Source organism: Bacillus cereus group sp. TH152-1LC, assembly GCF_027710505.1.
Taxonomy (GTDB): Bacteria; Bacillota; Bacilli; order Bacillales; family Bacillaceae_G; genus Bacillus_A; species Bacillus_A mobilis.
The window spans coordinates 747,867-805,537 of sequence record NZ_JAQFNK010000001.1; the positions used below are offsets into that span (position 1 = coordinate 747,867).

Here is a 57,671-nt window from a genome sequence, read left to right on the forward strand (position 1 = left end):
GGTGTCTTTTTCTTTAAATTTAATCAAATTGAAGAATTTTTTTAGTAAAATAATTGTGTTACTTACAATCAATGAATCTAAGTTATAGGAATTTGTACATAAAAAAGCAATAAAACAAAAAAAGAGTAGGGAGTTTTTAATTGTGAAACATCTTTTGAATCCAACAATCCGTTCGATAGAAATATCCGGAATTAGAAAAATAGCAGATAAAATTAAAAGTTATCAGGATGTCGTGTCTCTTACCATAGGTGAACCAGATTTTAAAACACCAAAATTCATTAAAGATGCAGGGAAGGCTGCACTGGATATGAATTATACATTCTATGCACCGACAGCTGGTTTATTAGAAACAAGAAAAGCTGCTGCTGAATTTATGATTCGGAATTATAACTTGCAATATAACCCGAATACAGAAATTGTCATTACAAATGGTTCAACTGAAGGGATTTTTATGGCTTTAAAAACAATGTTGGTTGAAGGAGACGAAGTATTGATTCCTACGCCAGCTTATCCAGGTTATGAACCGGTAATCGATATGTGTGGCGGCAAATTAGTTCCAATTGATACAACAAAAAGTGATTTCAAATTAACAAAAGAACAATTGGAAAAACATATCACAGATAAAACAAAAGTATTGATACTAACATATCCGTCTAATCCAACAGGGGCAATCCTTACTAAGGATGAATTAAAAGAACTAGTAGAGGTTCTAGAGGAGAAAGAGATTTTTGTGATTTCTGATGAACTGTATAGTGAATTAACTTTCGGTGAAGAACATGCGTCTATTGCACAATTTGACTCCATGAAAGATAAAGTGGTAGTAATTAATGGCGTATCGAAGTCACATGCTATGACGGGATGGCGTATTGGGTTTATATTTGGTCCGGAATATATTACAACGGAAATGTTAAAAGCACATCAATATTTAAATACGGGTATTAATACGATGGCACAGGCTGCGGTACGTGATGCATTAAGACATGGTAATGAAGAAGTGTTAAAAATGAAGAGAGAATATCAACAGAGAAGAGATGTACTTTGTTCAGGACTTCAAACATTAGGATTTGAAATTATAAAGCCTGAAGGTACATTCTATGCATTTCCTAGTGTAGCACCATTCGGTATGAATGCCTTTGAATTTAGTGAACAACTATTAGAAAAAGCGCGAGTAGGGGTTCTTCCAAGTGACGTTTTCACGTATGGTGGAAACCAGCATTTAAGAATTTCATTTGCAAATAGTTTGGAAAATATAGAAGAAGCATTGAATAGAATGGAAAGCTTTATAAAATTAATAAAGTAACCAATTGAAAAATGTAAAAGTGAATGAAAAATTTCTTATAAGGAAATAATATAAATACATCAAAGAAGTTTCATCATGACTATCCAAGGATTTAACTGTGGCTGCTCACAAATATAAACATTTGTGAGCAGCTCTATTTATGTAAAAAAGATGCTGAATAAACAGCATCTACATGTATTTAATATGTTCTGATTGGTAATATTAGTTGAAGATAATTTTCATCTACGTTATCCAATAAAACAACTGGTTTCATAGGTCCATTAAGTTGTAAAGAAACAATGTCACCTTTGAAATTTTTGAAAGCCTCTTTTAAATACTTTCCATTAAATGAAATATTCAATTCATCTCCTTCAAATGATTGAATTTCAATTTCTTCAGTTACTTTCCCAATTCCAATCTGATTAGAATCAATAACTAAAGAAGAAGAGGAAATCGTTAATTTAACAATTGTTTTTCCAGCATCATCTAACACAGTTGCTCTTTCAATCGCTTGATTAAATTGCGTTTTATCGATTTGCAATGTCGTATTGTTAAGTGTAGGTATTAGTTGTGATACATTAGGGAATTTACCTTCTATAAGTCTAGAATAAATCAAAACTTTTTCTGTTTTAAATAAGATTTGATTATCATTGATATGGATTTCAACTTCTTTATCTCCAGTATCCATTACCTTTAAAAATTCTTTCATCGTTTTTTTAGGTATAACGATATTAAAAGGTAATACTGGTTTTGAAAAAGATGAATCTTTTCTAGCGAAACGATAGCTATCGGTTGCTTGAATCAGTAGTTTATTAGATTCTAAAACCATATTGATACCAGATAAAATTGGTCGCGCAGAGTTATCACTTGCTGCAAATAAAGTTTGATTGAAGATGCTGCTTAATTCAGCCTCTTTAAAGACTAGTGGTTCCACATCTTCTTTAAATTGGTTTCGTGGATACTCTTCAGCGTTAATTCCATTTAAAGTGAATCGTGACTTTTTCGATTTGATAGAAACGATATTGTTATCAGCAACCTCAATTGTTGTTTTTTCTCCAGGTAATTTTTTTACAATGTCATTAAATAATGATGGTAATAGAATAGAACCTGGTCGCTTGATTTCTACAACCTCTGTTTCTTCAATCATTCTTGGAACAAAGGAAGTCATAGTGATATCTCCATCACTACCTGTGATTTCTAATCCTTCGTCGTTACAAGTTAATTTAAATGTTTTCAAAATTGGCATACTTGCGTTGTTTGAGACGATATTTCTTACGAATAATCCCTTTAATAATTCCTTTGTTTCTACAGTAAATTTCATTTTTAAAATCTCCTTTTATGTATGTTTTTTAACATAGTACATGAGTTTATGAATATTTGTTAAAGAATATCCGACTTTTTTTATGAATTTGCATCGTTTTATATGGTGAAAATTTTAACTATTAAAACAATTGCTGGTATTTTAAAAAAATGTATGGAAAGCGCATTCTTAAATAAAATTCATGTATAATACATTTTGTATCTTATAGGGGACCAACAAGATAAATAGACAACAAAGGGAGATATACAAATATGTCTTTATTCGGAAGAAAAAAAGAAATGTCAGTATTTCAGGATTTAGAAAGTGTGCAGGTGGACTTTCGATTGCCAGCAGAACTACATACTCAAGTTGATATGATAGGATTAACTGAAAATGATGTAAAAAGATTGTATTGTTTAAAACCAATTATCGAATCTAATGTAGAAAGCTTGGTAAGTGACTTTTACGATACAATTACGAAAGAAGAATCACTAACAGAAATTATAAATAAACATAGCAACGTAGAGAAGCTTGGGAAAACATTGTATAACCACATTGTTAAAATTTTTTCAGGGGAAGTAAATTCAGAATATGTAGCACAACGAAAACAAATTGCTCATGTTCATGTGCGAATTGGATTGGGTACGAAATGGTATGTAAATGCGTTTCAACAATTGATGAATTCTATTATCAAATTGTTTTACAAGGAAATTCAGAACAGAGAAGAATTGTATGCAGCAATTGATTCTTTACAAAAAATCTTTAGTTTAGAACAACAATTAGTGCTAGATTCTTATGAGAGAAGAGAAGAAGAAAATCGTGAAGAAAAAGAGAAAGAAAAAGAGAAAATTCGTCAACAGATGAAAGAAACAGCTCATGAATTATCTGCTATTGCTGAAGAAACAAGTGAATCTCTGGTAGGATTGGTTTCTCAATTTGCGAACATCCAAACACTAACAGATGACGGACATCAGGCTATTATGAGAGTTGAATCTTTATCTGAAGATGGAAAAGTTAGAATGGGACAAGAGAAAGAATCCGTTGAAAAGACAAAGAAACAAATTGCATCTCTACAGATTGAAATCAATGAAATGTATACATTAAGTCAAAAGATATCCAAGGTAGTAGAAGCTGTATCCTCTGTTGCTAGCGAAATTAACTTATTGGCATTAAATGCTTCCATTGAGTCTGCTCATGCGGGGGAGCATGGAAAAGGATTTGCAGTTGTAGCACATAAAATCCGAAATCTATCTGATTTAACAAAAGAGTCAGCAGAAGATATTGCTGAGTTAGTAAAAGGAATTTCGAGCCAGGTTCAGGATGTAAGACAATCTGTAATCGCATTTAATCAAGATATTGTTAAAAATCAAGAAGTAACGGAAGAAACAATTGAATTTTTAAATCAAATTATAGATGCAGTAAAACAATCAAAGGAAAAAACTGAAGTGGTCTTTGAAGAGATAAAGAAAAGTGATGTTGTTCTGAATCAAATTAATGAGGCTACATCAGAAATTACAAATACTGCTGAAATGTTAAGATAAAAGAAATTGTGGAAAAGGGTAGTTTGGTATTAAGTAATAAACTTTATACCAAATTACTCTTTTGCTTTAGTGAAGATATTTTCACTGAAGTTGATAAAAAGCATCCTAAACTAAGAGTAGGATGCTTATTTGTGTTGATTTTTTATTTTTGTACTGCAACAGAATATACAAACTGTTGTAAATCCGCGCTTTCTTCGGTATCTGAAACAAATAATTCAAAATCATCTTCATTATCATGTGTATAAAAATCATTTACGATAGAGAATTTTCGTTTTAATGCGAAGAAATAAGTCTTTTGTTGTGTATTGAATTGATGCACTACTAACCTATTTTTATTACTCATATTAATAGAATCTATGATTGGGTCTGCATTTCCTGAATGAATTTCATTTAATATGATTCCCATCTCAGATTCAACAAATTCCCAATCTGTTATCTCTTGAAGTGAATTAAATAGATGTTCTATTTTCTTCATTCTCTTTTTGTAAGCTTCAACAGTTGTTGCTGTTTGATACTTGTTGGGTTCTTTTACAGATAAACCTAAAAGAGAAAAAACTTCTTTGAAATTAGACATTGGATTTGTGATAAGGTTTAAAAGTTTAGATTCATCCTTGATATTTACAAAGTAATTATGCAATTCTTTGCTTTTTGAAGGAAGAGTTACTTTTTCAGTTTCATTCTCATTCTCTGTATCATTTAATTTAGTTAACTCTAATGTATCAAAATCCGAATCGTTAACAAATGCCATTGTTATTTGTTTTCCTGCGTAATTTACAGGAATGGATTCGTAAAACAGCTTAAAGAATTCACTATCATAAGCTTTTAATAAAGGTTCTACTGTTATTAATTGACTAAGTTCCCCTTTAACTTCCATAAATTGTTCTACTTTTCCTTGAAGTGTATTTGAAGATAACATATAAAATACTTCTTGATTTGTTTTCTTTTTAATAATCTCAGTTAGATATGGATTATTAGATTTTACAGTGAATTTTTTCTTGAAATATTCCACTAGGTTCTCATCAAAATACTCATTGGTGCTGATGAAAATCATGCCGTCCAATTTTTTCACTTGGATATACTCAAACCAAAACGTTTTCATTAAATCAAAAAATTCTTCGAAATGTTTTTGTCCTTTGTAATATTCCTTTGATTTTTCATACATTTCATCTTTTTTAATTTTTTCCGTGTATTCAAATGTAATCACTGCGTGATTTTCAAAGGTTTCTTCCAATTTTGAACTAAAAGTAGGTGTACCATAATCATTCGTCTTATAAGAAACTGATTTAGGTCCTATTTTCACTTCATGTTCTGTATAAACCGAGTTTTTATTTAACTTATTTACAATTACCTCAAATTTTTTTAAATAGCTTTCCTTTAGTTCTTTGTAAGTTTTAAACATAAAACTTCCTCCTGAATGTTTTTTCAAAATTTTAACATACTTTTAAATAAGTTGTATGAAATTGTCGAGGAATATTAGTGAAACTATGTTTTGGAATTGGTTATTTTTTATTTACATAGTTTCATATATTTGTTAAGGTTAATCCATGTTGGATAAAAAAACCTTTGGAGGGAAATTATGAAGAAATCATTGTTAGCTATTTCTGTGTTTTTACTGAGTATTATGCTAGTGGCTTGTGGCGGGACAGACAAAGAGTTAATCGGAAAATGGGAAGACAATCTAGCAGGAGTATCTACTTATGATTTCAAAAAAGATGGAACAGTTTCTGCTGAAGTGATTAATGACAAGATAGAAGGGAAATATACAGCAGACGGAAAAGTGATAACGATTAAAATAGGTGAAAAAGAAATTGAACTTCCATATTCCATCAAAGGGGACAAATTAACTGTAACCAGCAACGGAACAGATATCGAATTTGGAAGAGTCAAATAGAATCAACAAAAACTTCTTTCTTCTTATATTTATATGAAGAAAAGAAGTTTTTTTATATTTTCATAATTTATCTTCAGAAAGGGATTATTATTTTTTGTTACAAATAAATTGGCACCTAGTTATAATACATCATAATAAAAGGAGTGTTTGAAATGAAAAATATCGGGATTCTTGGTGTTGGGAAACACGTTCCTTCAAATATAGTAACAAACTTAGATTTAGAAAAAATAGTTGATACATCGGATGAATGGATTCTCACTCGTACTGGAATTGCAGAAAGACGAATTGCACCAGAAGAAGTAAACACTTCAGATATGGCTTACCTTGCAGCGTTAGAAGCTATGGAAAAAGCAAATGTATCACCTGAAGAAATTGGACTAATTATAGTTGCAACGGCTACACCAGATTATCCGTTTCCATCTGTAGCAACAATGGTTCAAAATAGAATAGGAGCTTGTAATGCTGCTGCATTTGATATAAGTGCTGCTTGTACAGGGTTTATTTACGCTATGTCCACAGCAGAACAGTTTTTGAAAGCAGGAACTTATAAATATGCTTTAATTATTGGAGCAGAAAAGTTATCTAAAATCATAGATTGGGAAGACCGAAATACCTGTGTATTATTCGGTGATGGAGCCGGTGCTGTAGTGTTAGGCGAAACCGAACCCGGAAAAGGAATTTTATCTTTTGATTTAGGTGCAGATGGCTCAGGTGGTAAACATCTATATTCTAATTCTAAAATTGTAATGAACGGAAGAGAAGTATTCAAATTTGCAGTAAGGCAAATGGGAGAAACAGCAATTAAATCCATTGAAAAAGCAGGATTGACTAAAGAGGACGTAGATTTCTTGGTACCACACCAAGCAAATATAAGAATTATCGAATCTGCTAGAGAAAGATTAGATTTGCCGAAGGAAAAAGTTTCTATTACTATAAATAAATATGGAAACACATCTTCAGCATCTATTCCAATTTCTCTATACGATGAATTGGAGAATAAAAGGATTAAGAAAGATGATGTTATTGTTCTTGTCGGATTTGGTGGTGGCTTAACATGGGGAGCTATTACTTTACGATGGAATTACTAATATAGAGAGGGCGAAAAACATGAAGAGAAGAGTTGTTATTACGGGAATGGGTTGTGTGACTCCGTTAGGTAATGATGTCGAAACGACATGGAATAACGTTGCAAATGGAATTTCTGGAATAGGAGAATTAACAAAAAGAGATTCAGAGAAATTCCCTGTGAAAGTAGCAGCAGAAGTAAAAGATTTTGATATGACTCCATATGTTGAAGCGAAAGAAGCGCGTAAAATGGATTTATTCACGCAATATGCGGTAGCTTCTTCTATGATGGCTTTAAAAGATGCAGAATTCAAAATAACTGAAGAAAATGCAACAAAAATAGGTGTTTGGATTGGCTCTGGTATTGGTGGAATGGATACATATGAAAAGCAATTTCGAACATTTGAAGAAAAGGGTTATAGAAGAGTGAGCCCATTCTTTATTCCTATGATGATTCCAGATATGGCATCTGGTCAAGTTTCTATTTTAACAGGAGCAAAAGGCATTAATTCATGTACTGTTACAGCATGTGCATCAGGAGCAAATGCAATTGGAGATGCATTTAAGGTAATCCAGCGCGGAGATGCAGAGGCTATGATTACAGGTGGTGCTGAGGCTCCTATAACAGATATGTCAATCGCAGGATTTTGTTCTGCTAAAGCATTATCACTGAATCCTAATCCTCAAACAGCAAGCCGACCTTTTGATAAAAATAGAGATGGTTTTGTTATGGGAGAAGGAGCAGGTATTCTGATTCTTGAAGAATTAGAACATGCTTTATCTAGAGGAGCAAAGATTTACGGTGAAATCGTAGGATATGGCGCAACAGGCGATGCATACCATATTACAAGTCCATCTCCAGGAGGAGAAGGTGGTTCTAGAGCCATGTTGCAAGCAATGCAAGATGCTGGTATCGAACCAACAGACATTGATTATATTAATGCACATGGAACGAGCACAGCTTTGAATGATAGATTTGAAACACAAGCTATTAAAACAACATTCGGTCAACATGCTTATGAACTGCATGTCAGCTCTACAAAATCAATGACAGGACATTTATTAGGAGCAGCAGGGGCGATAGAAGCTATCTTCAGTATCAAAGCTATACAAGATGGAATTATCCCACCTACTATGAACTATGAAACTCCAGATGAAGATTGCGATTTAAATTATGTACCAAATAAATCTATTCATAAAGAATTACAGTATGTTTTAAGTAATTCTCTTGGATTTGGTGGTCATAATGCTACGTTAATATTTAAAAAATACGAATAAGACAATGGAAAAGCAGAGAGTATTCTCTGCTTTTCTGTATTATGACAGAAAAATTATCAAGAACAGAAAATAAAGGATTTAGATAATTATTTTGAAATTAATTAGCATCGAAGGGAAGTGTCCAAATGAAATATAAAATTGTGTTTTTGGATATTGATGGAACTATTCTATCTCATAACCATACAATTCCAGAATCAACTAAAAAAGCAGTTAAAGAATTAAAAGAAAAAGGTATAGAAGTCGTAATTGCTACTGGTAGAAGTAGTTTTGAAACAAAACATATTGCAGATGAACTAGGAATCACTTCCACCATTACATTTAACGGCTCTTATGTGAATTATAACGGAGAAGAAGTTTATAAACAAAACCTATCAGAAGAAATAGTTTCTGAATTCATTCAATTAGCGAATAAAAAGGGGGATGCTGTTTCTTGTAGTGGACTAGAAACAAAATATTACACGAAAAAAAGTCATCCAGTGGTACAAGAAGCAATAGATACATTTGAGTTCAAGGGAACCATTTTAGCAGATAATCTAGAACAATTAGATGGAGTATTTCAAATGAATCTATATTGCAATACAAAAGATGAATTAAATAGTTATCATGATACTATTTCTGGATTGAGGTTAGCACCTTGGAATACAACTTTAAATTGTGCAGATGTATTATCAAGTGAAACTTCTAAAGCAGAAGGAATCAAAACGTTATTAAGCTATTTAAATATCAGTAAGGAAGAAGCTGTGGCATTTGGAGATGGTCTGAACGATATAGAAATGTTATCATTTGTAGGCGCTGGCGTGGCAATGGGGAATTCTCATCCAAAACTATTTGCACATGCAAAATTCAAAACAACATCCGTTGATAAAGATGGAATTTATTGTGGTTTAAAAGGCTTAGGCATTTTATAAAAAACTAAAACAATGTAAGCGCTAGCGGGTATCTAGCGTTTTTTTTATTTTTTCAAAGCCTATTTTCTAATTATAAGTATTGGTATAATACATATAAGAAAGGGGATTTTTCATATGAAATTCAATTATCCTAATGGGAAAAAATTCGTTGGAAATTCAAAAAAAGAAACAACGAATGCTAATCCTGAAAAGAAAGTACAAAAAATCCAAAAAAATAATAAGATAACGACACACAGCAATAGGGGACAATCTTTTGAAGATGATATTAATCAAACCAATCAATATTATTTAGAAAGAGGTTTAGCAGTTATACATAAAAAACCAACGCCTATCCAGATTGTAAAGGTTGACTACCCCAAAAGAAGTGCAGCGACTATAAGAGAAGCCTATTTTAAAACACCATCCACTACAGATTATAATGGTTTATATAAAGGTAGATACATAGACTTTGAAGCAAAAGAAACAAATAGCAAGACTTCTTTTCCGTTAAGTAATATCCATGAACATCAGATTCTCCATTTAAAAAGCGTAAAAGAACATGGTGGAATTGGATTTTTTATTATTAAATTTTCAGAAACAAATGAAGTCTATGTTTTAGAAAGCGAGTATGTATTTTCTTTTTGGGATAAAAAAGAAACAGAACGAAAATCCATTCCTAAACAATTCATCGAGGAACATGGTATTTCCGTGTTAATCGGATGGCATCCTAGACTATCTTACTTAGAAGCTATTGATAAATTGATAGATAAATTATCATCGTAATACGTGTTATTTCATGTGACTAAGAATGCATAAAAATATAATATGACAAAAACTGCTTTTTAAAAAAGGGATAATGAAAAATAGAAGTAATTATATATACGTAACCTAAGAGAGACCGGACCCAATAGCGGAGGTACTAGAAGTAATGTAATAGGTTAACATTCTCAAAGGCAGCGGATGATATCTGTTGCCTTTTTCTATTTTCAAATATATGAACACAAAAAGGAGCGTTTATTGTGATTATTTACGTATTAGTGGAACAGGATTATGAAGGAAGTCATATATTTCTTGTTCATCCAGATAAGGAAATGATTATGAGACAATTTTACTCAGAGCGCCAGGTTCAGGTTTGGAAAGATGGAGAGGTACTAAGAGTGATAGAAAGTAAGGATAGATATAACCAGGAATTATGGTTGGAATAAAATATAACTATGGGTAAATCGAGAATTTTCACCTTAATGTGTAAATACATAGTACAATTTTTATAAAATAGAATTAAAAGTGTTGAAATGGTTGGTTTTTAGTAAGTTAAAAGCAGTACATAACTTTTACAGTAAGAAGGAGAAAAAATATGTCATTGGAAATAAACAAAGATTTAGAAATAAAAACTACAAATTCAAAAAAAGTTGTACAGGTTCTGAATATGTTTTGTTTAAATATTAAAGAACATCCTGCTGATTTTGTATTATTAGAAGAGATTGGTGTACAAAATTCAAAAAAATTAGTTGCTATTTTTGATAGGCTGAAAGTATGGGCAGTAGAAAGAACTATGATTTCTATTACTGGGAAAAAAGAAGAGTTTGTTATACATTTCATGGATAGCAATACCATTAAGTTTCAGTGTGCAAGCAACAATATCCATATTATGCTTGATGATAATTCAGAGAACAACCAAAACATTGTGATAACAGTGAATTCATGCGGATGAGTGTGAAAAGGGTATATGATGAGAAATAAAATATCCGTAAAATAGATGAGAATTATGAATGACCTTTAAACCTGTTATTACTTAACAGGTTTTTTCGTGTTTTATACATAGAGAATTTTAAAAATGGTATGATAGTTATGATTTATGAATTAGGAATCAGAAAAAGCGTAAAATCATACGAAATTTGATGAAATTAACATGAATAAAATACTTAGGATGGTGTATGGAAATGAAATTAACATTTTTAAACGCAGGAGACGCTTTTGCATTCGAGCAGGGACATAATAGTGCTTTGTTAGAGTTTGATAATACAAATCTAGTAATTGACTTTCCAGCAACAAATAGGGCAGCCTTAAGAAAATTAGGTATGGACCTTGGAGACGTAGAAAATGTATTTATCACTCATCTTCATGAAGACCATATTAATGGCGTTCAGCAATTCGCCTATTTCAATAAATTTGTCACAGGAAGAAAGCCTAACCTATATATAGCTGAAGATTTAGTTGACGGTCTTTGGGAAACGGTAAGACAAGGTTTGCTATATGGAGTTGGTGCGTTACATACACTAGAAGATTATTTTGTGGTTAAGCCATTAAAACAAGGACATAGTTTTTTCATCGATGGTATTGAATTTGAAATCGTTAAAACACAGCACTTCGATGGAATGTCTAGTTATGGGATGCTTGCTAAGAAATATTTCTACTTCTCTGGAGATTCTTTAGTGGATTATGATTTTTTAACAAAGATACATCCGTTTATTCAAACTATTTTTCACGATGTACACTTAAAGGATATAGAGATTCCGGTTCATGCGTCGGTTAAAGACATAAAAAAATTACCACAAGAAATTCAAGAAAAAATAGTTATCATGCACTATCATGATGAATATGTAGATAAAGAGAAGAGAGAAAGATTTGAAAAAGAAAAAAATGTACAAATAGCTTATGCTTTGCAGCAGTTTATGTTCTAAAATTTAGAAAGATAATATAAATAAAAACGCTCTTTTCGCATAAATTGTTGTTTTTTACTCAAAAGCAATATTAGGCATTATAATCATTATGAAGTTAATGAATAAAAGAAGGAAAAGATGCAATAAGAAAGGATAAATAAAAAGATGAATCATATGAATAAGGTTTGCAACTTGCTTGGTTTAGAACTGTTTGAAAAATTTAATATTACCAAAGAGCGACCTAATATATTACAAAAAATTAGAAATCCTTATTATTTTACTGATGAGGGAATGATTAATAATTTTGGTACGTTAGATAATAATTTATTGGCGGATTTAATTGTTGGTAGTTTAAAAATAAAAAAAGTTAAAAAATGTCCTAATTGCAACGGTAAAGTAGAGGTAGGACAGTAGTGTTGCATTTCGAAAAAATGAGTCTTGATGAGTAAAATTGATGAAATCATTGAAGTTTGCCAAACTGTCCTTGATGGAAACCAGTCTTTAGAAGACTCAGTTATCTATAATATGCAACAATTAGCATTAGAAATTAAGTTAGAAAGATAGTCGCAATACGAACAAATTATTCAGTAAATACTCTAGACCCTGGATATTAAAATCCTAGGTCTTTTTTGTGGGAAAAATCAACAATATATACGAAAACATCCAATAAAAAACACAGGTCAAATATACTGTTTGACCTGTGTTTTTTATTTTAGTTATTTGATAACATCAATTCTTCAAATTCATCTACTAATTCTTTAAATAGACTTAACGCATCATCTACAGGTTGTGGCGTTGATAAATCTACACCTGTGATTTTCAATAGTTCAATCGGATAATCAGAACCGCCTGTTTTCAAGAATTCTAAATAACGTTTAACAGCAGGTTCTCCTTCTTCAAGGATAGATTTAACAATAGCATTAGCAGCAGAGAAGCCAGTAGCGTACTGATATACATAAAACGCATTGTAGAAGTGAGGAATACGGCTCCATCCATATTTAACTTCCTCATCTAGCACAACAAGGTCACTGTTATAGTCAGTATATAGCTTTTCGAAAACATTAGATAAAGAGTCAGCTGTTAAAGCTTCTCCTTGTTGAACCATTTCGTGTGTAATTTTCTCGAACTCAGCAAACATTACTTGTGTAAATAAAGTACCTCTGAATTGGTCAATAAAGTGATTTAATAAATATTTTTTAACATTGATATCATCAGTGTTGCTCATTAAATATTTCATTAATAATACTTCATTAACGGTAGAAGCGACTTCAGCTACAAAAATCGTGTATTGTGCTTGGTTTCTAGGCTGATGTTTATTGGAATATACTTTATGCAGAGCATGCCCCATCTCGTGAGCAAGAGTAAACACATTATCCAGGTCATCTTGGTAATTTAATAATACGTATGGATGCACAAGATTTCCGGTGTGGTCGCTATATGGACCCCAAGAGTATGCTCCAGAGCGTTTTCCTTCTGTTTCTCTTACGTCAATCCAACCTTCTTGTTTTGCTGCTTTTAAGATGCTTATGTATTCCTCGCCTAATGGAGCTAGACCTTTTAACATTAACTCATATGCTTCATCATAAGATAGCTTGAAGTTTTTATCTTCGGCAAGGGGAACACCTAAATCATAACTTCTTAGTTCATCTAGTTTTAAAACTTCTTTTCTTATTTTCATGTAACGATGTAAAGAAGAAAGATTGTTTCGTGTAGACTGGATTAAATTTTCGTATACACTTAACGGAACTTCATCGTCAAAAAGCGAACTCTCTAAAGCTGATGGATAGTGTTTTAATTTAGAAAGTAAAACATTGTTTTTGATGCTTGCTCCAAGAGTAGAGGCAATTGCATTTTTTTGTTTTACATATGCGCCGTGATAAGCATGGAAGACTTCTTTTCGTACTTCTCTATTAGGGCTTTCCAGTAACGTTGAAACCAATCCGCGAGTAAGTTCCACTTCATTACCTTCTTCGTCTTTTACTGTTCCAAATTTCATATCAGCATTGTTAATCATGCCAAATGTTGTTTGAGGGACAGAAAATACTTCTCCTAATTCCGATAGCAACTCTTCTTTTTCTTTGCTTAAAGTGTGCTCTTTGTACTTATAGATTTCATATAAGTCTTTTTTGAAATAATGTAGTTCTTCTTCTTCTTTTAAATATTGCTCTAATTTTTCTTTATCCCAGCTTAACAAGAATGGAGTGAAGAATGATGTAGCAGAATGTAAGGACACACCAATGCTTCTTACTTTATTTCCTAATGATTGTGAATCAGAAATTCGTGTATCTTCATCAAGCTTTAATCCAGAGTAAATAGCTAATCTGTTGTAAATAAAAGAAGCTTCTTCATCAAGCTTTAAAAATGTGAGTAATTCTTTTGAAGAATTAATATTGTCATTGAACGTTTTTAGTTCCGAAATCATTGCAGTTAATTTTCCATAGTCAGTTTCCCATGACTGCATATCAGGATAAATGTGGGTTAAATCCCATTTTTCATTTGATGGAACTTCATTTCTAGTTAATTGTTTCTTCATTTAAAAAACCTCTCATTCGATAAATTTAATAAATAGTATTTCTATTTTTATCCATAATTACCTTTAGGGACAAAAAAGAATTAGTGGGAATGCAATAGCATTTCAATTGTTTTGTTATTTTATCATATATTTCAAAATGATTCCTATCATCATTGATATCCTATGTAATCGAACATTCCATAATCGAGCGAAAAATAATGGGAATTTTTCTCAAAAAACATCGTAAAATAATTGCTTTTTTACTTCTATATGATATTAGATGTATGTTATTTATAATTATAAAAATTTCCAAAGAAAGGGGTATTTTTAATGCGAAAATACATCATTAGATTACTTATACCTTTATTATCATTACTACTAATTATTGTGCAATCTCCGAGAGTAGAGGCGAGTGATAACCTAACGAAACCAATAAATCAACTTTGTATTTTCTATGGCTGGTCAACTTATATTAATAATTCTAGTGGAATCATAAATAAAGCAGTGCAGCAATATGAAAATTGCAAGGTAGTGGTTTTGGGAGATGGAATCGAACATAGTAGCCACGAAGACCATGAAAATACTAAAACGATGATTCCTATATTAACATCAAAAGGAATTGAAGTTTATGGTTATATTACAATAGGCGTATCGACGGTCAACCTTGATGAAAGTACATGGAAGCAATATATAGATGAATGGAAATCAATGGGTGTTACAGGTGTGTTTTTAGATGAAGCCGGATATGATTATGGGGTTACAAGAGAAAGACAAAATGTAGTAAGTGATTATATACATGATTCTGGATTGAAAGTATTTATGAATGCATGGAATATTGATGATGCTTTAAGTGATAAGGACGAAAAAGGAAATGATAATCCAAGTCATATGACAAAGGAGGACTGGTTTTTACTTGAAGACTGGAGAATAGGTCAAGGGAATTCGGAAAAATTAAGTGATATGGTAAATAGGGGGCAGAAAGCAATCGACTATAAAAAACAAAAAGGTATACGTATTGCAACGGTTACTTCTAAAAATAGTCCAAAAAATACAGATTACACTTTGGCAAACTACCAAATAGCTTGGTGGTCTGCAACTGCCTATGGATTTGATGCTTTTCAATGGACAGACCCTGTTTATAGTTCTAATAATTCAAAGTTAATCTTTTATCCAACTCTTAATAATGATTATGGAAAGATATTCACTAATGAATCTCCAAAATTAGTTAACGGTAAATATGAAAGATATACCGATAAAGGAATAATTGCATTTGATAATTCAAGTGCAAGCTTTACTCCGAATTCTGATGTAATAGAGGTTGGAGTTACTACGGATACATATCAAGATAACCAATTAACTACTAAAATTGATAAAGTTAAACCTGGTATTTACAGTGTGTATAAAGATGAAGGTGATGCATGTTTGATTTTGTATAATCAGCAAGCGGTTTGGATAAACAAAAAAGCTATAGGTACTCCGGTAGCAAATATCTTTTCTGTTCCTGAAACAACGTATATCTATGCTGCGCCAGATGATGAATCTGAAATATTGGGAAGTTTGGCTGCACAAGATGTAAATGTGACGATGGAAGTTGGAGACTGGAAAAGAATCAATAGTTGGATAGGACCAGTTTGGATAAATACAAATAAGAATACTTTAGGGGGGAATTTGATATTAACAGAAAAAACACAGTTATTTGATTCAAATAACGTTTTATCTATTCGCTCGGAACATCTATCTCCTCAAACTGTAAAAGTTCTTAAAAAAGAGGGAGAATGGGCGAAAATTCAAACTTGGCTTGGACCTAAATATATTAATACTAATCTCAAAATTAAGAAGTTAGGGATTTATGGAAGTATTAATTTATATGATGAAAAAAGAGAAGACGCAAAATTATCTGAAACACTTAGTCCACAAATTGTAACGGTGATAAAAGAAGAGGGGGATTGGAAACTAATTAAAACTTGGTTAGGTCCCAAGTATATACACACAAATGGAATAGAAGATATAGAAAATTACAACTTGAAAGACCAATTTATAACACTGAGTGAAAGGAAAATACTATATTATCATCCCAAAGAAAGTGAAATAACCATTTATTCAGTGTCACCACAAAAAGTGCATGTAATAGGAGAATATAAAGAATATAAATTGATTCAAACATGGATGGGATTTTTGTGGATTAAATAAAAAGAGAAGAAAAGCAGGTATGTATTTAAAATATGTACCTGCTTTTCTTTTTTCGGGATTAACTTAATGATTTGTTATTTGACGTAAAAGGTACAAAAGTAGCGGGTGGGATTAAATGATTTTTTAAAGAAATAAATATGTGAAGCAAATACAGAAAAAACGGAAATTCGATAAAAACAGAAATGAAAAATGATACGATGTATAACGCAAAAACAATAACTAACTAGAGAGGTTGATTTAGATGGCTAAAGGTCAGAAGTTTTATGTAGTGTGGAGTGGGAAAGAACCAGGTATTTATAAAACATGGGCAGAATGTGAAGAGCAAGTCAAAGGATTTAAAGGTGCTCGTTATAAATCTTTTCCTAATTTGCCGGAAGCAGAGGCAGCCTTTAAAGGAGAAGAAAGTGTGACGTATGGTAATGCTGAATCTTCTGGATATATAAAAGAAAGTATTTCAACAGATGCAGCTTGCAGTGGGAATCCAGGAGTTATGGAGTTTCAAGGTGTAAATACCGAAAATGGAGAAAAAATCTTTTACTTTGGTCCTTTTCCAGTCGGTACAAATAATATAGGGGAATTTCTAGGGATTGTAGAAGGGATTAAATATCTACAAAAAGAGAATAAACCAGAAATGCCTATTTATACAGACTCCCAAACAGCTATTGCTTGGGTTAGAAATAAAAAAGTAGGTTCTAATTTAGAAAGAAATAATCAAACAGAAGAATTGTGGCAATTGATTGAGAATGCGATTGAATGGTTACGAAATAACGAGTACAAAAACCCAATTATTAAATGGGATACACCCGCATGGGGAGAAATAAAAGCTGACTTTGGAAATAAATAAAATTTAATTCAGAATAATAGATAAAATAAACTAATAGACCAGTAGGAATGAAATTTTTGGTTGTTGCATTCAAAAAGAAAAAGTAACGAATATTTTCGTTACTTTTTTTGTTTAATTTCATATATTTGTTCATTTTTTAATTAATGATTATTAGTTCTTAAACAATCAGCTTACTAAACGTTCTAAGATATAATCGGAACCTTTTAACATTTGTTTTAATTCATCGAAATCAGCGTTTTCAATAGCTGCTAAGTATTTACTATCAACCTCTGGTTCTTCCCAAAATCCAGACAAGAAACACTTAGCTTCATTTAATGTTACTTTTCTAGGTTCAGTGTCATTATGACGAGAGTAAAGTAAGAATTTTTCTTGATTCTGCATTTCTTTCTTTTCGATGTTTTCGGCGTAAATTTCATCCGAAACACTAAGATTTACAGTTCCATACACATTCGTTTTATGGACCTTTACATTTGTCGTAAGACCACTTACAGCCTCTAGCATATAATCCGTTATGAACTCTCTTAGTACCTCTGAATCAAACAAAATTTCATCTTTCACTGTAAGACCAGGAAGTCGAAACATAGCAAAAGGTTTATCTTTGTATACAATAAATGTCAAATCACTATCATTACATCCTTCATAATCTCTCAATTTTAGATTTTTGATTGTGTTTTGCCCGCCCCATTGGGATTTACGCATGCTTTCTAATTCTTGAAACATATTAAATTCATAGAATGCAAAGGTAAATTCAGATTCCTCGTAGTTTCTGTTCATAATCTCTTTAATTGTTAGTTCTAATTTTTTCATTTTTTTCTCTCCTAATCATTGTGTTTTTCCTTGGTACTCAAACGTTTTATAAAGTGTACACTAATTTTGTAAAAAATGTAAAAAATCATTTATTCTAATGAAACGATGACAATCCAGAAAAGGGACTTATGTATAACACAAGTAAAAAGATGTAACATGACTATGATTTTTTCTGTGAAAATTAAAAATTACATAAATAAATTTGATATTATAAATTCATTCACGTCAGATATAATAGTTATCATTTTGTATATGGAATTTGAAGTAAAAAAAGATGAAAAAAGGTGAAAAGCATGCAATACAATGAAATTTTAAAAGATGTTGTAGAGTCTCAAAAACTAAAGCACCTTATTACATTGACATCATCGCAAATTGAAGCAATCGAAAGTTTAGAGGTTTCTAGTGTTCAACTAAAAAATAGTTTGATGTTCAAAAAAATAGAAATTGAATTATACTTATTAGAAAATCTCAAATTAGCCATATATAAAAGATTTAGTGCTACTTCTGAACATCAGTTCAAGAGGGAATCTCCTATTCAGTTTAAATACCCTAGTGGCTCTATCGGAACATTTAGATACATAGCTTCTCAATACTTTCCGGATTTACGTGATTCAGAAACTAAAACAAGATTCCAACAAATAGATGTTATCATCGATTTTCTAGATTTAGTGTTTAAAGAATTCTATGTAAAGACGAAAAAGAATGATGAAATCGCGGGAAATTTAAAGGTATAGAAATTTTTAATGGTGAAGAAAAAAAGAATCTTAATTGAGTAACACACGAAGAATTGATAAATGAAGAGAACAAGGGATATATAAAGTTTTATGAATACACTAAAACTGTGTATAAAAAATATGGAATAAACGGATTAGAATGTAACATCTATTATTTGAATTCATTAAATTCAAATGAATTAAATAAAATGAAAAACGTAAAAATTGGCATGTCTGACGAGGTAAGACGGTCTATCGAATCTGAAATTTATTTGTACGGACATTTAAGTGACTATAATTTTAATCCACATATAACAAAAGGTAGTTTTAAAAAATATTAAGTATTTAAAGCAATCAATTATTATTGATTGCTTTTTTCGGTTATCTAATTCAAGTTCATCGGAACTTAATTAGAATCTAAAATTAAATGGTTTTTTCGTTGGAAGAATAACCTTCTTTTATTCTTATAAAGAAAAGAAGATTAAAACAACACCATGTTAAAATGAACGTGTTTCCCATTTCAGACCTTTCTCTTTTAGTTTCTTTAATGTTTGAAAATGAATCGTAATATTTGTGTCTACTCCTGGAATAGAACAATATTCTTGTACAACCCATCGAAATATGTGCGCCTTTACAAAAAGGTACAGGTGTAGTTCATTATTGGTGACAATGTATAGGTTTTTGTTTTTTTCATTGGACATTATAGTCCGTAATAAACCTTTGAAATCCATTTCAGGTGAATCTTCATTGCAAATCAGGACATAAGATTCTTTTCCATCTCTCTCTAAAACAAGAACGTTTTCGTGTAGTAACTCTATTAAATTAGGGATTTCTTTAAAATTGTTTTCTAAGAAATAATCCAAAACTTCTTTTTTCATTATACACACTCCTTAACTAAACAAAGAATTGTAAATGAAATGAATATTCCCTAGAAAAAAGAGCGGTGAAAACCGCTCAATTCATGTTTTTATTGTTTAATAATGCTTGGTATTGCTTAATATATGATTCTCTAAATTGTTTACTTTCTTCGTTAGTTTTAAAAAATTGTTTTCTTCTTTTTTTATGTATAAACTGTGAAAGAACAAGCTTTTCTTCTGATAACAATGGAATCTTTATCATGTTTTTTCTCATTCCTGTGCCACGAAAAAATCTTTTTTCTGAAGTCGGTAATACTAAGTATTTCATTTTGAAATCTCCTTTGTAAATTTTTTACAGAAATTATCGCAGATATTACCCAAAAGTCAACTTTAAAAATGAAAAGTATACAACAGAAAAAGTGTAAAGGTTTATATGGTGAATTCGATATTTGAAATGATGAGGAGGGGATAAAATGGAATATGGATATTCAGAAAAAGAGTTTGGATTAATAAACATTGTTAATAAATTAAATAAGCGGATATTAAATATTAAAGAAATTATACAGGAGGAAAAAGTAAGCGGGGAAGTGGAGAGTATCACATTGAAAGATGTTTCACTTAATATTGTTCCAGCGGTAGATGACTATGATGAAATCAAAGTGTTTACTCATAGATTTGCTGTTAACTTTTATGGAGATGAAAGAGGGAGATATATTAATGTTGTAACTTTTCATTCTCCGGATATTTATAAACAAGACTATCAAGCTTTCTTCCCGAATGATTTTGAAATTGTATATGAAGAGGATGAAGTAAGAATAGAATCAAAATATGTACTTTCAGAAGAAGAGAAAGAGATAATTGATTTCATGAATAAAATAAGATATCAAAATGTTTTTGATAGAGAATTTAAAGCAGATGTTATTAACTTTTTAGATAAAATAGGATACGAAATAGAAGAAAGTGATTCTGAATAATTGAAAATAAACCAAATATATCTTAATATTAATATGAGATAAAAACCATGTTGTAGAAATGTATAACATGGTTTTTTTTAAATTAATTGCCACGCAAGCAACATGGATTAATTTCACGTATCGAATTTAATTTTTAAAAATAAAATAGCAATAATAACCAAGTGTCAAAATACATAAATCAATGAATTTCCAGTTTTTTATGGAGATGCTATGGGTTATAATGGAAGCATGCTATTTTTCAAAAAGGAGAATAATCGAATGGATTTTGTAACAAAACCGAAGTCATATGACATTACAAAGGTGAGGGAGTTTGAAGAATTTAAAGGGTTTGGTCTTGCGATTACAAATAGAAGTTGGTCTGGACAAGATTATGCCACTAGTGAGGACGGACAAAGATTTTTAAAGGAACTAAGGGAATGTGAAAAACAATTTTGGAAACTAACTTCTGGAATCGATGAAGGATTGAATCTAGATTTTCTAATAGATGTTTCTGTATTCAAAAATACTATACCTGATAACGGGCAGCTCATTGAATTGCTAGAGGAAATAGAAGATTTTTATGATGTAGATACAAATGATACGGAAAAGAATAAACTAGTAAAGAAATATCAAAAGAAACTAAAAAGCTATTCAACAAAATTAGAGAACATGGCGTATTTGTATCGTTGGTATTTTACTAATAAGAATCATCCATTTAGTGAAGAATTAAAACATAACATGGATAATTTATTAATACAGTTAGGGAAAAAGACAGAAAAAGCAGTTGCTGCTCACGAACATGAAGTTTTTGGTACACTCGCGCTTAGTCAAGCTATCCGAGAGATGGAGAAATCAAATTGGGTTAATAATTTAGGAGAAGACGAACTTGAAGAGTTATTCCCTGGTGAGATAGAGAGTTTAAATCGTGAAAATCAAGGTGTATTAGCAAACGAACTCTTCATGAAATCAGTGGTACCAACAAATGATTGTTTTTCTAAGTTGTTTAAATATGGTTTTGATGAACCTTCGTTGTTCTTTTATGGTTTATATGCGATAGGAAAATATTTAGAAGGTCACCCAAGGTTTACAAAGAAAATGAGAGCATTCATTTTAATTGAGCCGAAAAAAAATAATGTAGATGTATTTCTTACCTATTCATCAGCTCAATTAGCTCAAAAGTTTTTATCAAACGAATTTTTATTTAAAGAGTTTAAACGTTTAGGAATAACACATGCAGCTCATGATAGTTTCTTAAACTTAGAAAACTCTATAAAATTGCATGAAAAAGAAAAGATAAAAACATTGAAACGTCTAGCAAAAGACATAGCGGGGAAAATAAAGGAAGAGGAAATCAATAAAAACATTTTCAAAAAATCATGGTTTCATAAATTACCGGAAGAATTTGCAGATATGTTCGGAATAAGCGTAATAAGCCTACGAGATATAAGTACAATAGCTGGACCTAAGGGACCTGAAATTTTTATCAAAGGAACAGCTTATACCATTAACGGAAATGCTTATTTCTTCTCTATTTTTAATCCAACAACATGGGGAGGATTCAACTCTACACAGTGTGCTATTATGACGTATTCTATTCATCTACTTTATACTTTAATGAAAGAAGATAAATTCGAAATAATACCTAATATGTACAAAGAGAAAAAACAGCCTGAAAAAATTAGAAATACTAAAATGTTGAAACATAGGCTTAAAGCGTCTGCTTCTAAACGTAAAGCAGCTGCATCTAGATACAAAGAAAATGTTCCACTGGAAATACTGTTATGGTTTAGAGAGAGTGAAAACCCATTCTTTGAATCAGAAACAATGAAATTGCATATTAAAAATATATATGAAAATCAAATAACATTAAAAGATGATTTATTTGATTGTGAAAAATTAGAAGAAGAGTGGGAAACTAAAGAAAAAAGTATGAGTTAAGAAAAAATAGAAACAGCAACGGAACTGATACCGTTGCTGTTTTTGGTTTAATTTCGTAATAATTTTGGTGAGGTAAACTTATTTGGTTTTAAAACACTTTTGTACATATTTCATCATTTTGATAACATCACCTTGTTCGTTGCTAATAATTTCTTTTGCGTCATCAACGTGTAATAACTCTTCTTTAACCATGTTAAGAGCCATTTCCATTCGTGTCACAGCGTCAGAAATTTCTTTTGTGTATTCTTTTATAGTTCTTAGTTGATTTTCCGTAACGCCAACTTTTTTATTGATTAAGTTTCTCATAAAAAACTCTCCTTAGTTGTATGTTTTTCTTATTTTAATCTATTTTTTATTATTTAGTGGGTAAAACTCGATTTAATTTCACGTATCGTAATTATTTTAACAAAAAAATAAAAACCAAGAAAATAACATAAGGTGTAGGGTTATTTATACAATCCAATTTGCTTTGCATAATTGCAGTATTATATAATTTCTTTAAAAATGGAAAAGGTTGGTGATAAAAAGTGGAATTACTTTCTAAACCATCACATTTTAAATTTGAAAAAGAAAAGGAATTAACAGATTTTAAATACTTTAAATTGTTTCCTACAGAACGAAATTGGGTTGGAAAAACGTATATTACGAAAAAAGAGGTGGAAACCTTCTTTTCAGAGCTCTTAACAACATCAAAAGAATTTGAACAAATATTTGCTGAAACAGACATAGATTTTGATATTTCAATTCTTGTTGATTTATCTGTTTTCAATGGAACCCATGAAAAATCAGAGCAAATCTTAGAGTTTTTAGAAGAAGTTGAGGATTTTCATTCTCCTAAAAAAGGTTCTACTGAACATGAGAATCTGAGAATAAAATATATGAAAAAGATGAAAAAATTAACGGAACGAATAGAAAATCATGCGTATTTATATAGATGGTATTACAATAATGTTTCTCATTCGTTTGCTCCTATGGTATTTGAACATTTAAATGAAATTATTAAGCAAAAAGGAAGAAAAGTTGTTCGTTTAGTAGATAAAGGAATGGATGACAATGTAAGAATACTAAAGCAAAAAATTGCACAAAAGCAGAGGAAAAAGCAATTAAGTGAGCGTGAATATAATCGTGTACAGAATAACACGCTTGATGAACTGGTAGAAAAATTAGGAAGGTTTGTAAGAGAAGAAAATAAAAAGAACTTTGAACAATTCTTCAAATTTTCCTTTTCAGAACCTAGTTTATTATATTTCGCCATGTATTCTATACGTAATTACTTAAAACAAATAGAGTTTTATCGACATGAGCATGGAATTGATAGCATTCTTAGAAAAACCCTGGTATTTTATGCTGAAACCGTTAATCACAAAATGAAATGCACTTTTAAAGATATTGAACGTGGTTTCCAATTCGACGGAAAAACAAAAGAAATAATACCTATATCAAGTGAAATGTTAATACATTCTATATTGGAGTATGAAACACATTTATCTTCCTTCATAAATAATGATAAAGTTTCTGTTTATCCACAGAGTCTATACGCATTAAAAAATATGGAAGACACAAATGAGAGAGAAAAAATAGGTGTTTTAAAAGCAATTGTTGAATGGGCATCCGAACGAATAAATCAAAAAGCGAACATACTTGAATCCATTATATGGATACATAAAATCAATCATCCATTTTTTAATGATGTCGGTTTAAACGAAATATCTTTTTTATCACAAGATATGGTAGGGGGACCAGAGGGAGATGAGTTGAAAATATTAGCTTCCGGATTGTATAAAGACGAAGCGTTAATATATTTCCCTATATTTAACCCTAAATCTTGGGAGGGACTAAATTCTAAGCAATGTGCACTTATGGCTTATGGGATTTGTTTATATCATGACATGTTAAACAAAGAAAACTATAAGCTAATACAGTCACCGCCACATAGAGAATTGGTATTTGCAGATAAAAAAGAATACGAGCTAGTGCTATTTACAAGAAATAAGGATGTTTTAAATAAAAAGAATAGGGAGATAGAGGCACCTAAATATAATGCGCAACCAAAAGAAAGAACAAGGAGCGAACATTGGGTCAGCTTCCATTTCAGAAAACTAAAAGAAGGACAAAATGCTAGTGAAGAAGCAAGAGGGATTGCTCTGAAATACGGTTTCAAACAAATTCCCAAAGGTTTTACATTCGTAGATTCTTTCATCAGAGGAGATAGAACAATTGACCCATCTACAGTGCATGTATCAGCTGTAGATGTATTAGCTCATACATTACAAAAGATGGCTACTGTTGAAAAAGAAATAAGCTCTTCTCTATGATGCACTTTACAAAAGGTACCGTGAAATTTCGCGGTACTTTTGTTATTTAAAGAAAAAAAGAGTATTTTTACTACAAATATATAATGCATGCTATAATTTCAAAAATATTGAAAAGGGGTTTTTCCTAATGAAAACTAATTTAGAAACAATTTTAAAAACAGTAGCTGATAATCAAGTTAATGAAGTAGAAGTTATCTTTTTCCTTGAAGATGATGAGTATGGATATGGATACACATATCACGAAGAAGGTTTCTATAGTCAAGCGCTACAAGACCGTTTTTCAATAGAAGAAATCACTAGTGAAGATTTTGATGACATGCTTGGAATGGAAAATCGAAAAGCATTTGGTGATGTATTTGATAGTAGTAAAGAAGCGGTTGAGGATGTAATTAACTTTTATTCAGGTATGAAGAAAGGTAAATATGGTAACACCCTGGATATGATTACAGCAGTGGAAGTTGGAAGAAAAGAAGGATTAGACTATATCGTATTTGTAAAAAAACAATAAGGAATATAAATAACAAACATACAATGTAATAGAAAGGAAAGATACTAGTGAAGGAAGATTTGACTGTAATAAAGGTAGCAACACTGGAGGAACTTGTTGACCGATATGAATATGATAGTAAATTCACAGCAGCATATGTAGAAGAATTAAATGCTTATGCGGTTGCAGTTGCCTATAAATCTACACTAAGTAGTAATCAAGAAGAATCGGTAACAAAAACAGGAAAGTCACTAAACGATATTCTTAGTCAAATAGGGAGCGAAAATCATTATGCAATGTCTGTTGCCTATGGGTCTTCACATACCGAATACTCAGGAGAATCAGCAGTTAAAAAAGGTGGTTCACTAAAAAGTATTGTTAGTAGGGGTAAAGGGTCTAATAGGATTGATTATCATATCTACTTAGTGCATAACAAGCAAATTGAAATGTATTGGCTAGGTGGAGATATTTTTGATTCGTTTGGTTATTTCTACGCCTTAAATCTAATGGATAAAACAGTTAAAACTAACAGCTTAAATCCAAAAGAAATTGTTAGAGCAAAAGATTACATTAAAGCTAAAGTAATCGCCTAAAAAAGAAAAAATTAAACTACAAAAGCAACGGAATTATTCGTTGCTTTTCTTTTTTGTTACTGTATTTCTGTAATTTTTTATACCCAATAAAAAATCCTATGATACCATAAAAGAAAAAAGACAAAAAGGAGCAACAAATTATGGATATTACAGGTATTTTATCAAACACTGTGCTTTTATTAACAGAGGAATTAACAAAAGAAAACCCGTTTACTTTTAAACCAATAGTAATTGGGAGGACTCTTCAGTTAGAAAATTACTATGAAGGTACTTTCTATGTAACAATTGATACTTTGGATAAAGTTGAAAATCACTTAAATGTAAATTTAAGATATTACACAAAAAAAAGAAAGGTTGTTGCGGTTAAACCAAAAAAGAAAGATTACCATTTCTTTAAACTTTACTTTGAAATCATCACTAAGGCTTTATTTGAAATTGCAGCAGCAGAAAATAAAACTGGAATTGTAATTACATATAGTGATTTCGATGAAAAATTAGCTGATTTTTTATCAAAATGTATCCCTGATTTAAATCCACTTCAGTATGGGGAAGAAGTATTGAATTTGATTGAGAAAAAGGGTAATTTAGGCGTAATCGGAATGAAATTGAGCTCAGATGTTGTAAAGCAATCCTTGCAGTTTATCGAGATTATTCCAAAGTTAAGAAATATTTTTGATAAAAATACACTTTTGACTTTTGAAAATACCTATCGTGACGGTGTACTTTGCTTGTTTAATGAAGAAGTTAAAATCCGATACTTAGGAGAATTGATGATTTGGAAATTAGTAGATAATAATAAAATTGTTATTCATAATGAAGAAGAAAATACACAGAATACAATTTTATTAGATGAGCAATTAATTTTTAATTACTTAGAGGAGCTAAAAGAAGAAAAGAAATTAAAACATCTAATAGCTAAACCAATGGATAACTATGAACAATTAATACACAAACTTTCCAAAGTCGAATCATTATCAAAAGCTTCGAAAATAAACTACTTTTGGATAAGAGATAAACAAGAAGATGGATTTGAAAAACTAGAAGAATACACAGGAAGTTGGGAAAGTGCTGAGAGTGTTTGTGTCGAATTACTGGAAAAGCGGGAAAAAGGAGATTATTTTTCATATGATTCTGTTTCTTCCCATAACGGAAATATACTTTCATATGTATTCACTTATGAGTTCTTTCATAACGAATCCTATTTCTACTTTGTTTTTATAAATAAGGAAGATGACGATAACACTGAAGATAGAGTACAGGTAGTAATTTCTAAAGAGAAGAATCCAATAGAATTAAAAATATTGGTATTTGATTTATTGATGTCCAAGTAATAATAACAGGGAAAATAAAAAACATAGACAGAGTAGCGTTTTAAAAGCGCTACTTTTTTGTTTGTATTGCTATTAGAAGTGGGATTATATGTTTTCAACTGTTTTCTTTATATTATGATACAATAAGCAAAAAAGGAGAAGTGATTTACATGAACGAAAAGGAAGAATTTATTTTTGATTCAAAGGAAGCACAGAAAGCCATAGCAAGTTTCCGTAATCAATTAAAAAAAGAAAATAAGAAAATGAGAATTACAAAGGAAACATACTCATACAACGGAGAGCAAAAATTATCGATAAAAATATATAATGGGTTTTCAGAAATCAACTTCTTTATCAGTTGGATGACGGAACATATTATGAACTTGAAATTCGGTTATTCAAACTATAAACGTTACGATGCGGATACAATTATAGAGTTTGCTATGAATTTAGCGAATGCAATAGGTTCATCAGCGATAAGTATTCAAGGAAGTAGCCTAGAAGAAAACGTAAAAATACAGCCAAAAGAATTAAAAAGAAGTGATAAGGATAAAGAAGATGTTGCATGGCTATTTGTAAACACTTTAAACGGAAGCGAAAAAATCTTTTATGTTAACTTGGAAGAAGATTATGTCGAAAACAAAGTAGCTATTAAACGACTAGTGGATGAGCAATTAGAAAAATATACAGCAGAAGATAAAACATTTGTATCAACAAAAAGAGCAGGCTGCAAAGACGATATAACAGTAACGTATTATTATAAAGGGTTTGAAGGAAAAATCGAAATTTTCTTTGGGAAAACAATAGAATTTCACGTATCGGAATTAGATATAAAAAAAGAAATACAGTCCCCAAGTGAATTTGTAGCATTATTTGATGATGTAATGGAGGAGAGTCATAACAATATTAAATTAATGTCTCTCATTAACCCTCCAAAAAGACATTTCAAATCGTTTTTCACTCAAAGCATTAAAAACAATGAACAACTTTCTGATGATGTTTTTACATTAATATCGGAAGATGTTCCCGCAGAACAAATAGAGGAAGATATCTTAGATAACAAAAAACATGAATATAAAGCATACTTAACGTATAACGAATATCGTTTCTTTAAAATATTTAACCTTTACTTTGTTTTAGATGAAAGAGGAAAACAAGCTGAAAAGTTCTATGATTTTGAAGAGGCTAAAAAAGTATGTTTAGAAAAAATACGAAAAAGAGAACATGATGATTATTTATCTCGTTTACACCATGCGGAGCAACGAGTTTTATCTGTTAATCCGTAGACAAAATAAAAATTAAAATAACTCTCTTTTAGAAAGGATTATGACATGATTCAATTAGATACTGTTACACAAGAATTCTTAGCACAATACGCACCTTATTTAAAGGTTCGCAAAGATAAAATAGTGATTAAATCTCGTAGGGGGAATGTAACAGTTCCATCGAAGCTTTATCCCCTCACAAACAAGCGTACAATCGCCTTTTTCTGCTTCGCGAATACAAAACCATTAACACCTGAAGTCGAGCATTATGAGACGATTAAGAGGGTGTTTGATGAACAAGAACTAATGACTGGATATTGCTACCGCAATACAGAGCGAGTATATGCAGGACTTTTAGAAGCCGGTATTCCACAAGAAGATTTAAAAACATATGTAGGTTGGCTTTTATCAGGAAGTCGTCCTGTTCATCACTGTTGGTTAGTCTATAAGGATGAGTACCTATTAGATGGCAGTACATTCCTTGCAGACTTACAAGCAAGAGAAATAATTCATGAACAAAAAATCACAGATATGCAACAGCAACGAGAATTACTAACAGAACTTATGTTAGAAAATATGAAACAACCTAATTCTGAAACAAGAGCATTTGGAAAAGCTCTACCAACCTATGATTACGTTGGCACTGTATGTGTTCCGAATGATGGTCGTAAGATTTACAACGAACTAATTGATGCACATCCAAATCATCCTTCTTATAATCAAGCAGGACAAAATCCACATGGAGCATCAAAAACACAGGAAATGCTGTACAGTAAGTTAAAAAAATAAACAATTTAACCAATTAATCCGTAGACAATATAAAAATAAAACCCTAAGCGATAGAATTCGAACTTAGGGTTTTTTCATGTTTTATTTATTTTTATTTTTTGCAATGATGTTGTTTTTTTCTAAGAAGCCCGTATCAAATTCACCAGCAATAAAATCAGGATGATTTAATAATTCAATATGAAACGGAATTGTTGTATTAATACCATCGATAACAAACTCATTTAGCGCTCGTTTCATACGTTGAATTGCTTCATTTCTATCTTTACCATGAACAATAAGTTTCGCTACCATTGAATCATAGAAAGGAGATACTGTGTATCCTGGGTAACAAGAGCTATCTACACGTACACCATATCCGCCTGGTGGAAGATACATATGAATCGTACCTGGAGATGGCATAAAGTTTTTAGCAGGATTCTCAGCATTAATACGGCATTCAATTGCATGTCCTGTAATACGAATATCTTTTTGTTTTATCATTAATTTATTTCCGAATGCTACAGAAATTTGTTCTTTGATTAAGTCTACGCCAGTTATCATTTCTGTTACAGGATGTTCTACTTGGATACGAGTGTTCATCTCCATGAAGTAGAAATCTCCGTTTTTATCTAACAAGAACTCTACCGTTCCAGCACCGCAATAATTTACTGCTTGTGCAGCCTTTACAGCTGCTTCACCCATTCTTCTACGAAGACTTTCATTCAAAGCAGGAGAAGGAGCTTCTTCTACTAATTTTTGATGTCTACGTTGAATAGAGCAATCACGTTCGCCTAAATGAATAACATTACCATGTTGGTCGCCTAATACTTGAATTTCAACGTGTCTTGGTTCTTGTACATACTTTTCAATATATACACCCGCATTACCAAATGCTGCTTCAGCTTCTTTTTGAGCTTGCAGTAAAGCCTTTTCTAAATCATCAGCACTATTTGCTACGCGCATACCTTTACCACCGCCACCGGCTGTGGCTTTGATAATAACAGGGTATTTAACTTCTTCTGCAATTGTAAGTGCTTCTTGTAAGTCATTTACGATATCTTTTGTTCCTGGAACAATTGGAACACCTGCATTTTTCATTGTAGTACGAGCGGTGTTTTTATCGCCCATTTTACGAATCGCTTCTGGAGATGGTCCGATAAATGTAATGTTAAATTGTTTACATTTCTCCGCAAAATCGGCATTCTCAGATAAGAAGCCAAAGCCAGGATGGATGGCTGTAGCTCCTGTTAAGTTCGCAATGCTGATGATATTATTCATATTTAAATAGCTTTCTCTAGCTGGAGTAGGACCAATACAATATGCCTCATCTGCAATTTGCACATGCAATGCATTCGCATCTGCTTCTGAATATACAGCAACAGTTTTAATTCCAAGTTCTTCACATGCTCGAATAATACGAACAGCAATTTCTCCTCTGTTCGCGATTAATACTTTCTTAAACATATTTATCGTCCTCCTTCAGGTTGAACAACGAAGAGAGGTTGACCATATTCAACAAGTTGACCGTGTTGAACAAGAACTTCTACAATTGTACCGTCGGTATCTGCTTCGATTTCGTTGAAGAGTTTCATAGCTTCTACGATACAAACAACTGTATCCTTGTTTACTTTGTCACCCGGTTTTACAAAAGCAGGTGCATCAGGAGTTTGTGTTGCATAGAAAGTTCCTACCATTGGAGATGTAATTGTAACTGTATTATCCGCTACAGGTTTTGCTACTGGAATTACAGGTACTTCTGTTTGAACAGGAACCTGAGTAACAGGTGCTACAACTGGTTCGTGTACCTGTGCTACAGGTACAACCGGAATAGAAGTTGTTTGACTCGTTATTCCGCTATTTTTTATGATGGAAACACTTGTATCGCCTTGTTTAATTTTAAATTCTTGAATACCACTATTATCTATTAATTGAATAAGTTCTTTGATTTCATTGATTTCTAGCATGTAAAAAATCCCCTTTGCATTTGTGATTATCGTGTTTCTTCAAACTCGCCAATTTTTCTGAATTTCTCATAACGTTGTTCGATTAAAGTTTCTGCATTTAATGGAAGTAGCTCAGATAAAGAACGTGAAATCATATCACGAATATATTTCACCTGTAATTGTAAATCCGTATGTGCACCACTAGCTGGTTCAGGAACTACTTCATCAACAATTCCGAATTCATATAAATCATTTGCGCTCACTTTCAAAGCTTCGGCTGCTCGTTTTGCCTGTGTAGCGTCTTTCCATAGTAGAGCAGCTGCTCCTTCAGGGGAAATAACGCTATAGAATGTATTTTCAAGCATATATATCTTATTCCCAATAGACAAAGCAAGGGCACCGCCGCTACCGCCTTCTCCGATAACAAAACAAATAATCGGAACACCGAAACTTGCCATTTCTCTTAAATTACGAGCAATTGCTTCGGATTGTCCACGTTCTTCTGCTTCTTTACCTGGAAATGCTCCGGCAGTATTAATGAATGTGATAATAGGGCGCTTAAACTTATTAGCTTGTTGCATCAAACGTAATGCTTTTCGGTATCCTTCAGGTTGAGACATACCAAAACGCCTATGTAAATTCTCTTTTGTATTTTGTCCTTTTTGATTTCCAATGACAGTAACAGGCATACCATTAAAAGTTGCAATTCCTCCAACCATTGCTGGGTCATCTGCATATAATCTATCACCATGTAATTCTATGAAATCATCAAAAATACATTGAATGTAATCAAGGGTAGTAGGTCGTTCAATATGGCGAGATAATTGAACTCTATCCCAAGTATCCATATCTACTTTAACTTCTTTTTGTTTTGATTGCAATTCAGAAATTTTACTTTCTAAATTCGAAATAGCATCAGATAAATCCAATTGATGTTCTTCAGCCATATGTTTTAATTCTTCGATTTTCTGGATTAGTGCTTCTATATTTTCATAAGACTCTTTATTTTCTATCACTAGTGTTCACTCCCGTTGTGTGAATTTTTAAGATAGTAGTTAAGTTTTGTTTTAAATCTCTTCTGTCTACCACCATATCAAGTTGTCCATGTTCCAATAAAAACTCAGCTGTTTGAAAATCTTTTGGTAGTTTTTCTCGAATGGTTTGCTCAATAATTCGTCTTCCTGCAAAGCCAATTAATGCTTGTGGTTCTGCAATGTTAATATCACCCAGAGAAGCGAAACTTGCAGATACGCCGCCCGTTGTAGGGTTTGTTAATACAGAAACAAATAAGAGTCCTGCTTTGTTCATTTTTTCTAATGCTACGCTTGTTTTAGCCATCTGCATCAGACTTAAAACACCTTCTTGCATACGAGCTCCGCCACTAGCAGAGAATAAAATGAAAGGTCGTCCGGTTTCTAATGATGTTTCAATACAACGAGTAATTTTCTCTCCAACTACAGAACCCATACTTCCCATACGGAATCTGGAATCCATAACACCTAGAACAACAGGGTATCCGCCTATAGATGCTGTTCCTGTTACGATTGCGTCATTTAATGATGTCTTTTCTTTATCTGATTCCAGTTTTTCTTTATAATCTGGAAAACTCAATGGGTCAGTAGATAACATGTTTCGATTGATTTCAGCAAAAGAACCTTCATCCACTAACATAGAAATTCTTTCATAAGAAGAAATAGCATGATGGTAATTACATTTCGGACAAACATTATGTTGAATTTTAAATTGTTCTTTAGGGAGTTTCTTTCCGCAACCCGCACATTTTTTGGGGAAGGGTATAAAATCTGGTTTTAAATCCTGAGAAGGGAAGACCTTTTCTTTATTTATCGTTTTAAACATTTTTAGCATATATTTGTACACCTCTAATATTTCAAATCTCCGTGGTCAGACCACTAATTAACTTCAATATAATTTCAGAAAAAAGAATGAAACCCTTTTTTTGAAAATGCAGATTTTATTGCGATTTATAAGGATAGCGCTTTCGAAATGGTAACAGCAAGTATTAACAAAAGAAAAAGACCAAATTGTATAATTTGGTCTTTTACATTTTTCCTTCTAATAATTTTTCTGCTGTTTTTGATTTCTCTTGCAATAATGCAAGTAGTTTTTTGTCTAATTCTTTCACTTTCTCTTTTTTTACTCGGATATCTTCTGTTGTTGTTTCAATCTCTTCATCGATTTCTTTTATACTTCTCATATTATCACGCCCCTTTTAGCACATATATATTGTTTATTCTCTCTCATTATGCCTGAAAATTCTAAAACTTAAACGCAGCGAGATGTAAATTGTGTAGTACATTTTCATCTCGCGCGTCTAAAAGAATCAAAAGAATAATCATACTTCTTTTCGAAAACAAAGTATAATGTAGAAGAATTCTATATACATAAGTAAAACAAAACAGGAGGACGTCTCATGGATGAAAGAGAATTTTGGGATTTATTAAACCAATCGGTAACAATGGAGGAAAATCAATATAATTGGTTAGTAAATCAATTAGCAGAAAAAAAGGTAATAGAAATCGTAGAATTTAAAGAATTTTGTTCTGAAATCTATATCAATCTAGTAAGAAATATGGAATTAGGTAGTGTGTTGCAAGCAAGAGTAAGCTTTGTTTCTGATGATGGGTATTCCTTTTTTTGTGAGTGGTTAATTTCAAAAGGAGAAGAAGTTATTAAATCGGTTTTAGAAGACCCAAATAATCTAATTCAAATACTTCCTGAAAAAACGGAATTTCCACCATCAAATGAAGGCTTTACATATGTTCCAGCAGAAGCCTATGCAAAGAAAAGACGAAACGTTTTGGATGATGTTGATACGAGTGAAGATGAAAATAAATTTGTGTTATTAATAACGGATGATTTTTATGAAGCGATTCAAAAAGTAAATCGAGATTAAAACCAAAAAACAGGAGGACGTCTCATGGATGAAAGAGAATTTTGGGATTTAGTAAATCAATCCGTAACAAAAGACGAAATTCAACATAAGTGGTTAATAAAACATAAGTTGTATTTAACAAATCAGCATAAGTGGTTAATAAATCAATTGGCAGAAAAGAAAATAGTAAAAATCATAGCATTCCATGATATTTGTACTAAATTCCACTCCAAACTATTAACCAATGGAGAGGGAATACAGATGGTCTTGCAAAAAAGAGTAGACTTTTGTTCTTCTGATGGGTATTGGGATTTTTGCGCATGGTTAGTTTCAAGAGGGGAAGAAGTTGTTAAATCAGTTTTAGAAACCTCAAACTATCTGATTCAGTTACTTCCTGAAAAAACTGAATACCCACCATTCTATGAAGACTTTATGTATATCTCACAACACGCCTATGAAAAGAAAAGACAAAACGTATTAGATGACATTGATACGAGTGAAGATGAAAATAAATTTGTGTTATTAATGACAAATGATTTTTATCAAGCGATTAATAAAGTAAAGCAATCATAAAAACAGGAGGAATTACCATGAATGAAAGAGAGTTTTGGGACTTATTAAATGAATCTGTCACCAAAAAGAAGAATCAATATGATTGGTTAACTAATCGAGAGAAAAATCAATATGAATGGCTAACAAATCAATTAGCAAAAAAGAAAGTAGTAGAAATCATAGCATTCCATGATATTTGTACTAAAATCCGCACCGAACTAGTAAACAATATGGAAATATTCAATATGTTAAAAACAAGAGTAGATGCTTGTTCTTCTGATTCATATTACTATTTTTGTGAGTGGTTAATCTCAATGGGAGAAGGAATTGTTAAATCAGTTGTAGAAGACCGAAAGTATCTAATTCAGCTACTTCCTGAAAAAACTGCATTACCACCATTAAATTCAGACTTTACGCATGTCGCATCAGACGCTTATGAAAAGAAAAGACAAAACGTATTAGATGACATTGACACGAGTGAAGATGAAAATAAATTTGTGCTATTAATGACGGATGATTTTTATCAAGCGATTAATAAAGTAAAGCAAGCATAAAAATAAAATGCAGGAGGAATTCTTATGAACGAAAGAGAATGTTGGGACTTATTAAATCAATCCGTAACAATGGAAAAAAATCAATATAATTGGTTAGCAAATCAATTGGCAGAAAAGAAAGTAATAGAAATCGTAGAATTTAATAAATTTTTCTCTAAAATTCAATACAAACTCGTAAATAATACGGAGTTATTAGGTGTTTTACAAACAAGAGTAAGTTTTGTTTCTGATGATGGGTATTGCTATTTCTGTGAGTGGTTAATTTCAAAAGGAGAAGAAGTTATTAAATCGGTTTTAGAAGACCCAAACAATCTGATTCAGCTACTTCCTGAAAAAACTAGATTTCCACCCTCAAATGAAGGTTTTACGTATGTCACATCAGAAGCCTATGAAAAGAAAAGACAAAACGTATTAGATGACATTGATACGAGTGAAGATGAAAATAAATTTGTGCTATTAATGACGGATGATTTTTATGACGCGATTAATAAAGTAACTCAAGTATAAAAACATAAACTTGGAAAAATTCAATAGAGATTATGTTCAAATAAGCTATGATTTTAACAATAGAAAAACCAAAACTCGTCTTTCGTTTACGAATTGACGAGTTTTTTGATAAAAATGGAAAAAATGTTTTGATTCTATGAAATCAATAAGTCATAATAATAATTGAATAAGAAAATATCCGAATAGGTAGGAGGAGATTTTGATGGAAGAACGCATGTTAGAAGAAATGGTATTGAAGGCATATCGTGATTACTGCATGGAAGAACCTAATAATATTCCAGAAGTTGAGTCTATAACTAAGAAGGTGATAGACACTGAAAAAATTGATGCTGTTACTTTGGATGAATACGAATTGAAGATTAAAAACGTATTGGATAAAAATCGCTATACGTATCGTTTAAAAGGACAAGTGGACCCAGATTCAGCAGTTATTAAAAACGTTTGGTAAGGAATTTTCAAAGGGGGTTGTTTTATGGTGAGAAAAACGAGAAGTGATTGCACTGTGGGAACTTTTGAGAAGAAATATGGTCTTCCTCCGGGGACTATACGTAATTCAGATGGTCGCGATACAAGAAGTGATAAAAAAATCGGGACAATACGAAAAGAAGCGAATAAAAAGGATTAAAGAAAGAGCAGAGGTAATCCTCTGTTTTTTCCTTTTATTGATTGTAAAGGGGGGATTTTATGAAATATTGTACTCGATGTGGGAAGGGAAATAATGATAGTGATAATTTTTGTGGATATTGTGGGGAGAATTTTAGTCATAGAGCATCCAGAAAAAATATTGTGAGTTTAGAAAGATTAAAAGAGTTATTTGCTAAGAAACAAACTTGGATTTTGATTGGAACTATAATAGGTATACTTATAGTTAAATTCTTCGTATTTGGGAGTAGTAGTGAGTTAACGCAGAAAGAGTTTGAAAGTAAACTAAAAAGCGTATCAGAAGGAAAAATTGATATTACTTTTGTGAAATTAGTCGAGTTAGACAATGGGGATGATTTATACGGCGCTAACTATGAAGGTGTGCTAATCACAGTAGCACAAGATAAGGATAAACATTTTGTATTACCATATATAGTAACAATCCCAAACGGAAATGGTGAAAAAGGTGTAAATGAAATCATTCTATGGAAATATCAAGAATTGATTACTGCGTTGGTTGGTGTTGCGGACCAAACACTTTCAGCCGAAGAAAGACAACGTTTAATTAATAATGATTTGGATTTTAATAATCAAATTATGAAAGGGGAATGGCATTCAACTACCAGAAATGGGCTAAAGTATAATTTAGTAGGTAATATCAACGCTGATACTGGATATATGTTTAAGATTGAATTAGATAAGAAATAAACAGTAACGAGTATAGTAGGGGTTTATAATATTAAGTATTAAAAACAATAAAAAAAGCCACAAACCTTCCATCGATATCATGAAACAGGCGGTCATAACTTCATTAACTCCAAATAAGCTACCTCACTCACACAAAGGTGTTACTGCTTATGGCTGCTTCCTTCCGGACCTGACCAGGTTCGCAGAATCTTCGTTGAGAAAGACTCATTTTTCAACATTAACTCCATTATTCAGTCCCCACATCATAATACCTCACGTTAGGAATTCAGCCCTGCTGTAGCGGATTGCAGGAAACAGGGCACCGCTAGCTCCCCGCTTATTGTGGCTATATATACATTTCATAATTTCGATGAAAACCCTGCAAGGAATTCTTCTGTTACAAAAATTTATTAAATAAATGCTAACCTACCGTTCAAAGTTAGGAATACAAACGAAAAATGACAATAGTAAGAAGAATAAGGGCGGGGGTTAAAACGATGAATGATGATGAATTTACTTTCAGTAACTATGTATTACTTGGAAAAGGTACACTAATAGATGCAGTGCAAGTGGTGAATAACTTAGAAGTTCTGGATATGTCTCATTGTATTGAGGGATTAGCTGCAAAATATCCTATAACACTTAATGAAGATGGAGAAGATATCGTTCGATTCCAACAAGTTGTGTCTTCGAAGGAACTTGAAGAACCACATGCACAGCTGCTACGTGATGCATTTTCTGTTTTTGTGACCAAACAGAAACAAAACCATCTTATCGGTTGACCTAGGATATGTAGAAAAGGAATGAAACTAATGAAAATATGTAAATCTTGCGGTAAATTCTTAGATTATTTTCAAGGTGCTGAGATATATGTCTGTTGCACTAATAAATGCGAAAATAAAGGGACTGTAATATCGAAAGAACAAATGATTGCTGAAAGACGAAAACCGAAAGAATAGTCAAATACGATAAATATAATTTAAAAACATCACAACGAGGAAAGAAATAAGGGATATGAATTTTAATATTCCTTTTTCCCGTTTAGCAACTGCTATAAAACTTAGTGTAATTCCAACTAAAAAAGAAATAAAACTAAATCGTATAATCAGTTCAGAATAACTACCTTTTATCCAATTTAATCCGAACAATAATACTCCTATGAACATCAAGACTATCGAGAGTATACTAAACTTTCTCATAAATCACCTCCGGATATAATTTTACCATTTTTAGGGAAAAATTTGAACTCCTAAAAACCAACAGAAATTCAGTTTCCTGTTGGTTTTTACAATTATGAATTTAAATTACTTAAGAAGGCAGGGTTGCCGAGTGCGATAATTGTACCATCTGTTTTTAATGCTATGATTTGTCCTGCTCCATAAACATAGAAATCAGCAATATTACGCCAAGATAAAATGCTATCAAACCCATTTCCCGTTCTGCTCATAGCTATTGTTCCGTCTTCATATAGAACAAATATGTCTCCTCCATATGCAGTAGCTTTTGCTACTGGTTTAGTGATACTAGAAACAAATGAATTTCTGTTAGGGATATAAGAACCGCTAAATGCAGCATGATACAACTTACCCGTGTTATCTATTGCCATAACACTTCCGCTAGATATATCCAACCGAACAATATGATTCCAACTCGAAACACCTGGTAGTGCAGAGCAATTTGCGGTTGCCGGAAGACAATTTCCCCATAGTTGAACTGTTTGGTCATTACGAATGATTCCTTGACCTGTAACATTTGTATCCCAATCGAATTGAATTCCTGTTGGAAAAGTACCTAGTTTAGCGTAGTTCCCTCCGTTGACACTCCCATATGTAGTGCCATTTGTTTGTTGTAACCCATTTGTCGATGTTGATACTTCATGAAAGGTAAAATTTGAATTACCTAATGTAGTATTGAATGAATCAGTTGTCGATTTATAAACTTCTCCTTGTTCATTTATTGCTTGCAATGTAGTAATACCATTTGGAGTCGTTACGATAAAATCAACAAAGAAATATTGTGATAACGATTTACTTGTCATGTATCTTACAATGCCGTCAGGTTTTAATACAGATTGATATCCAAGTTTATACATTTGTCCGTTAATATATACAGCGCCTCTATTATCATAAGATACAGAAACTTCATCTACAGTATGTTCACTTAATTCAATTGCTTTTGGAACAACCAATATTTTCGACACATCTGGTCCCATGTTATCACTAGAATCAACTGTGATAAAAGAAAATTCATGTGTATCACCTGGAAAAGAAGTAGTATCGATAAAATAGTTTCCGGTTGTGCTTCCTAGTAAAGTACCTTCTTTATAAACATTTACCTTTGTTACTCCAAAAGGAACTTCAAAATTAATTTTATGTCCATCCAACGTATAACTATTACGTATATTGCTCACTACCTTATTGTTAGTTGGCAGTGTAATAGGAGGCGGTGGAGGAGTAGTAATAGGAGGTGGTGGAGGTGGAAGAACTACAACAGAATCTATCATTGATTCTCCACATTCGCCTGTTCCATCTAATTCAAATTCCAAAACATTTTTATTTGCTAAACTAGATTGAAATCCAGAATAACAATAATCTAATTTGCCATTCTTTCTATAGATGCCTAATATTTGTCCCTTTCCTTTTCCAGAACCAGGTGTAGTAATAACTAAATAATCAGGGTAGATTTTTAGTTCATAATGATTCCCATAGCTATCTGTGCCTTTAGAAAGTAATTTTCCTCCCACATCCTCAAACTTCATAGCGGCATCTAAATAGCCATTAATTCCACCTAAAATGAATTCTGAATTACCTACTTCTCCGATGTACCCAGAGATACTGTTTCTATAAGTCATCAAATCTTTTTGTATTCCTTTTTCGCGAGCTTGAACAGTGGCTATATTCAAATTAGGCAGTAATACCAATAACAAAATACCAATGATTACAATAACAATTAAAATTTCGTACAAAGTAAATCCTTCTTCTCTTCGAAACACCGACATTCACCTCCCTTTGAAATTTGAAATACTATAAACTGTTTTTAGTAAAAGTCAAAAAATTTAGTCAATTATAAAAACTTTTTTATCAGGAATGAATCCCGCTAATAGCTATATTCATTTTTAATCTATAAAAATGAAGGAATAATTGATAAAGGAATGGCTATTATAAAAGCAAGGCATTGGTGAAGAACCTTTGTATTTGTATCTTGCTTTACAACCCCAGAAAACCAACAGGTCGTTGTGTTCCTGTTGGTTTTTATGCTTTCCGTATTACTTACAATACGAACCAATGAATAAACCGAAAAAGAAATGGTTACTATAGAAATAGGGTATTGGTGCAATACCCGTAGTTATACCTGTAGCTTCTGTACTGAGCTTCTTTGTGAAAAAAACCAACAGAAATTATTTCTGTTGGTTTTTCATTTTGTCATGTTGTATTTTTTGAACTTTTATTTATTCTTTTGTTATGGGAAACAATAAATAACTTAAGTGATGAATTTGTATAATAGTCTCTAATAAAGAAACATACCGATTATCAAATATGTTAAAATGAAAAAAGTGGAAATAGTGAAATTTAATTAAATAGTAAGGAAATGCATTAAAGGGGAGGGAGAATCGTGATAGAGAAAAGTATATACACCTTATCAAAATTTTTAACGATTGTTGTTTTGATGTTTATTTTCATGAAATTTCTAGGATTCGTCTTCTGGGTAAATAATGCTCCGTTGGATAAATGGATAGCTTTATTTGGATTGTTTGTTATTCCGACTTTTGTTTATATCTTCTTAAGAAACAAAGAAGTAAAACCAAGCATATTTATAAGCGTAACTGTGCTTGCGTTGATAATCCATGCGGGATGGCTATTGAGTTCGTTTACACAACATAAATCGTATGCGTTCGTCGATAGAAATGATATTAATTCGACTCCTTATCTAGTCCATGAGAATCAGAATGGCTTTGACGTACCCAGTGAATACACTTTATTTGCGGCGATTAATCCCTATCTTTTTGTAAAGGACAGTATTCATGAGGAAACACGAGGAATTGTTAAATCGATACAATTAAACGGTGGCGCATTTAGATTAAGCAGTAATAGTGTCTATATAGGAACAGAAGGCGGAAGTTTATTTATTAGATAAAGAAATTGGCATGGGGTAACACTAATAAACGCGAATTTCGTACGATAGCAAAACTTATAACACGGAAGTCACGCTCTTGTATCTTAAGAGCATCGGCTTCCGTTTTGTTTTTAAGTTTGTTCTTTATGTGTTTTTGTTAACAAAACTTATTCGCTTTTATTTTCATTATTCTTCACCTATACCAAAAGCAAGTAACATAATATACCCAATTATACAAACTGCCATAATATTAAGTATGATTAGTAGCCATTTCAATAACCCTTTTTTTGCTTTTAGTCCCAAACCCGCTCCTAATAATGGGAACAGAAACATTGCAATAATAATTGGTTTACCTAATTTCCCTAATGACACGCCAATCGTCATTGTATAAAACAAAAGAATAAAGATTATTAAAGTAACAAGTGAAAAGACACTATATTTATTCATATGATTTGCCCTCCAAAAAGTTAGTGTTTCTATTTACTAATATTTTCATTTTTACTGAATCCAATTACATTAGAAGCTTGTCTATATCCAAGATTTCCTCGCGTGAAAATAAGAATAATCAGGGCAACAAAACCTAATCCTATCCCTACAAATAAATCCGAATCCTTTAAAACAGAGTTGGTGGAATTGGTTTGTACCAAGCTAAACGTATTAACACTCGCATGTACTAACATAACCATAAATAAGTTACCGCGAAGGCAGTTATAGACCCATGTGAGAATGATTGAAATTGGCAAACATAGTAAAATGAAAATTGGTAAATGGATATATAGGATAGAAAGGTCAGAACCTGGACCACCCCTTTGTGCAGCAGTTAAGAAATGAGGAAGATGCCAAAAAGCCCACAGGACAGCAAGAAGTAATGTTGCTTTTAACGGTCCGAACTTTGATTGTAATCGAGGCAGAGCAAAACCCCGCCATCCAATTTCTTCAGGAAAAGGTCCACCGAGAAAGAAAGTAGCTACAAAAGAGATGAGATATGTTATGAAAAATTTAGAAGTAAGGTCATTGAAAGTAGGTATTCCTCCATTTAATATCACCATACCCAGAAACAGAGAAGCAGGAATAACAATGAGAGTAAATAAGTACCACTTCAAACCAACTTTAATAGACATGATGCTTTTTCTAATTTTTTTCCATGACTCTTTTCCTTCAAGAGTTCGAATCATGATATACGCTGCTAACATAGGACCAACAAACGCATTGGCAGTAAAGAAAATATCAAACGCTTTTGATTTAGGGAAAATCCCCCATTGGGATAGAATAAATGGAATCAATGTAACCCACGAAAATACATATGCCATTACAAAAAATGAAGTTAACGAATGAGATTCCAAAAAACCTCTCAGCCCTGTTGATGAGTTTTTTGATTCTGTTAAATCATTCAACATAATCACTCCTTCAATTAAAAAATCTGTGATATGTGCTACTTCTATACGTGTTTATAAAGAACCTCTTTAATGTAAAAAAGTTAAGATTTTTGTAAGAAAGGCGTGATATATTACCAAACGTCAATTAGAAGGGGGTGCAAAATTAAAAAATGATAAATAAAAAGAACAAACAGATGTATGTGTTTGTTCTTGGAGAATTCTTTTTATTTTCATTTAAATAATTTACTCATGATGTTCTTAAATAAAGAAGAAAACCTGAAGTCTTTCACTTCTTTTTCCTCAATAATTGGTTCATTCAGAATCTCGTTAATTCGTTTTTCAAATTCCATACAACATATAAGGGTTCTACGAGCTCTTTCGTTCAAATCAATTGTGCCTCGTTTGAAAGCTAGGTGAATTTCTTCTCTTGTCGTGTCAAAATCACGGCTGCTTCTCTTAATTTCAAGAATGTCATCGGGAGATAGAGATTCGGATAATGACATATATTTATTTCGTGCTGTTTGAAAGGCTTTTCTCGAATATCCTAATTTATCGTTAACAAATTCAAAAATCAATTCTTCTTTCTCAAATGATTCGGGTTTAGCTTCAACGAACGCTACGAAAAACACTAATTCTTCAAAATTCATAACATACACCTCTTAGAAAATTATTTCTTACATCATAGCATAGTTTAAAAACGAGTGAGGAAATCTCTATAAAAATGAAAATTACTAGTTTACAAAGCAAATCTAATATTTTTATTAAGTTTGTTGCTGAATGGAAATCACCTGATATAATTGATATGTTTTTAAACTGAATTATAGAACCTTTGATAGAATGTAAAAACTCAAACATCATATATTGCTTAGAAAAATTAAAAATAATATATATGGCATTAGGGGGAATAGAATATGCAAACTTTAAATTGGTGCAAAAATACGTTGAAAAACGAAGCAGCTCAGCAACATTTAGAAAGGGCAGTTCAAATTTTACTAGAAGGTCCATTAAAACATAAAGGGGATTATGCACAAGAAAAAGCCATTAGCACTTTTTGTGAATTAATCTACTTTACGGAATCATCCTTGATGTATCAACTCAAGATTCACCCGCAGAAAATTGATTATATCGAAATTTCTATGAATCAATCATCGTATTTTCGAAATTATACAACCGTAGAAGATGTTGTTAAAAGAGAAATTACAAGGAATCTTTTGCGATTTACAACATTCTTATCAGCAAAAGAAGAAGATTACATGCTTGATGTAAATTGGGAAAACAATAAACTTCAAAATGAAGATTCCCAAAAGTTATTAGAATCTAGAATCCAATCATTGTTAAAAGGACCAGGTTTTTTAACGAGACCCCATCACGCAAAGGGAGCATTTATAGAGGCATTTACAGAACTTATTAGGCATTTAGAAAACTCGTTATTATTCCAGCGAGATATTCACCCTCAAAATGCACCTATTACAAACGATTTTCAAAGATATATGAAAGAGAAAAAAGAAGTGAAAGACATTGTTCAGAACGAAATAAGAAGACAATTTAGAAACTACTTAATCTTCTTATAAGAACACCATAAATTCATGAAGGAGCCCTATGGCTCTTTTTTATTTTCGGCTGTTTTCGTTAATCTCTTAAGTGAACCTCACCCACCAAATCATAGATTTGGAAGGAGAATGCGTGGCTCATTTTTGTTCAAAAAAACAGTTAGCTACTCACAGTTATAAAGTGAGTAGCTAACTAGCATCAAACTTTATCATTCTCCAAAGAATATAGTTCCACCTATCATCCAGATAAAAGGTGTGAACAATAATACTGAATTTAATATTATTCCAATTTTTGACCATATATTTTTGTCTGCTTTATAGGAGACAAGAGCCAAAGTAATTCCGACTGGACACAAAATCAGAGGTAAGAAAATAGGAAGTCCTTGAAAAGTAGTTGGAATAACTTCATATACAAAATTGATAATGAGTGAAATTAATATTATAGGTATTAATATCGATATAACTGTTACTAATTTGTTTGCTTTCATCTAAAAGCCCCCTTTGTAAAAAAATGTAATTCGTTATTGTATATTACCATTAGATTTCTGATTACCTTCTTTAATAGAACAAAAATCTTTACGAAAGCATCCTTATTTTTAGGATAGATACCGTTGATTAAAAGAGTGAATTGAGTGAAATGACTTTTTTTCTCCACTCATATTAAAAACGATTATAATTTATATAAAAGGATGAATGATTTGGGAGGAAACACTTTGCAACTGAAAGATAAATTATTTATGAAATTCTGTAATGTAATAGGTATGAAATATGTAAAGAGATTTGTTGTTTATATCGGAATAAGAGAAGGCGCTAATGGATATTTTTTAGAATCATACAGAGCAATTGATTTATGGTACTTACGGAAACGTGTGAATTTCAACAAAAAAGTTCATAATATAGGTTTACTAGCCGCTATCGTATCTTGTTGCATCGGTTTTTCAACTGAATGGAAAATTATTTGGTGTTTCAATATACCTCTTTTACTTTCACAACTGTATCTGGTCTTATTGCAGAAACAACATCTTATCCGCATTATGCAAATAGCAGAAGCAAAAAGAATTAAAGAAAATAGAAGAAAAACATTTGAATTCGAAATAGGAGAATGGGACATGTTTTTCGATTTGATAGAAGAAGAGAAAAAGAAAAAGAAAAAAATAAAAGCAAATAAAAGCATGCTGAGATAACTCACATGCTTTTTTAAACCAAAAAAGACTATCAATTGTTTTTAATTGATAGTCTACTGGGATTATATTGTGATTTTTTATCAAACTACTTATAAAAGATTTTAGAACTATTCTTCCATCAACACAGCAAGGCGCATTTGTTCATCCACAGTTTCAAATTTGCTTTGACTTTCCTCTCCTAGACTGTTCTTTCTTGACTGAAATTCCTTCCATTGTTTCGCATCTAAAAGTTTAAATGTTCCACCCTTAAGTAAATAGAAGTAATCTTCAAACCAATACAAGTCATTGTCTCCTGGTAAATCTAACAGATAGTTGTATGCATGGTCTGGAAGCTTGTTGTGTAGGTAAGACACGATATCTCCGGTCCCATTTTCCTGAAAATCATCAGAAAAGTCATCGAATGTAAAAGGTAGTTGCTTTAATTCCTTATATCCACCCACTTCATGAAACTCTTCTATTTCTTTGTGGAATTCACTTCGAATTTCCATAAAAGCAGCCGTTGAATCCATTTCTTCTAAAAACATTTCTATTGTTTCTCTATCTAAATCAGGAGTTGCGTCAAAGTCAATACAATTCATCATGCTTAAGAATTCTCCAGCCTTTGCGCTTTCTAACCAGCTAACTAAGCTGAAAAAACCTAAATAGTGTGCATAGTATTGAACTGCTTTTTGGTCGAACATATTTGTTTGTGAACTTGCTCTTACTGCCTTGATTCCGATGTCTAAAATATTTCCTTTTTTCATTTTAATTTCTCCTTTTGATGTTTGTTTTTTTACCCATTATAAACCAGATTTCAAAAAAGACGTATTTTTTTCTGAAAAAGTAAAGAGAGTGCATTTTGAAATGTACGCAAGGTTAATTATTTGGTGTAACTTACTCTTTTTTTATAAATCCAGAAGGAAACATAGCAAAGATAGAAGAAACAATATCAAACAATGAAAAAGGCATCTTTTTCATAGATAATTAATACCCTATTCTTACATGGGGTTATTTTCACGTATTCTTATTTTTAATAGACAAAAAAAGAATAAGAAGAACATTAGGGGGAAAAGGAGAAAACTAGATGAAAAACTGGCGTTTATGGGGGATTATGATTGTTTTATTTATCATTTCGGGAGGGATAATTTGGTTCTTATTCAGTGGTAACGGTCCGTTTGGCTCTAAACCGACTACTGCACTTCCAACACAGTCAGATAATGAAAAAAAGGAGTTGTTCTACACTGATTTGGAGCAAAGTCATGAATGGGTATTTAAATATAAAAGCGATATCAAAGAGTCTCCAGAAGTAATAGTAAAAGATGAAGACGGAAAACGAATCAATGTACAAACTAAAGTTGCCGGTTCTACGTTGCATGTTACTGCTCCTGAAAAGGGATATGAAAAAGGAGCCACCTACAGCATGAAAATACCAAAGGGTTTAACACTTAAGGATAATACTTCGTTTGATGAAGGAATGATTACATTTGCCATAAAACGAGATGCGGCATCATCCATTACATTAGAAAAAGGAGTTATTGAACTTAAACCTTCCGATGTAGTGTCCTATGATAAAGACTTGAAAAATGTTGTTTTAAACGAAAACCGCGCAAAGGATATTAAAAAAGGAACGATAATTATCATTCCTACAAAAGAGGAACGGGACCCTTTAGTCGCACGAAAAGTAGTGGATGTGAAAAAAGATGGGAAAAACTCATCTTATAAGCTTTCTGTTCCTGATATCAAGGAAGTCGTGAAAGAATTTGATATTTATCAACAAGGCGTTATTAATTCTTCAAATATTGAATTGGAACCAGGTTTAGAAGGGATTACAATAGAAAGTCTTGCATTAGCTGATACGAGGGGAATGGTTGCATCTATTGGACCGTTTGATTCAATTCAATTAAAACTACCGGATAATGGATTTGTTCTCAGTTTTAAAGATTTTAATTTACATGATAGAGAAAGAGGATTAGACTTCACGTTTAATGGAGCAGTGAATGTGAAAAATGCAAGATTTGACACGGATATGAAGAAAAAAAAGAGTGTGCCTAAAAAATTTAGATTTGGAATTGTATCTGATACTACATTAGTAGGAACTATTAATATAGAAGGTGAAAAACTGAAAGAAGAGAAAAATTCAACCACATTTGCATTTGGAAAAAAGTATGCGACAGTAACAGATATTCAATCAGAATTAAAACGAGGGGACCATTTTTATTCTGTTAAAAAGCGTATCGGAAAAATATATATCCCTGTTCCTGGAGCTCCAGCTCTTCAATTTGGAGGAGAGCTTATGCTAGAAGCCAAAGCAGGCGCAATGGGAGAAGTAAAAATAGAATTAACATTTGAATATGAGGAAAATGCAGGTGTAAAAGTGAATAAAGGAAAAGGACTTACACCTTATTATTCTGTATCTTTAAACAATGAATTTGGTCCAGCTAATTGGAGTGTAACTGGTAAAGGAGGCGGAGAAACTACATTTGGCGTGCATATAGACGGTGGTATAAGACTCTACAGCCTAGCAGCTGCTTCTTTATACCTAGAGGGTGGTATATATGATACCGTAGGAGTTGCGGGTCAATTGAACGCCAAGTATGGAGCATCTGCTTGCTTTAAAACAGAGGCGGGACTCAAATATGATGGAGGCGTGAAAGTTAGTCTTTTTGATGATTTTATAACACTGTATGAAGATTCTTTGCTATCTGGTAAAAAATCATTTATAGCATATAGTAGTTGTAAACGTCCAGTAGGGTTGAAATTAAAGCCAGAAAAGCTTGAAATGAAACCAGGTCAATCTACTTCAATAACAAAAGGAAAAGTAATTTTGTATGATATGTGGGATGGGGAAGAAACTGAGGAAGAGATTAAAATGAAATCATTAAAACTGAAATCTGACATAGATGATATTCAAGCAGAATCAAGGTCCGTTTCTGTTGTGAAAAATCCTACTGTGAAAAACGGAACAGTTGAAGCTTCTTACGACTACACAAGAGGCGATTTCTTTGAGCAAACCATAACAGGAAAATTACCAGTTACAATTTCAGATTCCATTGCACCTCCAGTTGCTCAGAAACCTACCAAAGAAGATGTAAAAGGACCAACATCGAAAGAAGATATAATTGCTGCCTTGGCAACGGTTCGTCGTATTAACGAAGTATCAGGTGAGGTTGGAGAACACGGTTGGTATGATTGGGCAAATCTAGGAACAGGAAATGTAGATAAAAACTATCTCCATGAACAATTCCGTACGATTATGACAGATACAATGATAAAGGAATTTGTAGAAAGCAATTTAGCAGATTACTTTATGTCACCAAGCCCACATGCTCCGAGTCTTTTCGATACGAACATGAGATTACAAGTTATAGAAAACAAACAAAACGAATTTACTGTTCGTACTGTTTTATCTCAAACAACAGCAGAAGAACATGGAGGTTTTCAGCATCTTGTACGTATGAAGAAAGAGAATGGGAAATGGAAATTTGATATGCTGAAATGGGAAGAAATCAGTGCATCTCCTATCAAACAAGAGGAAATAGAATCATATTTTGCTGCAACGAAAAGACCTGTTTCTCGTATATATAAAACAACAGCAAGCGCATTGATTCAGGTTAGAGGAAATTCATTTATATCCCAAGGGGAAACAGATGCGTATGTAGTAGAGTTAAAGGAACCATCAAATGGATTTATGATTGGAGATTGGAAAAAAGAATACGAAAATGCATCGCGCTATTACTTCTTCATTCCTAGCTCAGGATATAGTTATCCATTAACAAATGAACAGTTTAATTCTTGGAAAGCAAGAAACAATCAGTAGAACAATATAACTATAAAACAGGCTTTTTAGCATTGCTAGAAGGTCTGTTTTTATTGTTTTAGCAACCTTTTTATAAGTATTTCCTATTATTTTCTCCAAAAATGAAATTGCATTGTATAATATTTCAAAAAAACAAAAAGGCGGAATTACTATGACACAGACAAAAACTATGAAAAAAACAAAAAGAAACGTTGTGCTTCGCAATGAAACAACTTCTTCTGAAGGAAGAGGTTTAGAGTTAGCAATGGAGTTTCTTGATGTATTAGAAGGAACGACTGTATGGGGAAAAATTAGATGTTTACGTAAAGAATATAAAGATAGAAGAGAAATGATGAAGAAAAATAACTTCAAAAACGAAACAGATGATTTCCGAAATACACCATTTTACTACATTGATGCTTTATCAAAACTTATCAGAAGTTTAGAAAGCGAAACAGATAAAGTGTATGAGTCAGGGGATAACGTTCTTGTGAAATCAGGAGATACATGGAAAAAAGGAGTTGTATCTTCTTACGGAATGTTCAGCATAAAAGTTGCAACAAAAAAAGAAGAATTAGAGCTTCATACTTTAGACATTCTTCCTTATGCAAAGGATATAGAAGAACAAATTCAATTATTAACTGATTGGGCAGAAAAGGGATTCATAGATGCATCTGAATTAGAAGAAATCATTGAATCTATTAAAAAATCAAGAGAAGCATGTGACGAAGAGGAAAATGAAGAAAGTGATGTTTCTGAAGAAGTAAACGAGGAGCAAGCATTACCTGATGAGCCTGTGATTGATGATAATACGAATAAAATGGCATTAAAACAAATTGTTGAAAGTCCAGAAGAGGAAGAAAAAGAGGAAGAAGCAGAACAACAGGAAGAAGAAAAACCAGAAGAAGAGAAAGATAAGGAAAAAGAAGAAGAGGAAATTCAAAAACAAAGCGTTGAAGAAATTAAAACGATAGAAGTTACGCAAACTATTGTTAAAAGAAGAGGAAGACCGAAAAAACAAGAAACAATTGTTGATGAACAATTATCCTTGTTTGCTATGTAAGGTAATCTCTTTAGATATATAACATCTAAAACTATATGACTTGCTGCCTTTATGCAGCAAGTTTTTTAATGCAACAATATTTCCCAAAAAATATAGATGAATTTCAACTTATTTTCAGTAAGGGTGTTAAAATATCAAAAAACGAATTGGAGTGTTTTTAATATGAAAACATTAAAAGAAAAACAAATGGTAAAAGTTCAATTAGTAAAGGGAGAAGAATTAAAAGGTATTGTATTACATGTATCAGAAAATAGTTTCTCTATTTTAACATCTGAATTTAAAGATGTTATTATTCAAAATAAAGAGGTTCAATCCGCTACAAGCACTCGTTTCCCAAAAGCAATGTCTGATATGTTAAAAGAAATGTATGCTTCTTACAAAAAAGAAATGACAGCGGAGAAAGAATATAAAAAGCAACAAGATATTCTAAAACAAATGGAGAGGGATTGGTACGATGCTAAAGCCGACCTTCGTGAAAAACGAAAAGAATTAGAAGAAAAACGATTTGAATTATTCGGTACTTTACAAGATATATCTAATAAAATGCGCAATGACTTGGACAAAGACAATGCTATTTGTATCTATGAGCCAGGGAATAGCGGTAAATGTGTCCGTGTGGGAAAGGTATTTGCTGATAATAAAAACATTCATATGGATATTACATTCGAAGATATGATGTATGGTGGTGACAATGTAGAAGAATTATATTGGCTAGATTATGAACGTTATTATGATTGTTCAGATTGGAATAAGTTCCAACAAAAATATTGTCCTAATGTATTAAAACTTGTTCAAAGTGTATTCCCAACTGCAAAAGTTGTAGAAAAAAAGAGAGATTGCGGAAGGGGAGAAGATGATAAGAAAATTGAATTAAACACAATCTTTACTGTATCATTCGCTATTAAGAAAGAAAATTATGATATCGAATTTTTAAAAATTAGTCAGGCTATGAAAAGCTTCAAAAACTCTTATGTTTTAGCAAATAGAAGAAATTATAGTCGTTCATTGTTTGGTTTTTAATCCTAAGAGATAAATTGACATTTAAATTAAAAAAGCAGCTATTTATGAGCTGCTTTTTCTATGTTTTTTAATCCGGAGTAAGTTACCCACACTATGAGATTATGAAATTGTTTATTCATTAGTGATGGGCGTAAAAGGACCTTGTTCTAATCTGAAATTTGGATTTTTTAATTCGCGAAGATAACATAGATAATCACGAACTTTAGTGTCCGCTGTTATTTCATCACATCCATGAGAACCGCATTTGTGACAGACAAACCATCCACAATCTGGGCAAACACCTCTGTTATTATAAATATCCAAGGGAGCTTTACATCTTCCGTTTTTACAATGCGCTTGGCGAATAAGCATCACCTCTTGCAAAAGAAATTCTTCTGTTTTCATTGGCTCCTTGAATTTCATTGTTTTCGAACAAGCCACTTTATCAAATCTATGTCCTTTGTGACTCACAATGACATCATCTAGTCTCCACTCATCTTTTGATTGAATATGATAAAAATACATAAAAGGATACAGACGGGGTGTAACATAACGTAAGGGACTTGGTTTTTCTAAATAAAGTTCCTCTCTGAAGATGATGGCGGGTTTACTTTTAGTTTCTCCTAATTTAATGACTGAGTAATAACCTCCTCCTATAATTCCATCAATTCTTAGTTTTAAATGCGGAAGAACAGAACATACAACATAATCTCCTACTGTAAAATTTTCATCAGAATACTTTTTAGTAGCCGTTGGTTTTAACGTTATTTTTGTGCCCATTCGACTCACTCCACTTCGTCATTTATTGTTCTTACTTTCATAATATACCATTTATTTGTAATTAATGGCTTGATTTTTGATATATATAAATTAGTCTAACTCTGAAAAACTTCAAAGATAATTGTATTTAAACAAATAATAGGAGTTATAGAAGCTCTACATTGGGGGGTAATCCAAATAGATGAAATAGAGTAAAAAAGCAGCTACATGAGCTGCTTTTTCTATGAATTTAATCAAGAGTAAGTTAAAGAATAAATACCATGTGATTTTACACATTAGGCATAGGAGTAAAAGGACCAACTTCCGATTTGAAATTAGGATTCTTCAATCCACGAATATAACATAGATAATCACGAATTTTATTATCTACCTTTATTTCGTCGCATCCATGAGAACCACATTTGTTACAGATAAACCATCCGCAATCCGGGCAAACGCCTCTGTTATTGTCAATATCCAGGGAAGCTTTACATCTACCGTTTTTACAATGAGCTTGGCGAATAAACATTACATCTTGTAAGGGGAATGTTTCCGTTTTAGATGCTTGTGTACACACCACGCTATCAAATCTATGCCCTTTGTAACTCACCCTTACATCGCTTACCCACCATCCATCTTTTGATTTAGTATGATAGACATTCTTGAAATTATCAAAATGAGGTATGGCATAACGTAAAGGACTTGGTTTTTCTAAATAAATGTCATTTTTCGGGATGAACGCAGGTGCGCTTTCAGTTTCGCCTACTTTATATACTAAATAATAATCAGAAAGTGGACCTTCTAGAATGCCTGCGATTCTTAGATTTAAATGTGGAAGAACAGAATATACAACATAATCCCCTACTGTAATATGTTCATCGGAATGCTTAATAGTTGTCGGCGCTTTTAATTCTAAAGCCATTCGCCTCACTCCATTTCGTCATTTATTATTGTTGCTTTCATAATATACCATTTATTTGTAATTAATGGCATGATTTTTGACATATATATGAATGAGTAAAACTCTGAAAAACAATTATGTTTTAGCAACCAATATAAGTTGTAGAAAATCTGTATGTGGTTTTTAGTCCTAAAAGATGAATTGAAATTTTAACTAAAAAAGCAGCTACTTATGAGCTGCTTTTTCCATGTAATGTTGGCGGAACCACTTAAAATGAAAAATATAAAGTGCAGTTCCTATATAAAACTGTCCCTCATCCTCTGTAGTTTATTCTTGCTCTCATCCTAGCAGATTGTTTAGGTTTAATATCCTCTTCCTCTATATAATCTCTTAGGCGTTCTGCCGCTTTTTCAAACTGAACGCTACCAAATCCATCTAACATTTCATAATGTTCTATATATTGAACGTGGTTCTTATATACTTCATATTGCTTTTCGGCATAGAAACCTTCGACTGCAAGAAACTGGAATTCGAGATGTAAGTTGTCGAATGCTTCTGATACTACGTTCATCGTGACTTCCTTAACCACACCATCTATGCGGGACATATCCTCATAGATAGTCTCAAGGTCAGCATGTAACTGATTTGTTCTAGCGATTTTTTCTTCTGCGCTCATCTTCCTCAACTTTTCTTTTAATAGGTTACAAATATCGTTTTTTTCGTCTCGCATTTCCTATTCCCCTTATTAGTTATTCTTTTCACCAATGATTCAAAAGTTTTGTCATATAAGCCTATAATCGTAGGTTTTTCGCGACATTTTGGCGGTACACCTAATATATCATTTATTAGAAATATATAACAAATTTTTCTAGGAATCTATAAAAAAAGACAAGACTCCTTTGTATAAAGAAACAGGTCTTGTCTTTTTCACATTTTGACGATATGTATATGGAATACGGATTGAAATATTTATCGTATTCTTCTAATTCCTATACTAATTAAAAGCATAGATAAAGAAAGAAGATGAAGTGCATCCCTCCAAGGGTTTTCTACATAAAATTTAGAAGAAAATAGAAGAACGCCAAGCATAATGAATACAATTTCGCCTTCTTTTTGTAAAAACAAAAGAAAATCATTGTATTTTTTTCTTCTGATTTCAATAATCATGCCTCCTGATACAAAAATCAGCATAGAAGAAACAACATATATAATATTATCCACGCTAAATAATATCCCCCAGGCTACTAATAAAGAAGAAGCCAACATGAGAACAATAGGAATTCTGTTTACCACTTAAATGCTCCTTATCTGTGTTGAGATGATTCTTTTGTATTGATGATATTCTCATCATTTATCGTTATTTATCATACCATATTTCTGAATATATATCGAAGCATATTAATCGATATTTTGAATTTTTTTCTGAATTACCAACATTTTTTTGGATTTGCTAAAATTATTATTCATAAATTATGGCAATAATTCTATTTTTAATGTATTAATCAGAATGATTAGTTAAAGATGAAGAATAGCAAATCGATATTTTTAATAGATTTTCACGAAAGAATTGAGGATATAGATGGATGCAGATACTTAAAGCTTTATTAATATCAATTATTGTTTGTATTATAATGGATGTTCCTTTAAATGGTGCGTATTCTACTTTCTCTCAACATAACTCTTATTTTGTAATGATTCATGAATACTCGTATTTGTTTAAATACTTTTTACTAGTAGTGATATTTACATTTTTAATAATAAGGCATGGCGAGCTAATGGGCTTTGGGAAAATATTTGTTCCTCTTTTATTTGTTGCTGGTATCGCTGGGTGCGTTGTGGTTCTGTGCTGGTATGATGCTGTGAGCCCTGATAAAATTGTTCAGCAAAGAATATGGGGGAAAACCGAAAAAAGCTGGGATGATATACGTGTAGTTATAACAGGTGGAAGAATTGTTCATACAAACGAGAGTGGAGAGAATGAAGAAAGCGTGAAATTAGAATATACTATGCAGTTTAAGGACAAAACTTCTATCAATTTTTGGGACAAAATAGATTCAGTAGAAAAACTCAATAATTATGTAAAAGAAAAACAAATCAATATCTCACATAATTTTGTAGATGATAAATTAGCAAAAGAATTAGAAGAACATATCGATGGAGATGTATTTGTTGCTAAACAAATTTTACAGATTCAGCAATAATGATAATGATGATTTATATTTCCATGATAAAACGGCTTTATATAGCCGTTTTATCATTTTATAACCTAATTTTATTCCATAAACATCACTGACCGTAATTATTACGGTCTTTTTAAATGTCATTTCAAGTTATGTAATTAAAAAACACTTGTAAATTTTTATAGATACAGTATTACGTATATGGAGTACGGTATTACGTATATGTAATACTTACCTATAACATAAAAGGAGGCGTATATAAATTGATTAAACAAAAATTTTTAAAAATAGCTTTGGCTTCAGCTTTGTGTTTCCAATACTTTATCCCAATTGGAAATATCATTAAAGTACATGCTGCTACGGCAGAAGCTACAAGTTTGACTACATCTAAAACCGATACAACCGTATCGCTTCATTGGACTAATCCAGGAGATGCAACTTTTGACCATACGAATATCTACCGAGATGGTATATTGCTTGGCAGCGTTAAAAAGAACAATTACTCTATATTTCATGATTCAAATTTGCTGAAAAACACAACTTATTCTTATAAAGTTACATCTGTAGATGTAAATGGAGAAGAAACAGAGGGTAATAGTATTTCTGTCACAACAGACTCTATAGCTTCTAATGAGGTATTAAAAGGTCTTTGGATGGTGATAGGTACTGATATATTTAATGGAACAACACTTACAAATAAAACAACAGATAGAATCGCAAATACTACAACTATTTATTATAGTGGTTCAACAGATACAATTTGGACAGAACTTCCGACTACATATGATGTAGATAGCTACGCACTAAAAGCTCCTGGTGCAGGTTCATTGAAATTAACATTGTATAATGACCAAAAACAGGTTATAGCGACTGTAAATAACACTGATGCAACAGGAAATAGAGCCTACTTCCCAGTTGCATATGGAGTAAAATATTTAAAATTTGAAAATACCTCTGGGTCTCTTAAAGATGTAGATGAAATGTACTTATATAAAGCAGAAGGACCTTACGAATTAAGTGGAATTAACACATCTAAAACAGACAAAACAGTTTCTTTAAATTGGACTAATCCACCACAAAAAGATTTGGATTACTTAAATATTTATCGCGACGGAAAATTAATTGGAAAAGTAAAAAATAATGCTCTTCCTATTTATCACGATGAAACAGTTGAACCAAATACAACTTATAGTTATCGTGTGACAGCGGTAGATACATATAATAATAACGGGGTTATTTCTTCTAAAGAAACAACTGGGTTAACAACGAATGTCACAACAGACTCTGCAACTTCAAATGAAGTATTAAAAGGATTATGGATGATTCAAGGTCCAGATATTTTCAGTGGTACAACACTTACAAATAAAACAACAGATAGAATCTCAAATACTACAACCAATGTATATTATTCTGGAAATGCAACAGATACACTGTGGACGGAACTTCCGACCACATATGATGTAGATAGTTATGCATTAAAAGCTCCTGGTGCAGGTTCTTTAAAGATGACACTATATAATGACCAAAAACAGGTCATAGCGACTGTAAACAACACTGATGCAACAGGAAACAGAATATATTTTCCAATGGCATCTGGTGTGAAATATGTAGCATTCGAGAATACCAGTCAATCTCTTAAAACTGTAGATGAAATTTATTTATACAAAGTAAAAGATGTAGCTGAAATATCAGGATTGCAAGAAAGCCATTCACATAGCGATGTGACACTATCTTGGAATAATCCAAACGATAACAGTATCGTTTCTTATAATGTATATAGAGATGGTACAAAAATAGCGAATGCAACTAATCTCACATACACTGATAATACTGTTTCACCAAACAAGAAATACAAATACACAGTAAAAGCAGTAAACAACTTGGGAAAAGAATCTCTTGGAGCAACTATTGATGTAACAACAAATAGCATCCCGGACGTTACAAATTTAAAAGAAGTTCACACAAATAATACAGTTAAAATAAATTGGGTTAATCCAGAAATCTCAAGTCTTCATGCTGTAAATGTGTATAGAAATGGAGTAAAGATTGCTTCTGTAACAGGAAATAGTTTTGAAGACACAAATCTATTAGCAAAAACAAATTACTCTTACACTTTAAAAATAGAAGACGAAAATAATTATGAATCAAACGGTTCATTGGTTCATGTAACTACGAATCCTAATGCACCTATGAAGCCAATCATAGAGGTGACTAAAACTACACATAAAGAAATCACAGTTAAATGGGATGCAGTACAGGATGCAGATACATATACTTTAAAACAAAATGGTTCTGTTATTTATACGGGAACCAAAAACACTTTTGAAGTTTTAAATCTAAAACCAGCTACTAGTTACCAATTCGAAGTTTCAGCAGCAAACATAACTGGAACAAGCGACCCAGCTTCTATCCAAGCAAAAACGGTGAATGAACCTGGAAATATTAATATTGAATTCTTCTTTAAAGAATTTCCCAAAGCAGTATCCTATGAAATCACTCGTGATGACCTAAAATGGATTTACCATCCAAGTGATGCAGTA

General features: G+C 31.9%; 61 protein-coding genes and 1 other RNA gene (1 of these 62 only partly in view). 38 read left to right on the plus strand and 24 right to left on the minus strand.

Annotated elements, in window-relative coordinates; genetic code table 11:
- The first annotated feature begins 142 nt into the window (after nt 1-142).
- The gene (locus PDL00_RS03915; protein ID WP_270726618.1) at nt 143-1,300 is read left to right on the plus strand and encodes an aminotransferase class I/II-fold pyridoxal phosphate-dependent enzyme; all 1,158 of its coding nucleotides are present in this window, start codon (nt 143-145) and stop codon (nt 1,298-1,300) included.
- Between the two features lie 178 nt (nt 1,301-1,478).
- On the opposite strand, the gene dnaN is transcribed toward PDL00_RS03915, so the two are convergent.
- Entirely contained in the window at nt 1,479-2,600 is a 1,122-nt protein-coding gene (gene dnaN, locus PDL00_RS03920) for a DNA polymerase III subunit beta (protein ID WP_270726620.1), read from the minus strand.
- A gap of 251 nt (nt 2,601-2,851) precedes the next feature.
- Here dnaN and PDL00_RS03925 point away from each other — a divergent pair, with 251 nt between their 5' ends.
- Nucleotides 2,852-4,120, plus strand: coding sequence for a globin-coupled sensor protein (locus PDL00_RS03925; RefSeq protein WP_270726623.1), 1,269 nt, complete (start codon nt 2,852-2,854; stop codon nt 4,118-4,120).
- A 142-nt stretch (nt 4,121-4,262) separates the two neighbouring features.
- Here PDL00_RS03925 and PDL00_RS03930 read toward each other — a convergent pair whose 3' ends face one another.
- Nucleotides 4,263-5,519, minus strand: a complete 1,257-nt coding sequence (locus tag PDL00_RS03930; protein ID WP_270726626.1) for a hypothetical protein — start codon at nt 5,517-5,519, stop codon at nt 4,263-4,265.
- 177 nt (nt 5,520-5,696) lie between these two features.
- Here PDL00_RS03930 and PDL00_RS03935 point away from each other — a divergent pair, with 177 nt between their 5' ends.
- From PDL00_RS03935 to PDL00_RS03975, 9 genes are all read left to right on the plus strand, one after another.
- Nucleotides 5,697-6,011, plus strand: coding sequence for a DUF5640 domain-containing protein (locus PDL00_RS03935; RefSeq protein WP_270726629.1), 315 nt, complete (start codon nt 5,697-5,699; stop codon nt 6,009-6,011).
- 152 nt (nt 6,012-6,163) lie between these two features.
- Nucleotides 6,164-7,099 carry a beta-ketoacyl-ACP synthase III gene (locus PDL00_RS03940; protein WP_270726632.1) on the plus strand — a complete coding sequence of 312 codons (936 nt, stop codon included), beginning with the start codon at nt 6,164-6,166 and terminating at the stop codon, nt 7,097-7,099.
- A gap of 19 nt (nt 7,100-7,118) precedes the next feature.
- Nucleotides 7,119-8,354 (plus strand): beta-ketoacyl-ACP synthase II, encoded by a 1,236-nt coding sequence (gene fabF, locus PDL00_RS03945; protein ID WP_270726634.1) that lies wholly within the window; start codon nt 7,119-7,121, stop codon nt 8,352-8,354.
- A gap of 125 nt (nt 8,355-8,479) precedes the next feature.
- Nucleotides 8,480-9,262 (plus strand): Cof-type HAD-IIB family hydrolase, encoded by a 783-nt coding sequence (locus PDL00_RS03950; protein WP_270726639.1) that lies wholly within the window; start codon nt 8,480-8,482, stop codon nt 9,260-9,262.
- Between the two features lie 114 nt (nt 9,263-9,376).
- Nucleotides 9,377-10,024: a Holliday junction resolvase RecU gene (gene recU / locus PDL00_RS03955; RefSeq protein ID WP_270726642.1), complete on the plus strand. Its 648-nt coding sequence runs from the start codon at nt 9,377-9,379 to the stop codon at nt 10,022-10,024.
- Nucleotides 10,025-10,260: 236 nt separating this feature from the next.
- Nucleotides 10,261-10,446: a hypothetical protein gene (locus PDL00_RS03960; protein ID WP_270726644.1), complete on the plus strand. Its 186-nt coding sequence runs from the start codon at nt 10,261-10,263 to the stop codon at nt 10,444-10,446.
- Between the two features lie 149 nt (nt 10,447-10,595).
- Nucleotides 10,596-10,952 carry a hypothetical protein gene (locus PDL00_RS03965; RefSeq protein WP_270726646.1) on the plus strand — a complete coding sequence of 119 codons (357 nt, stop codon included), beginning with the start codon at nt 10,596-10,598 and terminating at the stop codon, nt 10,950-10,952.
- A 229-nt stretch (nt 10,953-11,181) separates the two neighbouring features.
- The gene (locus tag PDL00_RS03970; protein ID WP_270726648.1) at nt 11,182-11,922 is read left to right on the plus strand and encodes an MBL fold metallo-hydrolase; all 741 of its coding nucleotides are present in this window, start codon (nt 11,182-11,184) and stop codon (nt 11,920-11,922) included.
- 144 nt (nt 11,923-12,066) lie between these two features.
- On the plus strand, nt 12,067-12,315 hold the full coding sequence (locus PDL00_RS03975; protein ID WP_270726649.1) for a hypothetical protein: 249 nt from the start codon (nt 12,067-12,069) through the stop codon (nt 12,313-12,315).
- Nucleotides 12,316-12,613: 298 nt separating this feature from the next.
- Here PDL00_RS03975 and pepF read toward each other — a convergent pair whose 3' ends face one another.
- Nucleotides 12,614-14,434 carry an oligoendopeptidase F gene (gene pepF, locus PDL00_RS03980; protein ID WP_270726651.1) on the minus strand — a complete coding sequence of 607 codons (1,821 nt, stop codon included), beginning with the start codon at nt 14,432-14,434 and terminating at the stop codon, nt 12,614-12,616.
- Nucleotides 14,435-14,743: 309 nt separating this feature from the next.
- Between pepF and PDL00_RS03985 the strand changes: the two genes are divergently transcribed.
- Together PDL00_RS03985 and PDL00_RS03990 are read left to right on the plus strand one after the other, a co-directional pair.
- Nucleotides 14,744-16,603, plus strand: coding sequence for a hypothetical protein (locus PDL00_RS03985; RefSeq protein ID WP_270726653.1), 1,860 nt, complete (start codon nt 14,744-14,746; stop codon nt 16,601-16,603).
- 241 nt (nt 16,604-16,844) lie between these two features.
- Nucleotides 16,845-17,447 (plus strand): ribonuclease H family protein, encoded by a 603-nt coding sequence (locus PDL00_RS03990; protein ID WP_270726655.1) that lies wholly within the window; start codon nt 16,845-16,847, stop codon nt 17,445-17,447.
- Nucleotides 17,448-17,612: 165 nt separating this feature from the next.
- Here PDL00_RS03990 and PDL00_RS03995 read toward each other — a convergent pair whose 3' ends face one another.
- Nucleotides 17,613-18,254 (minus strand): hypothetical protein, encoded by a 642-nt coding sequence (locus PDL00_RS03995; RefSeq protein WP_270726657.1) that lies wholly within the window; start codon nt 18,252-18,254, stop codon nt 17,613-17,615.
- A gap of 293 nt (nt 18,255-18,547) precedes the next feature.
- Here PDL00_RS03995 and PDL00_RS04000 point away from each other — a divergent pair, with 293 nt between their 5' ends.
- The gene (locus tag PDL00_RS04000) at nt 18,548-18,988 is read left to right on the plus strand and encodes a hypothetical protein (protein WP_270726659.1); all 441 of its coding nucleotides are present in this window, start codon (nt 18,548-18,550) and stop codon (nt 18,986-18,988) included.
- Nucleotides 18,989-19,464: 476 nt separating this feature from the next.
- Here the strand turns inward: PDL00_RS04000 and PDL00_RS04005 are convergent, their stop codons facing one another.
- Together PDL00_RS04005 and PDL00_RS04010 are read right to left on the minus strand one after the other, a co-directional pair.
- Nucleotides 19,465-19,845 carry a hypothetical protein gene (locus tag PDL00_RS04005; RefSeq protein WP_270726660.1) on the minus strand — a complete coding sequence of 127 codons (381 nt, stop codon included), beginning with the start codon at nt 19,843-19,845 and terminating at the stop codon, nt 19,465-19,467.
- Between the two features lie 76 nt (nt 19,846-19,921).
- Nucleotides 19,922-20,152 (minus strand): hypothetical protein, encoded by a 231-nt coding sequence (locus tag PDL00_RS04010; protein WP_270726661.1) that lies wholly within the window; start codon nt 20,150-20,152, stop codon nt 19,922-19,924.
- Between the two features lie 145 nt (nt 20,153-20,297).
- Between PDL00_RS04010 and PDL00_RS04015 the strand changes: the two genes are divergently transcribed.
- Both PDL00_RS04015 and PDL00_RS04020 read left to right on the plus strand, forming a co-directional pair.
- Nucleotides 20,298-20,798 (plus strand): hypothetical protein, encoded by a 501-nt coding sequence (locus tag PDL00_RS04015; RefSeq protein ID WP_270726662.1) that lies wholly within the window; start codon nt 20,298-20,300, stop codon nt 20,796-20,798.
- 258 nt (nt 20,799-21,056) lie between these two features.
- Nucleotides 21,057-22,715 (plus strand): hypothetical protein, encoded by a 1,659-nt coding sequence (locus tag PDL00_RS04020; protein ID WP_270726664.1) that lies wholly within the window; start codon nt 21,057-21,059, stop codon nt 22,713-22,715.
- A gap of 78 nt (nt 22,716-22,793) precedes the next feature.
- Here PDL00_RS04020 and PDL00_RS04025 read toward each other — a convergent pair whose 3' ends face one another.
- Nucleotides 22,794-23,021 (minus strand): hypothetical protein, encoded by a 228-nt coding sequence (locus tag PDL00_RS04025; protein ID WP_098007395.1) that lies wholly within the window; start codon nt 23,019-23,021, stop codon nt 22,794-22,796.
- A gap of 221 nt (nt 23,022-23,242) precedes the next feature.
- Between PDL00_RS04025 and PDL00_RS04030 the strand changes: the two genes are divergently transcribed.
- The 6 genes from PDL00_RS04030 (at nt 23,243) to PDL00_RS04055 (ending at nt 29,474) form a co-directional block, all read left to right on the plus strand.
- Nucleotides 23,243-25,030, plus strand: a complete 1,788-nt coding sequence (locus tag PDL00_RS04030; protein WP_270726666.1) for a hypothetical protein — start codon at nt 23,243-23,245, stop codon at nt 25,028-25,030.
- Nucleotides 25,031-25,157: 127 nt separating this feature from the next.
- A complete protein-coding gene (locus PDL00_RS04035) occupies nt 25,158-25,538 on the plus strand; it encodes a hypothetical protein (RefSeq protein ID WP_270726668.1) in 381 nt (126 codons plus the stop codon).
- Between the two features lie 47 nt (nt 25,539-25,585).
- Nucleotides 25,586-26,110 (plus strand): hypothetical protein, encoded by a 525-nt coding sequence (locus tag PDL00_RS04040; protein WP_270726670.1) that lies wholly within the window; start codon nt 25,586-25,588, stop codon nt 26,108-26,110.
- A 140-nt stretch (nt 26,111-26,250) separates the two neighbouring features.
- Nucleotides 26,251-27,441, plus strand: a complete 1,191-nt coding sequence (locus tag PDL00_RS04045) for a hypothetical protein (RefSeq protein ID WP_270726672.1) — start codon at nt 26,251-26,253, stop codon at nt 27,439-27,441.
- Nucleotides 27,442-27,590: 149 nt separating this feature from the next.
- Nucleotides 27,591-28,706 carry a hypothetical protein gene (locus PDL00_RS04050; RefSeq protein WP_270726674.1) on the plus strand — a complete coding sequence of 372 codons (1,116 nt, stop codon included), beginning with the start codon at nt 27,591-27,593 and terminating at the stop codon, nt 28,704-28,706.
- A gap of 45 nt (nt 28,707-28,751) precedes the next feature.
- Nucleotides 28,752-29,474 carry a hypothetical protein gene (locus PDL00_RS04055; protein WP_270726676.1) on the plus strand — a complete coding sequence of 241 codons (723 nt, stop codon included), beginning with the start codon at nt 28,752-28,754 and terminating at the stop codon, nt 29,472-29,474.
- Nucleotides 29,475-29,555: 81 nt separating this feature from the next.
- On the opposite strand, the gene accC is transcribed toward PDL00_RS04055, so the two are convergent.
- From accC to PDL00_RS04080, 5 genes are all read right to left on the minus strand, one after another.
- Nucleotides 29,556-30,917 (minus strand): acetyl-CoA carboxylase biotin carboxylase subunit, encoded by a 1,362-nt coding sequence (accC, locus tag PDL00_RS04060; RefSeq protein ID WP_270726678.1) that lies wholly within the window; start codon nt 30,915-30,917, stop codon nt 29,556-29,558.
- Nucleotides 30,918-30,919: 2 nt separating this feature from the next.
- Nucleotides 30,920-31,417: an acetyl-CoA carboxylase biotin carboxyl carrier protein gene (gene accB, locus PDL00_RS04065; RefSeq protein WP_270726681.1), complete on the minus strand. Its 498-nt coding sequence runs from the start codon at nt 31,415-31,417 to the stop codon at nt 30,920-30,922.
- Nucleotides 31,418-31,443: 26 nt separating this feature from the next.
- Nucleotides 31,444-32,412 carry an acetyl-CoA carboxylase carboxyltransferase subunit alpha gene (locus tag PDL00_RS04070; RefSeq protein ID WP_270726683.1) on the minus strand — a complete coding sequence of 323 codons (969 nt, stop codon included), beginning with the start codon at nt 32,410-32,412 and terminating at the stop codon, nt 31,444-31,446.
- Complete coding sequence (accD, locus tag PDL00_RS04075; protein WP_270726686.1) at nt 32,399-33,262, minus strand: acetyl-CoA carboxylase, carboxyltransferase subunit beta; 864 nt, start codon at nt 33,260-33,262, stop codon at nt 32,399-32,401. The genes PDL00_RS04070 and accD overlap by 14 nt, the downstream gene beginning before the upstream one ends.
- A gap of 193 nt (nt 33,263-33,455) precedes the next feature.
- Nucleotides 33,456-33,611, minus strand: coding sequence for a hypothetical protein (locus PDL00_RS04080; RefSeq protein WP_270726688.1), 156 nt, complete (start codon nt 33,609-33,611; stop codon nt 33,456-33,458).
- A 216-nt stretch (nt 33,612-33,827) separates the two neighbouring features.
- On the opposite strand from PDL00_RS04080, the gene PDL00_RS04085 reads away from it, so the two are divergent.
- The 7 genes from PDL00_RS04085 (at nt 33,828) to PDL00_RS04115 (ending at nt 37,252) form a co-directional block, all read left to right on the plus strand.
- Nucleotides 33,828-34,310, plus strand: a complete 483-nt coding sequence (locus tag PDL00_RS04085) for a DUF4240 domain-containing protein (protein ID WP_270726690.1) — start codon at nt 33,828-33,830, stop codon at nt 34,308-34,310.
- Nucleotides 34,311-34,334: 24 nt separating this feature from the next.
- Nucleotides 34,335-34,862: a DUF4240 domain-containing protein gene (locus PDL00_RS04090; protein WP_270726692.1), complete on the plus strand. Its 528-nt coding sequence runs from the start codon at nt 34,335-34,337 to the stop codon at nt 34,860-34,862.
- A gap of 17 nt (nt 34,863-34,879) precedes the next feature.
- Nucleotides 34,880-35,395: a DUF4240 domain-containing protein gene (locus tag PDL00_RS04095; protein WP_270726694.1), complete on the plus strand. Its 516-nt coding sequence runs from the start codon at nt 34,880-34,882 to the stop codon at nt 35,393-35,395.
- A gap of 24 nt (nt 35,396-35,419) precedes the next feature.
- Nucleotides 35,420-35,902, plus strand: coding sequence for a DUF4240 domain-containing protein (locus PDL00_RS04100; protein ID WP_270726696.1), 483 nt, complete (start codon nt 35,420-35,422; stop codon nt 35,900-35,902).
- Nucleotides 35,903-36,104: 202 nt separating this feature from the next.
- Nucleotides 36,105-36,350 carry a hypothetical protein gene (locus PDL00_RS04105; protein WP_270726699.1) on the plus strand — a complete coding sequence of 82 codons (246 nt, stop codon included), beginning with the start codon at nt 36,105-36,107 and terminating at the stop codon, nt 36,348-36,350.
- Between the two features lie 24 nt (nt 36,351-36,374).
- Entirely contained in the window at nt 36,375-36,527 is a 153-nt protein-coding gene (locus PDL00_RS04110; RefSeq protein ID WP_270726701.1) for a hypothetical protein, read from the plus strand.
- 59 nt (nt 36,528-36,586) lie between these two features.
- The gene (locus PDL00_RS04115) at nt 36,587-37,252 is read left to right on the plus strand and encodes a zinc ribbon domain-containing protein (RefSeq protein ID WP_270726703.1); all 666 of its coding nucleotides are present in this window, start codon (nt 36,587-36,589) and stop codon (nt 37,250-37,252) included.
- A gap of 57 nt (nt 37,253-37,309) precedes the next feature.
- Here the strand turns inward: PDL00_RS04115 and ffs are convergent.
- Nucleotides 37,310-37,577: signal recognition particle sRNA large type (gene ffs, locus PDL00_RS04120), an RNA gene on the minus strand.
- A gap of 151 nt (nt 37,578-37,728) precedes the next feature.
- Between ffs and PDL00_RS04125 the strand changes: the two genes are divergently transcribed.
- Complete coding sequence (locus PDL00_RS04125) at nt 37,729-38,013, plus strand: hypothetical protein (RefSeq protein ID WP_270726706.1); 285 nt, start codon at nt 37,729-37,731, stop codon at nt 38,011-38,013.
- A gap of 177 nt (nt 38,014-38,190) precedes the next feature.
- On the opposite strand, the gene PDL00_RS34725 is transcribed toward PDL00_RS04125, so the two are convergent.
- Both PDL00_RS34725 and PDL00_RS04130 read right to left on the minus strand, forming a co-directional pair.
- Nucleotides 38,191-38,430: a hypothetical protein gene (locus tag PDL00_RS34725; RefSeq protein WP_333563525.1), complete on the minus strand. Its 240-nt coding sequence runs from the start codon at nt 38,428-38,430 to the stop codon at nt 38,191-38,193.
- A 92-nt stretch (nt 38,431-38,522) separates the two neighbouring features.
- Entirely contained in the window at nt 38,523-40,223 is a 1,701-nt protein-coding gene (locus PDL00_RS04130) for a prepilin-type N-terminal cleavage/methylation domain-containing protein (protein ID WP_270726709.1), read from the minus strand.
- A gap of 620 nt (nt 40,224-40,843) precedes the next feature.
- Between PDL00_RS04130 and PDL00_RS04135 the strand changes: the two genes are divergently transcribed.
- Entirely contained in the window at nt 40,844-41,365 is a 522-nt protein-coding gene (locus PDL00_RS04135; protein WP_270726711.1) for a hypothetical protein, read from the plus strand.
- A 165-nt stretch (nt 41,366-41,530) separates the two neighbouring features.
- Here PDL00_RS04135 and PDL00_RS04140 read toward each other — a convergent pair whose 3' ends face one another.
- From PDL00_RS04140 to PDL00_RS04150, 3 genes are all read right to left on the minus strand, one after another.
- Nucleotides 41,531-41,791, minus strand: a complete 261-nt coding sequence (locus PDL00_RS04140; RefSeq protein WP_098516821.1) for a hypothetical protein — start codon at nt 41,789-41,791, stop codon at nt 41,531-41,533.
- Between the two features lie 29 nt (nt 41,792-41,820).
- Nucleotides 41,821-42,741 carry a CPBP family intramembrane glutamic endopeptidase gene (locus PDL00_RS04145; protein WP_270726714.1) on the minus strand — a complete coding sequence of 307 codons (921 nt, stop codon included), beginning with the start codon at nt 42,739-42,741 and terminating at the stop codon, nt 41,821-41,823.
- A 209-nt stretch (nt 42,742-42,950) separates the two neighbouring features.
- A complete protein-coding gene (locus PDL00_RS04150) occupies nt 42,951-43,367 on the minus strand; it encodes a hypothetical protein (RefSeq protein ID WP_270726717.1) in 417 nt (138 codons plus the stop codon).
- A 264-nt stretch (nt 43,368-43,631) separates the two neighbouring features.
- Here PDL00_RS04150 and PDL00_RS04155 point away from each other — a divergent pair, with 264 nt between their 5' ends.
- Nucleotides 43,632-44,291 (plus strand): hypothetical protein, encoded by a 660-nt coding sequence (locus PDL00_RS04155; RefSeq protein ID WP_270726720.1) that lies wholly within the window; start codon nt 43,632-43,634, stop codon nt 44,289-44,291.
- Between the two features lie 188 nt (nt 44,292-44,479).
- On the opposite strand, the gene PDL00_RS04160 is transcribed toward PDL00_RS04155, so the two are convergent.
- On the minus strand, nt 44,480-44,758 hold the full coding sequence (locus PDL00_RS04160; protein ID WP_270726723.1) for a hypothetical protein: 279 nt from the start codon (nt 44,756-44,758) through the stop codon (nt 44,480-44,482).
- Between the two features lie 225 nt (nt 44,759-44,983).
- On the opposite strand from PDL00_RS04160, the gene PDL00_RS04165 reads away from it, so the two are divergent.
- The gene (locus PDL00_RS04165) at nt 44,984-45,454 is read left to right on the plus strand and encodes a hypothetical protein (protein WP_270726725.1); all 471 of its coding nucleotides are present in this window, start codon (nt 44,984-44,986) and stop codon (nt 45,452-45,454) included.
- A 107-nt stretch (nt 45,455-45,561) separates the two neighbouring features.
- Here the strand turns inward: PDL00_RS04165 and PDL00_RS04170 are convergent, their stop codons facing one another.
- Nucleotides 45,562-46,197 carry a DUF5049 domain-containing protein gene (locus tag PDL00_RS04170; protein WP_270726728.1) on the minus strand — a complete coding sequence of 212 codons (636 nt, stop codon included), beginning with the start codon at nt 46,195-46,197 and terminating at the stop codon, nt 45,562-45,564.
- Between the two features lie 320 nt (nt 46,198-46,517).
- Between PDL00_RS04170 and PDL00_RS04175 the strand changes: the two genes are divergently transcribed.
- The 3 genes from PDL00_RS04175 (at nt 46,518) to PDL00_RS04185 (ending at nt 51,312) form a co-directional block, all read left to right on the plus strand.
- The gene (locus PDL00_RS04175) at nt 46,518-49,250 is read left to right on the plus strand and encodes a hypothetical protein (protein WP_270726731.1); all 2,733 of its coding nucleotides are present in this window, start codon (nt 46,518-46,520) and stop codon (nt 49,248-49,250) included.
- A 151-nt stretch (nt 49,251-49,401) separates the two neighbouring features.
- Nucleotides 49,402-50,292: a hypothetical protein gene (locus PDL00_RS04180; protein WP_270726733.1), complete on the plus strand. Its 891-nt coding sequence runs from the start codon at nt 49,402-49,404 to the stop codon at nt 50,290-50,292.
- Nucleotides 50,293-50,454: 162 nt separating this feature from the next.
- Nucleotides 50,455-51,312, plus strand: a complete 858-nt coding sequence (locus PDL00_RS04185; RefSeq protein ID WP_270726735.1) for a hypothetical protein — start codon at nt 50,455-50,457, stop codon at nt 51,310-51,312.
- Between the two features lie 111 nt (nt 51,313-51,423).
- Here PDL00_RS04185 and PDL00_RS04190 read toward each other — a convergent pair whose 3' ends face one another.
- The 4 genes from PDL00_RS04190 to PDL00_RS04205 form a co-directional block, all read right to left on the minus strand.
- On the minus strand, nt 51,424-52,071 hold the full coding sequence (locus PDL00_RS04190; RefSeq protein WP_270726737.1) for a hypothetical protein: 648 nt from the start codon (nt 52,069-52,071) through the stop codon (nt 51,424-51,426).
- 268 nt (nt 52,072-52,339) lie between these two features.
- A complete protein-coding gene (locus tag PDL00_RS04195; protein ID WP_270726739.1) occupies nt 52,340-52,972 on the minus strand; it encodes a hypothetical protein in 633 nt (210 codons plus the stop codon).
- 292 nt (nt 52,973-53,264) lie between these two features.
- Nucleotides 53,265-53,681, minus strand: a complete 417-nt coding sequence (locus tag PDL00_RS04200; RefSeq protein WP_270726741.1) for a hypothetical protein — start codon at nt 53,679-53,681, stop codon at nt 53,265-53,267.
- Nucleotides 53,682-53,920: 239 nt separating this feature from the next.
- On the minus strand, nt 53,921-54,244 hold the full coding sequence (locus PDL00_RS04205) for a hypothetical protein (protein WP_098006933.1): 324 nt from the start codon (nt 54,242-54,244) through the stop codon (nt 53,921-53,923).
- A 290-nt stretch (nt 54,245-54,534) separates the two neighbouring features.
- Between PDL00_RS04205 and PDL00_RS04210 the strand changes: the two genes are divergently transcribed.
- Together PDL00_RS04210 and PDL00_RS04215 are read left to right on the plus strand one after the other, a co-directional pair.
- Nucleotides 54,535-55,152 carry a hypothetical protein gene (locus PDL00_RS04210; RefSeq protein ID WP_098006932.1) on the plus strand — a complete coding sequence of 206 codons (618 nt, stop codon included), beginning with the start codon at nt 54,535-54,537 and terminating at the stop codon, nt 55,150-55,152.
- 242 nt (nt 55,153-55,394) lie between these two features.
- On the plus strand, nt 55,395-57,671 hold the 5' portion of the coding sequence (locus PDL00_RS04215; protein WP_270726746.1) for an S-layer homology domain-containing protein. 1,416 nt of this gene lie beyond the right edge of the window; 2,277 of the gene's 3,693 nt are visible here — the first part of the coding sequence; it begins with the start codon at nt 55,395-55,397; its stop codon lies beyond the right edge, outside the window.

What these genes read in the sequence shown, in the direction of transcription:
- dnaN (WP_270726620.1), bottom strand. Translation starts at nt 2,600, where the DNA reads ATGAAATTTACTGTAGAAACAAAGGAATTATTAAAGGGATTATTCGTA.
- PDL00_RS04140 (WP_098516821.1), bottom strand. Translation starts at nt 41,791, where the DNA reads ATGAATAAATATAGTGTCTTTTCACTTGTTACTTTAATAATCTTTATT.
- PDL00_RS03930 (WP_270726626.1), bottom strand. Translation starts at nt 5,519, where the DNA reads ATGTTTAAAACTTACAAAGAACTAAAGGAAAGCTATTTAAAAAAATTT.
- PDL00_RS03985 (WP_270726653.1), top strand. Translation starts at nt 14,744, where the DNA reads ATGCGAAAATACATCATTAGATTACTTATACCTTTATTATCATTACTA.
- PDL00_RS04085 (WP_270726690.1), top strand. Translation starts at nt 33,828, where the DNA reads ATGGATGAAAGAGAATTTTGGGATTTATTAAACCAATCGGTAACAATG.
- PDL00_RS03925 (WP_270726623.1), top strand. Translation starts at nt 2,852, where the DNA reads ATGTCTTTATTCGGAAGAAAAAAAGAAATGTCAGTATTTCAGGATTTA.
- fabF (WP_270726634.1), top strand. Translation starts at nt 7,119, where the DNA reads ATGAAGAGAAGAGTTGTTATTACGGGAATGGGTTGTGTGACTCCGTTA.
- recU (WP_270726642.1), top strand. Translation starts at nt 9,377, where the DNA reads ATGAAATTCAATTATCCTAATGGGAAAAAATTCGTTGGAAATTCAAAA.
- accC (WP_270726678.1), bottom strand. Translation starts at nt 30,917, where the DNA reads ATGTTTAAGAAAGTATTAATCGCGAACAGAGGAGAAATTGCTGTTCGT.
- PDL00_RS04210 (WP_098006932.1), top strand. Translation starts at nt 54,535, where the DNA reads ATGCAGATACTTAAAGCTTTATTAATATCAATTATTGTTTGTATTATA.
- PDL00_RS34725 (WP_333563525.1), bottom strand. Translation starts at nt 38,430, where the DNA reads ATGAGAAAGTTTAGTATACTCTCGATAGTCTTGATGTTCATAGGAGTA.
- PDL00_RS04100 (WP_270726696.1), top strand. Translation starts at nt 35,420, where the DNA reads ATGAACGAAAGAGAATGTTGGGACTTATTAAATCAATCCGTAACAATG.
- PDL00_RS04015 (WP_270726662.1), top strand. Translation starts at nt 20,298, where the DNA reads ATGGAATATGGATATTCAGAAAAAGAGTTTGGATTAATAAACATTGTT.
- PDL00_RS04020 (WP_270726664.1), top strand. Translation starts at nt 21,057, where the DNA reads ATGGATTTTGTAACAAAACCGAAGTCATATGACATTACAAAGGTGAGG.
- PDL00_RS03990 (WP_270726655.1), top strand. Translation starts at nt 16,845, where the DNA reads ATGGCTAAAGGTCAGAAGTTTTATGTAGTGTGGAGTGGGAAAGAACCA.
- PDL00_RS04195 (WP_270726739.1), bottom strand. Translation starts at nt 52,972, where the DNA reads ATGGCTTTAGAATTAAAAGCGCCGACAACTATTAAGCATTCCGATGAA.
- PDL00_RS04050 (WP_270726674.1), top strand. Translation starts at nt 27,591, where the DNA reads ATGAACGAAAAGGAAGAATTTATTTTTGATTCAAAGGAAGCACAGAAA.
- PDL00_RS03970 (WP_270726648.1), top strand. Translation starts at nt 11,182, where the DNA reads ATGAAATTAACATTTTTAAACGCAGGAGACGCTTTTGCATTCGAGCAG.
- PDL00_RS04005 (WP_270726660.1), bottom strand. Translation starts at nt 19,845, where the DNA reads ATGAAAAAAGAAGTTTTGGATTATTTCTTAGAAAACAATTTTAAAGAA.
- PDL00_RS04105 (WP_270726699.1), top strand. Translation starts at nt 36,105, where the DNA reads ATGGAAGAACGCATGTTAGAAGAAATGGTATTGAAGGCATATCGTGAT.
- PDL00_RS04025 (WP_098007395.1), bottom strand. Translation starts at nt 23,021, where the DNA reads ATGAGAAACTTAATCAATAAAAAAGTTGGCGTTACGGAAAATCAACTA.
- PDL00_RS04115 (WP_270726703.1), top strand. Translation starts at nt 36,587, where the DNA reads ATGAAATATTGTACTCGATGTGGGAAGGGAAATAATGATAGTGATAAT.
- PDL00_RS04145 (WP_270726714.1), bottom strand. Translation starts at nt 42,741, where the DNA reads ATGTTGAATGATTTAACAGAATCAAAAAACTCATCAACAGGGCTGAGA.
- PDL00_RS04000 (WP_270726659.1), top strand. Translation starts at nt 18,548, where the DNA reads ATGCAATACAATGAAATTTTAAAAGATGTTGTAGAGTCTCAAAAACTA.
- accB (WP_270726681.1), bottom strand. Translation starts at nt 31,417, where the DNA reads ATGCTAGAAATCAATGAAATCAAAGAACTTATTCAATTAATAGATAAT.
- PDL00_RS04200 (WP_270726741.1), bottom strand. Translation starts at nt 53,681, where the DNA reads ATGCGAGACGAAAAAAACGATATTTGTAACCTATTAAAAGAAAAGTTG.
- PDL00_RS04160 (WP_270726723.1), bottom strand. Translation starts at nt 44,758, where the DNA reads ATGAAAGCAAACAAATTAGTAACAGTTATATCGATATTAATACCTATA.
- PDL00_RS04110 (WP_270726701.1), top strand. Translation starts at nt 36,375, where the DNA reads ATGGTGAGAAAAACGAGAAGTGATTGCACTGTGGGAACTTTTGAGAAG.
- pepF (WP_270726651.1), bottom strand. Translation starts at nt 14,434, where the DNA reads ATGAAGAAACAATTAACTAGAAATGAAGTTCCATCAAATGAAAAATGG.
- PDL00_RS03935 (WP_270726629.1), top strand. Translation starts at nt 5,697, where the DNA reads ATGAAGAAATCATTGTTAGCTATTTCTGTGTTTTTACTGAGTATTATG.
- PDL00_RS04095 (WP_270726694.1), top strand. Translation starts at nt 34,880, where the DNA reads ATGAATGAAAGAGAGTTTTGGGACTTATTAAATGAATCTGTCACCAAA.
- PDL00_RS04055 (WP_270726676.1), top strand. Translation starts at nt 28,752, where the DNA reads ATGATTCAATTAGATACTGTTACACAAGAATTCTTAGCACAATACGCA.
- PDL00_RS04185 (WP_270726735.1), top strand. Translation starts at nt 50,455, where the DNA reads ATGAAAACATTAAAAGAAAAACAAATGGTAAAAGTTCAATTAGTAAAG.
- PDL00_RS04010 (WP_270726661.1), bottom strand. Translation starts at nt 20,152, where the DNA reads ATGAAATACTTAGTATTACCGACTTCAGAAAAAAGATTTTTTCGTGGC.
- PDL00_RS04170 (WP_270726728.1), bottom strand. Translation starts at nt 46,197, where the DNA reads ATGAAAAAAGGAAATATTTTAGACATCGGAATCAAGGCAGTAAGAGCA.
- PDL00_RS04175 (WP_270726731.1), top strand. Translation starts at nt 46,518, where the DNA reads ATGAAAAACTGGCGTTTATGGGGGATTATGATTGTTTTATTTATCATT.
- PDL00_RS04155 (WP_270726720.1), top strand. Translation starts at nt 43,632, where the DNA reads ATGCAAACTTTAAATTGGTGCAAAAATACGTTGAAAAACGAAGCAGCT.
- PDL00_RS04045 (WP_270726672.1), top strand. Translation starts at nt 26,251, where the DNA reads ATGGATATTACAGGTATTTTATCAAACACTGTGCTTTTATTAACAGAG.
- PDL00_RS03995 (WP_270726657.1), bottom strand. Translation starts at nt 18,254, where the DNA reads ATGAAAAAATTAGAACTAACAATTAAAGAGATTATGAACAGAAACTAC.
- PDL00_RS04190 (WP_270726737.1), bottom strand. Translation starts at nt 52,071, where the DNA reads ATGGGCACAAAAATAACGTTAAAACCAACGGCTACTAAAAAGTATTCT.
- PDL00_RS04125 (WP_270726706.1), top strand. Translation starts at nt 37,729, where the DNA reads ATGAATGATGATGAATTTACTTTCAGTAACTATGTATTACTTGGAAAA.
- PDL00_RS03940 (WP_270726632.1), top strand. Translation starts at nt 6,164, where the DNA reads ATGAAAAATATCGGGATTCTTGGTGTTGGGAAACACGTTCCTTCAAAT.
- PDL00_RS04180 (WP_270726733.1), top strand. Translation starts at nt 49,402, where the DNA reads ATGACACAGACAAAAACTATGAAAAAAACAAAAAGAAACGTTGTGCTT.
- PDL00_RS04035 (WP_270726668.1), top strand. Translation starts at nt 25,158, where the DNA reads ATGAAAACTAATTTAGAAACAATTTTAAAAACAGTAGCTGATAATCAA.
- accD (WP_270726686.1), bottom strand. Translation starts at nt 33,262, where the DNA reads ATGCTAAAAATGTTTAAAACGATAAATAAAGAAAAGGTCTTCCCTTCT.
- PDL00_RS03950 (WP_270726639.1), top strand. Translation starts at nt 8,480, where the DNA reads ATGAAATATAAAATTGTGTTTTTGGATATTGATGGAACTATTCTATCT.
- PDL00_RS04150 (WP_270726717.1), bottom strand. Translation starts at nt 43,367, where the DNA reads ATGAATTTTGAAGAATTAGTGTTTTTCGTAGCGTTCGTTGAAGCTAAA.
- PDL00_RS03975 (WP_270726649.1), top strand. Translation starts at nt 12,067, where the DNA reads ATGAATCATATGAATAAGGTTTGCAACTTGCTTGGTTTAGAACTGTTT.
- PDL00_RS03965 (WP_270726646.1), top strand. Translation starts at nt 10,596, where the DNA reads ATGTCATTGGAAATAAACAAAGATTTAGAAATAAAAACTACAAATTCA.
- PDL00_RS04080 (WP_270726688.1), bottom strand. Translation starts at nt 33,611, where the DNA reads ATGAGAAGTATAAAAGAAATCGATGAAGAGATTGAAACAACAACAGAA.
- PDL00_RS04090 (WP_270726692.1), top strand. Translation starts at nt 34,335, where the DNA reads ATGGATGAAAGAGAATTTTGGGATTTAGTAAATCAATCCGTAACAAAA.